The organism is Paenibacillus sp. Soil522 (genome assembly GCF_001428245.1).
Classification (GTDB): Bacteria; Bacillota; Bacilli; order Paenibacillales; family Paenibacillaceae; genus Pristimantibacillus.
Map to the genome: position 1 here is coordinate 1 of NZ_LMRV01000036.1, position 57671 is coordinate 57671.

Annotated in this window: 53 protein-coding genes and 1 other annotated feature (1 of these 54 running past the window's edge); of the genes, 15 read left to right on the plus strand and 38 right to left on the minus strand. The window is 48.3% G+C overall.

What is annotated here, in order from left to right; translation table 11 throughout:
• Positions 1-332: 332 nt before the first annotated feature.
• Entirely contained in the window at positions 333-920 is a 588-nt protein-coding gene (locus ASG81_RS11015; protein ID WP_081417273.1) for a sugar transferase, read from the minus strand.
• A 239-nt stretch (positions 921-1159) separates the two neighbouring features.
• On the opposite strand from ASG81_RS11015, the gene ASG81_RS11020 reads away from it, so the two are divergent.
• Positions 1160-1408, plus strand: coding sequence for a hypothetical protein (locus ASG81_RS11020; protein WP_056633361.1), 249 nt, complete (start codon positions 1160-1162; stop codon positions 1406-1408).
• Positions 1409-1433: 25 nt separating this feature from the next.
• Here ASG81_RS11020 and uxaC read toward each other — a convergent pair whose 3' ends face one another.
• Together uxaC and ASG81_RS11030 are read right to left on the minus strand one after the other, a co-directional pair.
• A complete protein-coding gene (gene uxaC, locus ASG81_RS11025) occupies positions 1434-2840 on the minus strand; it encodes a glucuronate isomerase (protein ID WP_056633365.1) in 1407 nt (468 codons plus the stop codon).
• Positions 2841-2859: 19 nt separating this feature from the next.
• Positions 2860-4152: a Gfo/Idh/MocA family protein gene (locus tag ASG81_RS11030; protein ID WP_056633368.1), complete on the minus strand. Its 1293-nt coding sequence runs from the start codon at positions 4150-4152 to the stop codon at positions 2860-2862.
• A gap of 132 nt (positions 4153-4284) precedes the next feature.
• On the opposite strand from ASG81_RS11030, the gene ASG81_RS11035 reads away from it, so the two are divergent.
• The 4 genes from ASG81_RS11035 to ASG81_RS11050 all read left to right on the plus strand — a co-directional run bounded on the left by ASG81_RS11035 (position 4285) and on the right by ASG81_RS11050 (position 8388).
• The gene (locus ASG81_RS11035; protein WP_056633371.1) at positions 4285-5136 is read left to right on the plus strand and encodes an AraC family transcriptional regulator; all 852 of its coding nucleotides are present in this window, start codon (positions 4285-4287) and stop codon (positions 5134-5136) included.
• A gap of 149 nt (positions 5137-5285) precedes the next feature.
• The gene (locus tag ASG81_RS11040; protein WP_056633374.1) at positions 5286-6290 is read left to right on the plus strand and encodes a Gfo/Idh/MocA family protein; all 1005 of its coding nucleotides are present in this window, start codon (positions 5286-5288) and stop codon (positions 6288-6290) included.
• Between the two features lie 39 nt (positions 6291-6329).
• The gene (locus ASG81_RS11045; RefSeq protein ID WP_056633378.1) at positions 6330-7277 is read left to right on the plus strand and encodes an AraC family transcriptional regulator; all 948 of its coding nucleotides are present in this window, start codon (positions 6330-6332) and stop codon (positions 7275-7277) included.
• A gap of 31 nt (positions 7278-7308) precedes the next feature.
• On the plus strand, positions 7309-8388 hold the full coding sequence (locus ASG81_RS11050) for a Gfo/Idh/MocA family protein (RefSeq protein WP_056633381.1): 1080 nt from the start codon (positions 7309-7311) through the stop codon (positions 8386-8388).
• A 128-nt stretch (positions 8389-8516) separates the two neighbouring features.
• On the opposite strand, the gene ASG81_RS32680 is transcribed toward ASG81_RS11050, so the two are convergent.
• The 8 genes from ASG81_RS32680 to ASG81_RS11090 all read right to left on the minus strand — a co-directional run bounded on the left by ASG81_RS32680 (position 8517) and on the right by ASG81_RS11090 (position 14833).
• Positions 8517-8909, minus strand: a complete 393-nt coding sequence (locus ASG81_RS32680; RefSeq protein WP_235548826.1) for a ThuA domain-containing protein — start codon at positions 8907-8909, stop codon at positions 8517-8519.
• Positions 8794-9171: a hypothetical protein gene (locus tag ASG81_RS32685; RefSeq protein WP_056633387.1), complete on the minus strand. Its 378-nt coding sequence runs from the start codon at positions 9169-9171 to the stop codon at positions 8794-8796. The genes ASG81_RS32680 and ASG81_RS32685 overlap by 116 nt, the downstream gene beginning before the upstream one ends.
• A gap of 29 nt (positions 9172-9200) precedes the next feature.
• On the minus strand, positions 9201-9896 hold the full coding sequence (locus tag ASG81_RS11065) for an SDR family oxidoreductase (RefSeq protein ID WP_056633391.1): 696 nt from the start codon (positions 9894-9896) through the stop codon (positions 9201-9203).
• A gap of 57 nt (positions 9897-9953) precedes the next feature.
• Positions 9954-10412 carry a VOC family protein gene (locus ASG81_RS11070; protein WP_056633393.1) on the minus strand — a complete coding sequence of 153 codons (459 nt, stop codon included), beginning with the start codon at positions 10410-10412 and terminating at the stop codon, positions 9954-9956.
• A gap of 573 nt (positions 10413-10985) precedes the next feature.
• The gene (gene rpmG / locus ASG81_RS29795; protein ID WP_053377650.1) at positions 10986-11135 is read right to left on the minus strand and encodes a 50S ribosomal protein L33; all 150 of its coding nucleotides are present in this window, start codon (positions 11133-11135) and stop codon (positions 10986-10988) included.
• 39 nt (positions 11136-11174) lie between these two features.
• Positions 11175-12389 carry a GTP-binding protein gene (locus ASG81_RS11080; RefSeq protein WP_327205162.1) on the minus strand — a complete coding sequence of 405 codons (1215 nt, stop codon included), beginning with the start codon at positions 12387-12389 and terminating at the stop codon, positions 11175-11177.
• 237 nt (positions 12390-12626) lie between these two features.
• Positions 12627-13700, minus strand: coding sequence for a Gfo/Idh/MocA family protein (locus ASG81_RS11085; protein ID WP_056633401.1), 1074 nt, complete (start codon positions 13698-13700; stop codon positions 12627-12629).
• 5 nt (positions 13701-13705) lie between these two features.
• Positions 13706-14833, minus strand: a complete 1128-nt coding sequence (locus ASG81_RS11090; RefSeq protein ID WP_056633404.1) for a Gfo/Idh/MocA family protein — start codon at positions 14831-14833, stop codon at positions 13706-13708.
• Between the two features lie 170 nt (positions 14834-15003).
• Between ASG81_RS11090 and ASG81_RS11095 the strand changes: the two genes are divergently transcribed.
• The 3 genes from ASG81_RS11095 to ASG81_RS11105 all read left to right on the plus strand — a co-directional run bounded on the left by ASG81_RS11095 (position 15004) and on the right by ASG81_RS11105 (position 17660).
• Positions 15004-15861 carry a helix-turn-helix transcriptional regulator gene (locus tag ASG81_RS11095; protein WP_162255020.1) on the plus strand — a complete coding sequence of 286 codons (858 nt, stop codon included), beginning with the start codon at positions 15004-15006 and terminating at the stop codon, positions 15859-15861.
• Positions 15862-15961: 100 nt separating this feature from the next.
• Positions 15962-16390: a MarR family winged helix-turn-helix transcriptional regulator gene (locus ASG81_RS11100; RefSeq protein ID WP_056633410.1), complete on the plus strand. Its 429-nt coding sequence runs from the start codon at positions 15962-15964 to the stop codon at positions 16388-16390.
• 37 nt (positions 16391-16427) lie between these two features.
• On the plus strand, positions 16428-17660 hold the full coding sequence (locus tag ASG81_RS11105; protein WP_056633413.1) for an MFS transporter: 1233 nt from the start codon (positions 16428-16430) through the stop codon (positions 17658-17660).
• Here ASG81_RS11105 and ASG81_RS11110 read toward each other — a convergent pair.
• From ASG81_RS11110 to ilvB, 18 genes are all read right to left on the minus strand, one after another.
• Entirely contained in the window at positions 17652-19490 is a 1839-nt protein-coding gene (locus ASG81_RS11110) for a PAS domain S-box protein (protein WP_056633416.1), read from the minus strand. The two genes, ASG81_RS11105 and ASG81_RS11110, sit on opposite strands and share 9 nt — an antisense overlap.
• 234 nt (positions 19491-19724) lie before the next feature.
• Positions 19725-20939 carry a 2-oxoglutarate dehydrogenase complex dihydrolipoyllysine-residue succinyltransferase gene (gene odhB / locus ASG81_RS11115; protein WP_056633419.1) on the minus strand — a complete coding sequence of 405 codons (1215 nt, stop codon included), beginning with the start codon at positions 20937-20939 and terminating at the stop codon, positions 19725-19727.
• Between the two features lie 6 nt (positions 20940-20945).
• Positions 20946-23861, minus strand: a complete 2916-nt coding sequence (locus ASG81_RS11120) for a 2-oxoglutarate dehydrogenase E1 component (protein WP_056633422.1) — start codon at positions 23859-23861, stop codon at positions 20946-20948.
• A gap of 260 nt (positions 23862-24121) precedes the next feature.
• On the minus strand, positions 24122-25234 hold the full coding sequence (locus ASG81_RS11125) for a GerAB/ArcD/ProY family transporter (protein WP_056633425.1): 1113 nt from the start codon (positions 25232-25234) through the stop codon (positions 24122-24124).
• Between the two features lie 25 nt (positions 25235-25259).
• Entirely contained in the window at positions 25260-26441 is a 1182-nt protein-coding gene (locus ASG81_RS11130) for a Ger(x)C family spore germination protein (protein ID WP_056633428.1), read from the minus strand.
• A complete protein-coding gene (locus ASG81_RS11135; RefSeq protein ID WP_056633431.1) occupies positions 26438-27964 on the minus strand; it encodes a spore germination protein in 1527 nt (508 codons plus the stop codon). The genes ASG81_RS11130 and ASG81_RS11135 overlap by 4 nt, the downstream gene beginning before the upstream one ends.
• 359 nt (positions 27965-28323) lie before the next feature.
• A complete protein-coding gene (locus tag ASG81_RS11140; RefSeq protein ID WP_056633434.1) occupies positions 28324-29580 on the minus strand; it encodes an MFS transporter in 1257 nt (418 codons plus the stop codon).
• A 20-nt stretch (positions 29581-29600) separates the two neighbouring features.
• On the minus strand, positions 29601-31208 hold the full coding sequence (locus ASG81_RS11145) for a leucyl aminopeptidase (RefSeq protein ID WP_235548827.1): 1608 nt from the start codon (positions 31206-31208) through the stop codon (positions 29601-29603).
• Positions 31209-31291: 83 nt separating this feature from the next.
• On the minus strand, positions 31292-32665 hold the full coding sequence (locus tag ASG81_RS11150) for an ATP-binding protein (RefSeq protein WP_056633437.1): 1374 nt from the start codon (positions 32663-32665) through the stop codon (positions 31292-31294).
• Positions 32666-32870: 205 nt separating this feature from the next.
• The gene (locus tag ASG81_RS11155) at positions 32871-34184 is read right to left on the minus strand and encodes an anti-sigma factor domain-containing protein (protein WP_056633440.1); all 1314 of its coding nucleotides are present in this window, start codon (positions 34182-34184) and stop codon (positions 32871-32873) included.
• Positions 34181-34996: an RNA polymerase sigma factor SigI gene (sigI, locus tag ASG81_RS11160; RefSeq protein WP_056633444.1), complete on the minus strand. Its 816-nt coding sequence runs from the start codon at positions 34994-34996 to the stop codon at positions 34181-34183. Before sigI ends, ASG81_RS11155 begins: the two co-directional genes overlap by 4 nt.
• A 132-nt stretch (positions 34997-35128) precedes the next feature.
• On the minus strand, positions 35129-35545 hold the full coding sequence (locus ASG81_RS11165) for a hypothetical protein (protein WP_056633448.1): 417 nt from the start codon (positions 35543-35545) through the stop codon (positions 35129-35131).
• Between the two features lie 322 nt (positions 35546-35867).
• Positions 35868-36416, minus strand: coding sequence for a peroxiredoxin (locus ASG81_RS11170; RefSeq protein ID WP_056633451.1), 549 nt, complete (start codon positions 36414-36416; stop codon positions 35868-35870).
• Between the two features lie 145 nt (positions 36417-36561).
• Entirely contained in the window at positions 36562-37641 is a 1080-nt protein-coding gene (gene leuB, locus ASG81_RS11175; RefSeq protein ID WP_056633454.1) for a 3-isopropylmalate dehydrogenase, read from the minus strand.
• A 262-nt stretch (positions 37642-37903) separates the two neighbouring features.
• The gene (locus ASG81_RS11180; protein ID WP_056633457.1) at positions 37904-39448 is read right to left on the minus strand and encodes a 2-isopropylmalate synthase; all 1545 of its coding nucleotides are present in this window, start codon (positions 39446-39448) and stop codon (positions 37904-37906) included.
• Positions 39449-39571: 123 nt separating this feature from the next.
• Positions 39572-40564 carry a ketol-acid reductoisomerase gene (gene ilvC, locus ASG81_RS11185; protein WP_056633570.1) on the minus strand — a complete coding sequence of 331 codons (993 nt, stop codon included), beginning with the start codon at positions 40562-40564 and terminating at the stop codon, positions 39572-39574.
• Positions 40565-40694: 130 nt separating this feature from the next.
• A complete protein-coding gene (gene ilvN / locus ASG81_RS11190; RefSeq protein ID WP_056633460.1) occupies positions 40695-41180 on the minus strand; it encodes an acetolactate synthase small subunit in 486 nt (161 codons plus the stop codon).
• On the minus strand, positions 41177-42922 hold the full coding sequence (gene ilvB, locus ASG81_RS11195; RefSeq protein WP_056633463.1) for a biosynthetic-type acetolactate synthase large subunit: 1746 nt from the start codon (positions 42920-42922) through the stop codon (positions 41177-41179). The genes ilvN and ilvB overlap by 4 nt, the downstream gene beginning before the upstream one ends.
• A 557-nt stretch (positions 42923-43479) precedes the next feature.
• On the opposite strand from ilvB, the gene ASG81_RS11205 reads away from it, so the two are divergent.
• Entirely contained in the window at positions 43480-43941 is a 462-nt protein-coding gene (locus ASG81_RS11205; protein ID WP_056633471.1) for a GNAT family N-acetyltransferase, read from the plus strand.
• A gap of 14 nt (positions 43942-43955) precedes the next feature.
• On the opposite strand, the gene ASG81_RS11210 is transcribed toward ASG81_RS11205, so the two are convergent.
• The 5 genes from ASG81_RS11210 to ASG81_RS11230 form a co-directional block, all read right to left on the minus strand.
• Positions 43956-44315 (minus strand): hypothetical protein, encoded by a 360-nt coding sequence (locus ASG81_RS11210; RefSeq protein WP_056633474.1) that lies wholly within the window; start codon positions 44313-44315, stop codon positions 43956-43958.
• Positions 44316-44498: 183 nt separating this feature from the next.
• Entirely contained in the window at positions 44499-44858 is a 360-nt protein-coding gene (rplT, locus tag ASG81_RS11215) for a 50S ribosomal protein L20 (protein ID WP_056633478.1), read from the minus strand.
• A 47-nt stretch (positions 44859-44905) separates the two neighbouring features.
• Positions 44906-45106 carry a 50S ribosomal protein L35 gene (gene rpmI, locus ASG81_RS11220; RefSeq protein WP_056633481.1) on the minus strand — a complete coding sequence of 67 codons (201 nt, stop codon included), beginning with the start codon at positions 45104-45106 and terminating at the stop codon, positions 44906-44908.
• Between the two features lie 34 nt (positions 45107-45140).
• Positions 45141-45638, minus strand: coding sequence for a translation initiation factor IF-3 (gene infC / locus ASG81_RS11225; protein WP_056633484.1), 498 nt, complete (start codon positions 45636-45638; stop codon positions 45141-45143).
• Between the two features lie 56 nt (positions 45639-45694).
• Positions 45695-45852, minus strand: a sequence feature (ribosomal protein L20 leader region).
• A 107-nt stretch (positions 45853-45959) separates the two neighbouring features.
• On the minus strand, positions 45960-47195 hold the full coding sequence (locus ASG81_RS11230; RefSeq protein WP_056633487.1) for a glycosyltransferase family 2 protein: 1236 nt from the start codon (positions 47193-47195) through the stop codon (positions 45960-45962).
• Between the two features lie 623 nt (positions 47196-47818).
• Here ASG81_RS11230 and ASG81_RS11235 point away from each other — a divergent pair.
• Positions 47819-48391, plus strand: coding sequence for a phosphatase PAP2 family protein (locus ASG81_RS11235; RefSeq protein ID WP_056633494.1), 573 nt, complete (start codon positions 47819-47821; stop codon positions 48389-48391).
• Here ASG81_RS11235 and trmB read toward each other — a convergent pair.
• Both trmB and ASG81_RS11245 read right to left on the minus strand, forming a co-directional pair.
• A complete protein-coding gene (gene trmB / locus ASG81_RS11240) occupies positions 48388-49155 on the minus strand; it encodes a tRNA (guanosine(46)-N7)-methyltransferase TrmB (RefSeq protein WP_056633499.1) in 768 nt (255 codons plus the stop codon). The two genes, ASG81_RS11235 and trmB, sit on opposite strands and share 4 nt — an antisense overlap.
• Positions 49156-49381: 226 nt before the next feature.
• A complete protein-coding gene (locus tag ASG81_RS11245) occupies positions 49382-49591 on the minus strand; it encodes a hypothetical protein (protein WP_056633502.1) in 210 nt (69 codons plus the stop codon).
• Positions 49592-49872: 281 nt separating this feature from the next.
• Here ASG81_RS11245 and ASG81_RS11250 point away from each other — a divergent pair, with 281 nt between their 5' ends.
• The 3 genes from ASG81_RS11250 (at position 49873) to ASG81_RS11260 (ending at position 52727) form a co-directional block, all read left to right on the plus strand.
• Complete coding sequence (locus ASG81_RS11250; RefSeq protein WP_155971429.1) at positions 49873-50835, plus strand: TIGR01212 family radical SAM protein; 963 nt, start codon at positions 49873-49875, stop codon at positions 50833-50835.
• A gap of 88 nt (positions 50836-50923) precedes the next feature.
• Complete coding sequence (locus tag ASG81_RS11255; protein ID WP_056633577.1) at positions 50924-51535, plus strand: tRNA (mnm(5)s(2)U34)-methyltransferase; 612 nt, start codon at positions 50924-50926, stop codon at positions 51533-51535.
• Positions 51536-51752: 217 nt separating this feature from the next.
• A complete protein-coding gene (locus tag ASG81_RS11260; protein WP_056633509.1) occupies positions 51753-52727 on the plus strand; it encodes a type I phosphomannose isomerase catalytic subunit in 975 nt (324 codons plus the stop codon).
• Between the two features lie 104 nt (positions 52728-52831).
• On the opposite strand, the gene ASG81_RS11265 is transcribed toward ASG81_RS11260, so the two are convergent.
• Positions 52832-54724 carry a B12-binding domain-containing radical SAM protein gene (locus tag ASG81_RS11265; protein ID WP_056633513.1) on the minus strand — a complete coding sequence of 631 codons (1893 nt, stop codon included), beginning with the start codon at positions 54722-54724 and terminating at the stop codon, positions 52832-52834.
• 154 nt (positions 54725-54878) lie between these two features.
• Positions 54879-56429 (minus strand): stalk domain-containing protein, encoded by a 1551-nt coding sequence (locus ASG81_RS11270; protein WP_056633516.1) that lies wholly within the window; start codon positions 56427-56429, stop codon positions 54879-54881.
• A gap of 189 nt (positions 56430-56618) precedes the next feature.
• Here ASG81_RS11270 and ASG81_RS11275 point away from each other — a divergent pair, with 189 nt between their 5' ends.
• Together ASG81_RS11275 and ASG81_RS11280 are read left to right on the plus strand one after the other, a co-directional pair.
• Positions 56619-57545: an RluA family pseudouridine synthase gene (locus tag ASG81_RS11275; protein ID WP_056633519.1), complete on the plus strand. Its 927-nt coding sequence runs from the start codon at positions 56619-56621 to the stop codon at positions 57543-57545.
• 92 nt (positions 57546-57637) lie between these two features.
• Positions 57638-57671, plus strand: the start of a protein-coding gene (locus ASG81_RS11280; protein WP_056633522.1) for a DUF1904 family protein. Its footprint extends 308 nt past the window's final position; 34 of the gene's 342 nt are visible here — the first part of the coding sequence; its start codon is at positions 57638-57640; its stop codon lies beyond the right edge, outside the window.

Here is a 57671-nt window from a genome sequence, read left to right on the forward strand (position 1 = left end):
AAAAAAGATGACCCCCGACGAATTCAGAGGTCATCTCCTTGCTAGTTAAGCCTAGGGCTGTTTGTTATAAACCGTCCACAAATAGGGTCACAGTTCAGTAGTGCCTGTTTATGCGCTTTATTATAATACTTCCTTATCGAGCATTGAAGATTATCTGCGAGATTACATTATGTTGCAGTAATCTCCTTATGGACAAAAGACACTTAAATAATTTTATAAATAAGATAAACAATAAGTATCCAAATTATCAGTGATATAGAAATACCCCAAGCACAACCCTTATAAAACTTGTTTTTATGTTCAAACGGCTCCATAAACAACCAACACCAACCTTAAAATGCGCCATCTTTTTTCAAAACAGAAGGAATTGTTTTGAATATTATTAATAAATCAAACATAAGTGATTTTCTTTTTACATAATACAATTCAAGATCGACTCTTTCAGGATAACCAACGTTGCTTCTTCCACAAATCTGCCAATACCCCGTCATTCCAGGTTTAACAGAAAGAAATTCATTCTTTTTTGATTTATATTCTTCAAGTTCTTCAGGCACGACAGGTCTTGGTCCAACTAAACTCATTTCACCTTTTAATACATTTATCAATTGCGGAATTTCATCCATGCTAGTTTTCCTCAACCATAAACCAATTTTTGTTATTCTTGGGTCTTCATTTTGTTCTAATTTGTAATTGTTTTTAAGATATTTTTTATATAAATTGTTGTTTTCCATTAGAATATTTTCTGCATTTTGATGCATTGTCCGGAATTTGTAAATAAAAAAAGAATTTCCGTTTTTACCCACCCGTAGTTGTTTGAAAAATATTGTAGTTTTTGGATCATCAAACTTAATTAGCATACTTATTAAGAGTATTACCGGACTCAACATCAACAACCCAATTAAAGATATTAAAATATCCATACCCCTTTTAATATATAAGTATCCCAATTTATCATCCCCCAATAAAACTCCTATAAAAACAGTAACGCTATTGGCAAATAAAGTCAACGACTGTAATGCCTAAGTTATTAATATGCATCGTTAGTCCTAGACTTTATTTTCCTAATCTATAATTTCATATTCTCTTGCGAATGTTGGATAAGCCGCTTGGCATACCCTATTACGATTGTAATGTGCCAATTAGCAGGAGGACCTTCACTTTGCTTAAACGAGCGCGAGCTGCCCGAAACAAAGAATTTACGGTCTACGTGATTCCCGCATGGAAATGGAAGGAATTTATCGCGTTCGAGCTCATTGGAGGCACAGCCTTCTATTTGCTTTGCAGAAAAACGGCTAATTCCGAGTTATTCGGCATCGCCGCCAACATAGCCGGGCCGCAAATGCTCAAATATGTAATGGCCGCTTACCGGCTGAACACAAAAAACGTTCCGCAGCTTCCGCCGGACTAGCGGAAATGCAGAACGTTTCTTAAGGCTAAAAACCGAAGTAAGCTTTCGCGTTGCGGTAGGAAATGTTTTGAACCATATCGCCGAGCAGCTCCATATCCAGCGGAGCCTCGCCATTTTCGACCCATTCGCCAAGCAGATTGCAAAGCAGGCGTCTGAAATATTCATGCCTGGTGTAGGAAAGGAAGCTGCGGGAATCGGTCAGCATGCCGACAAAGCGGCTAAGCAGGCCCAAATTAGCAAGCGCATTCATCTGGTCCAGCATACCGTTTTTGGTATCATTGAACCACCACGCCGAGCCAAGCTGAATTTTCCCCGGCACCCCGCCGCCCTGAAAGCTTCCGATAACCGAGCCGAGCACGTCATTATCCTTCGCATTAAGCGAATAAAGAATCGTTTTCGGAAGCGCATCGTCTTTATCCAGCGCATCAAGCAGCTTTGCAAGCGGGTATGCCACTGCGCTGTCGTTGATCGAGTCGAAGCCGGTATCGGGTCCCAGCTTGCCGAACATGCGGGAGCTGTTGTTTCTTGCCGCATTAATATGGAACTGCATCGCCCATCCCCGCTCGGCATATAGGCGTCCCAGGAAAAGCAGCGTATACGTTTTGTATTGCTTCTCTTCTTCCAGACTAACCGTTTCTCCGTTTAAAGCTTTGGCGAAAATAGCCTCAGCATCAGCCTTCGTCGACTCGGCGTAAGCAACGTAATCGAGCGCATGGTCGGATACTTTGCAGCCGGCCTCATCGAAAAACTTCACTCTCGCCGCAAGCGCGGTAAGCAAATCATCATAGCTCTCAATCGCGCTGGACGCCGCAGCCTCAAGCTTGCCGATCCACTCCAGAAACGTTCCGCGGTTTATCTCAAGCGCTTTGTCCGGCCGGAAAGACGGCAGCACCTGCACGTTGAAATCTTCCAGCTCCTTGATCGCGATATGATACGCAAGCGAATCAACCGGATCATCTGTCGTGCAAATCACCTCGACGCCCGACATCTTGATCAAATCGCGCGCTTTAAACCGGCCAGTCGCCAGCTTCGCATTAACCTGCTCCCAAATCGCCGGCGCATTTTTCTCATTAATAAGCTCGTACACGCCGAAATAACGGCGGAGCTCCAAATGCGACCATTGATAAAGCGGATTGCCGATCGTTTGCGGAACCGTTTTTGCCCAAGCCTCGAAGCGGTCGTAATCGGTCACGCCTTCGCCGCCCGTTACGTAGCGCTCCTCTATTCCATTCGCGCGCAGCGCCCGCCATTTATAGTGGTCGCCATAAAGCCAAGCCTCCGTAAGGTTCGCAAAGCTCGTATTCTCGAATATTTGCTGCGGACTTAGATGGCAGTGATAATCTATAATCGGCATGTCCTTCGCAAAATCATGATATAACCGTCTCGCCGTTTCATTCGATAACAAAAAATCGTCGTCCAAAAATGGCTTCATTCCCGATTCTCCCCTTTCGCTATTTGTGAAACTTCACAAGGTCATTGATCTGTACCGCTAGCCCCGTTTGAATCGAACGGTTCGCTGCGATGCCCGTAAGAATCGATCTTGCCCCGTCAATATGATCAGCCGCGCGGTTGAACAGGTCTTCCTCAGCCGTTCCGAATAAATCGTTCAGCAATACGGGATCACCGCCGCCATGGCCGCCGAGACCTTCCTCTACCTCGACCGCATACGGAGCGGCAAACATTGGGAACACTTTAATCGTTTGTTCCTGCAGCGCGCCCTCCTGCGATTTCTCTCCGCCGGAATTGACGTACGACTGCTCGACAATATTCATCTCAATGCGGCCCTTCGTTCCGTTAAACGCGATGCGATAACCTTCCCAAGGCAAGTAAGCGTTTAAGGAATACGTTAAGATCGCGTTGTTTTTGTAGCGGACGAGCACGCCCATCGTGTCTTCAATATTTATGCCGTCCCCGAACACGCTCTGATCGCGGCGGTAGCCGTCCTCATGCTCCGCATCCAAATACATCGCTTTTAAATGATCATTTTTATCCAGATGCAGCGCAAAAGGATCGTTCTCGGCAACCCTATTTCCTGTCGCGCGCTCATAAAATTGCGTTTCGCCGCGCTGCTCCGCATTTTCACGTCCGTAGAACAAAAGGTCTCCGTAAGCAAACACCGACTCCGGCTGCGAGCCGATCCAAAAATTGACGAGATCAAAGTGATGCGTCGATTTATGCACGAGCAAGCCGCCGCTGTTATGCTTGTTGCGATGCCATCTGCGGAAGTAATCAGCGCCGTGCTGCGTATTGAGCAGCCACTCGAAGTGAACGGAGGTTACTTTGCCGATCGTACCGCTTGCAATAAGCTCTCTAGCCTTCGTATGATGCGGCGCATATCGGTAGTTGAACGTTACCCGCACATGGCGGCCCGTACGCTCAACCGCGTCCAAAATTTCCTGGCATTTTTTCTCGTCGACCGTCATCGGCTTTTCTGTAACCACATCGCACCCAAGCTCAAGCGCCCGAATGATATACGTATGATGCGTGCGGTCCACGCTCGTTACGATAACCGCATCCGGCTTCTCTGTTTCGATCATTTGATCGAATTCATTCGATTTGTACGTTCTTACAGAAGCATGTTTATATTTATCAACTAAAATGCGGTTTGCATAGTCCATCCGGGTTTGGTTAATATCGCAAAAAGCGAGCAGCTCCGACGTATCCCTGAAATCGGCTGCAAGTGCGCCATAGAAAAATTCAGCTCTGCCGCCGCTGCCTACCAATACATAACGTTTTTTTGACATAATCCTTATTCCTCCCTCGATTTACTTACTTTCATCATACTGCATGAGAGTGATATAATTCTCTGCATATCATGCTTTATTTTTGTAAAACACCGCTTTTTTTGCGGTAAAAATAAGAGGAGCGGATCCAGGATGACCAATCAGCCCGAAACCTGCAGCTTCGGCTCTACTCCCGAGCTGTACGTGGAGTATGTAAAGCGTTCAGCGCCCTACACGATGGAAGACGATCATTACCATGACTATTATGAAATCTACTATATGCTGTCCGGACAGCGGATCTATTTTATACGCGATCGTTCTTATTCCGTCGAGCAAGGAGACCTTGTCTTCATCCGCAAGCATGAGCTGCACAAAACGATGCAAACCGGCGATTCCTCCCATGAACGCATCATCATTCACTTCGATGACGCGATGATCAGCCGCTTAGCGGGAAAGCACGCCGGCCTCTTATTAACGCCGTTCCGGCAGCCATCCCACATCATACGCTTGCCGAGGCAGGAGCAGCTGGCAGCTGACCAAATCATGCGGAGGCTGCTCACGGAGATCCGGCAGAAGCCTGACGGCTATGAGCTTTTTCCTCCTTATGCGTTAACCGAGCTGCTGCTTCTCTCAGCCAGATATACGCAGCAGCACGAGCCTGCTCCGCTCCACCATGCAACGCCCATGCATGCGAAAATATCAGAAGTGATCCGCTATATTAACGCTCACTTTGCAGAGCCGCTTCGGCTTGGCGGGCTTGCGGAGCATTTTTTCATCAGCCCCTACTATTTGAGCCGCATGTTTAAGGAGATGACAGGCTTCACCTTTTCCGATTACGTCATTTTAACAAGAATAAAGGAAGCGCAGCGTCTGCTCCGCGAATCCGATACCAGCATAACGGATATTGCCGCTGCCGTCGGCTTTGATAACTTTTCCCATTTCGGCAAAACGTTCAAAAAAATCACTCGCTTATCCCCGCGTGGCTATCGCAAGCAGTATTTATAAACAAACAGAAATAATGTCGTAATTTCATATATTTGTAGTCATTAAATTACACTAAAAATAAGCGATAAAATGTGTTAGATTATATTTGTTGTCATATATTTGTATACGAATGATGAAATCACGATAGACGCGCAGGGAGAGATGAACCGATGATCCGAATTGGTAAAATCAGTTATTGGCATGTGCACGCATGGGACTATACGAAGCAAGCGCAGGAGCATCCGGGTACGGAAATCGTCGCGGTATGGGATGAAATCGCGGAACGCGGACAGGCAGCTGCCGGGAAGCTGGGTGCTTCTTTCTATGAAAATTTAGATGAAATGCTGAAGCAGGGCGATATTGACGCCGTCATTGTCGACGCGCCGACCGTAAGGCATCAAGAGGTTATGGTAGCGGCGGCAAGAGCGGGCAAGCATATTTTCACAGAAAAGGTTGTAGCTGCAACGTTGAAGGAAGCGAATGCCATACTGGATGAAGTAACCAAAAATAATGTAAAATTAACGGTATCGCTGCCTCGTTTAAATGACGGCTATACGCTAGCGATTCGCGATATTTTATCCCAAGGCATACTTGGAAAAATAACGCTGGTACGGGCCCGCTTGTCTCATAACGGGGCAACCGCGAACTGGCTGCCTGAGCATTTCTACAGCTTAGAGGAATGCCGCGGAGGCGCATTAATCGATTTGGGTTGTCATCCTATGTATTTGACCAGACTGTTTATGAACGAAATGCCTAAGGAGGTATCGGCTCATTTCGGTTACCTGACCGGCAAGCAAGTGGAGGATAACGCGGTATCGGTCTTATCCGCTCCTTCCGGCGCGATCGGAATCGTAGAGGCCGGCTTCGTTAACAATCATTCCCCGTTTACGCTTGAGGTACATGGCACGGAAGGAACGCTGCTGTACGGCACGCCTAACAACAAGCTGCTGCTTCGCACATCCGCTCCAGGTGCCGAATCCTCTGAGCAATGGACAGCGCAGGCCATTCCGCCGGCAAGAGAGAGCGCTTTCGAGCAATGGGTTCAGCATATCGAAAACAACACAACGGCAGACGAAAATATTAGCCTGGCCATTGATTTGACAAAGCTAATGGAAGCTTCGAATCTGTCCGCCCGCGAGCATCGTTCCGTTCGGATTGACGAGCTGAGCGAGTAACCGCACGAGTAAAACAGAGTACTCCGAGGAGGAATCGGCATGCCTAACTTCCCTTACGAGGTGATGCATGAACGCCAGGATGCGCTTGAGCGTCTTGAGCTGTGCATCAGGTGGGGACAATACGACATTCATGTGCTGCGCTTCCATCTGACGCAATTTCCTCCCGGTAGAATTGTCGGATTTCACAAGCATGCGGAATATGAATTTCATTTCATACCGCAGGGCAAAGGAAAGGTCATTATTGTCGATCAAGAATACGCGCTTAAGCCGGGCATGTTCTATTTAACCGGACCTGATATTATGCATTATCAAGAAGCAGATGTCCTTGAAGCAATGGATGAGCTCTGCCTGCACGTCGGCATCATCGACCGGGCAGCGCAGGACGGCGGCGATACTATCCATACGGATGATTGGGAAGCCGCCGAAGCGCGCGATTGTATCGAGAAGCTAAGAACGCTTCCGCTATTCCCGACTAATGACCTGCACCAAGCGATGCCCCGCTTTCTTGAGGCCTACCAGGCCTGCAGCGATAATTTTGTCGGGAGCTACACGACCATCAAGCAAACGGTTATCCAAATATTGCTGCGCGCCGTTCGCGCTTACGACAGCGCAAGCGAGCAGAAGCATCTGCCGACGCGCGATATGAAGGCTTACCGTTACCGGCTCGCCATGGAGTATATTTACGCTAACTATAACGGCATTATCACGCTGGATGACGTTGCAGATAAGCTTAACCTGAGCTCCCGGCATATTCAGCGGCTGTTCAAGGAGCTCCATCACGGACATACCTTCAGTCGGATTCTTGAAGACATCCGCCTTGATGCCGTATGCCGCGAGCTGCAGGAGAGCGAGCAATCCGTGGAGAAAATAGCCAAGCTTGCCGGCTTTGCCGGCGGAAACTATCTGCATGCTGTGTTTCGCAAAAAATTCGGCGTCACTCCTTCCGAATACCGGAAGAGCACTCGTCACAAAATTCCGCAATTATAAATCGTATGAAACGACTGGGAGGCTTTTAAACATGTCCAAAATATATAAACTTGCGATTATCGGCTGTGGAGGTATTGCAAACGGTAAGCATCTGCCAAGCCTAAAGAAGCTGGATAACGTTGAAATCGTTGCGTTCTGCGATATTATCGAGCAGCGCGCTATTGAAGCAGCTGGCTTATACGGTACTGAAGACGCAAGAGTATACAAAGATTATACGGAGCTGTTGACCGATTCCTCAATCGAAATCGTTCACGTCTGTACGCCTAACGACTCGCACGCGGATATCGCAATCGCTGCGCTTGAAGCCGGCAAGCATGTCATGAGCGAGAAGCCGATGGCCAAAACCGCATACGATGCTCAGCGCATGTTGGACGCAGCCCGCCGTACGGGCAAGAAGCTTACCGTTGGCTATAACAACCGCTTCCGTCCAGACAGCCAGCATTTAAAGAAGATATGCGAGGCTGGCGAGCTTGGTGACATTTATTACGCGAAAGCGCATGCGATTCGCCGCCGCGCGGTGCCGACTTGGGGCGTTTTCCTTGATGAGGAGAAGCAAGGCGGCGGACCGCTTATCGATATCGGCACTCACGCGCTGGATCTGACGCTGTGGATGCTTGACAACTATAAGCCGAAGGTCGTGCTTGGTACTTCCTACCATAAGCTTTCGCAGCGCGAAAACGCCGCAAACGCTTGGGGCCCTTGGGACCCGGCAAAGTTCACGGTCGAGGATTCCGCATTCGGAATGATCGTCATGGAAAATGGCGCTACGATCGTGCTGGAATCCAGCTGGGCGCTCAACACGCTTGAAGTTGACGAAGCCAAGTGTACGTTGTCCGGAACAGAAGGCGGCGCGGATATGAAGGATGGCCTTCGCATTAATGGCGAGCAGCACAGCCGTTTGTATATGACGAAAGTTGATTTAAATGCAGGCGGAGTTGCCTTCTACGACGGCAAAACCGAAAGCGACGCCGATCTCGAAATGAGAATGTGGCTGAAAGCCATCGACGAGGATACCGACCCTGTCGTTAAACCGGAGCAGGCCTTCGTCGTTTCGCAAATTCTTGAAGCGATCTATGAATCGTCCAAAACCGGCAAAGCTGTATACCTGTAAGCAGCAAAAAAAGGAGCTGCCTGGCTCGGTCTAAGACCTTGCCTGGCGGCTCTTTTTTTGGGGGCTAGCCAAAGCATCAATCCGCTAAAATTGAGTCGATACGGATCTCTTGTATCCCGTTTGCTTTATTATTTAGAGTTTAAATCGGCAAGCCACTCTATTTCACGCTTCAGCCAGCCCGAAAAATCCGAATGAAGCAAGCCCTCTTCACGATGCGCCGGCGTTAAGCAGCTCACTCTACCGGCAGCAAACCGATGACGCCAGCCTGCAATCGACTCGCCATCCGTTGATGCGGAACGAAGGAAAACCTCTGTATTCTCCTCATCGCAATGGACAAAATAGTGCTCGTCAACGAACTCGAATGTCCCTTGCTGCCCGTTGCCTGCAGCGATATAGCTCACCGGCTTATGCTGCTCGGGATGGGATAAGAAATAACCGCGAAGCATTCGCGTATAGCTGCTGTCTACCGGGTAAGACGCGAGCCCTGAATGCCAGGCTAACCAGCCTCCGCCATTCTCCACATATCTTACGATCTGATCCGATACCGCAGAGGTCATCCATTTTCGATTCTGGCTGCGCTATGGGGGAAACCCGGTCCTCAGCGAACAATATAACGGCGTCGGGAGCATTCCCCAGCGCAGCTATCAAGCTGTCCGTATCCGCGGCAAAATGTACCTGCAGCTCCGCTGCAGCGATGCGCTCAGCCAGCGCCTTAAGCAGCGATTCGCGCGCGAGCTCTTCCTTATGATAGAAATCACCTACTAAGGCGACTACTGTTTTCATCCAACTCTCCCTCTCTTCACTTAAGCACCTTATACTTTCATAGGGGCGCCCTGATGATCGATAAACAGCGCTTCCGCTTCCGTTTTCCGCTCTATGATATTCAATATGCCGGCAGCGGATACCGTCGCATCGCACGGTGCCTGCTCGCCGCCCATATCCGTTCTGATCCAGCCCGGATGAAGCGCATGAACGACTATGCCCTGCGGCGCCAGCTCGCGGCGAAGCTGTGCGGAGAACATATTCAGAGCGGACTTGGAGAGCGCGTAGGAATAGTCCCCGCCATAAGCGCCAGCAAAGCTGCCCGCTTCCGAGCTAATATTGATAATGCTTTGCCGCTCTCCTTGGCGAAGCAGCGGCAAGAAATGCTTGAGCACCACAATCGGGCCGAACAAATTCGTCTGGAAGGATTGCTCCACCTGCTCCATATCAAGCTGCTCCAGCTTTTGGTCCCTCCCGAGCAATATCGCTGCGCTGTTAATAATGGCGTCAAGACTGCGAATTCGGCTTTTCAATTGCTCACAAGCATAACGGACCGAGTTCTCATCCGCGACATCCAGCGGCAGTATCGTCAATTGTCCGGTAAACTTCGCAAGCAGTTCCTGCAAGTCCTCAGCAGCAGAGTCAGGGCCGCGGACACCAGCCAGTACATGGTGTCCGCGCTCACACGCTTCTGTAGCAAGCGCCAAGCCCAAGCCTCGATTCGCACCTGTAATCAGTATGTTCATGTAGCTTACTCCTCCTGTCTAGATCTGTATTGTGCAGCTTATTGTATCTGAAATCCGCTATTCCTTATCGTTCTCCAGCAGCTCCAGCATCATTTTCAACTGCTTAAACGTATCCATGTAAGCATATCGTCCGCCGGTGTACTCTCCTTTTTGGACTAACGCCATACCGTTCTTCTCCATCGAAGCAACCTTTTCTTTCATACCGTCAACGACGAAGGCAATATGATGCGGGCCTTCCCCATGCTTGTCAAGATGCTCTCTCCAAGTGCTCGGATGGTTATCCGGCTCAATGAGCTCAAGCTGCAGGGAGCCCATGTCGAAAAAGGCAAGCTTAGCGCGAGCCGCCGACGATTCTCCGTTATATTCCGTTTGCGCCTTGTCTACCGTATCTGTCCAGAACCAGCCTGGCTTCTCCACCCCGAAAAAGTCCGCATAAGCTTGCGAGGTTTCATCAATATCGTTAACTAATAGTCCAATTTGAGTAATCGTCCGTGTTCCGAGAATATTATTGTCCAAGCTTATCGACTCCCTTAGGTTGTATTTATCGCTATCGAATGTATATGCTGCAAAAGCAATTGCGCCTTCTCATACTCCCAAAGTAAAAAAATCACGCCTCCTACATTCGCATCCCCCCTCTCAAAGTAAAAACACCGGCATTATCGTAAACACGCGTTTATTTTGTTTTAAAAAATAATAACAGCCTGTTCAGGCTCAACCTGCCGCAAAGCAACTCATCAAAACGTTCGCGCTGCTCCACTTGGACGGCCCGAACGATATGTATGAACGCGTGTTCACGAACATATGTTACCAATGATCTGAAGAGCTGTCAATTGCTTTTTTCACGCATTTTCACGCATCTCATTTTACCTTGACATGCGGCCCTCATGCCTGAGACCGGAAGCTGCATATGCCCTTCTTGCTATTTCTGTCCGTACAGCCTCCTCTTTTTCATGCCCGCACGCAAAAAACAGCTGCCTCCGGAGCATTTCTCCTGAGACAGCCCCTATCGTCCGAGCAGCTAAGTTGTTGCAGCGAGCAGCTGCTTGGTGTACGACTGGATATTATCATCCAATCGTCTCATCGCTGCTGTTATCTCGTTTCTCTATGGACCGTAACCCGTTTGAGCCGCGGGCTGTATTTTTTAACCTCCAACCGCTCCGGCGTCGTCCGTTTGTTTTTTGTCGTTGTATAGTTGCGGTCACCCGTCTCTGTACAAGCAAGCGTCACAATTACTCTCACTTCATTCACCTCCGAAAAAATTTTCGTAGAATACCTGCATCAATGAACGGTCGATTCCAACTGCTCATTCGATGCATTTGGGAAAGAATCCGGGAACTCACTCCAATCCTGCGTTAGCTCACTATCGCTCAGTAAGCAGCTGTCGAGCGAGTCGATCAGCTTCGTTCGATTCATTTCGATTCCGATAAATACGATTTTGTTGATACGATCGCCGTATTCCTCATGCCATAAGCCGGCAAGCTCGGCATCCTCCTGCAGCACAGCCTCGCGCTCCGCTTCAGTCAAGGCAGCTGCCCACTGACCGGCTGGCCCGAATTGAATGGAAGGACCAGCTTGGCTTAAGCTTTGAGCGTAATCATTTCGTGTCGCAAGCCATACCATGCCTTTCGCCCGGACGATTTCCTCCGGCCATTCCTCCATCCATTCCATTAGCCGTTGCGGATGAAACGGCTTGACCCTTTCATAAACGAATGAGGATATGCCGTATTCTTCCGTTTCCGGCGTATGAGAGGGCGCCGCCATTTCTCTAATCCATCCCGCCGATTGACTAGCCTCGTCGAAGTTGAACAGCGATGTGTTCAAAATCTCCTTCGGATCCACTTTGCCTTTGGAGGTGCGAATGAATTTGGCGCGCGGCTGCAGTGCTCGGAGCACACCCTCAAGCTCTGCCAATTCTTCTTCGCCGACAAGATCGCATTTATTCAAAATAAGCACGTCGCAAAACTCGATTTGGTCGATCAGCAAATCGACAACCTCACGGGTATCCCCTTCGTCAACTGCTTGACTGCGCTCCAATAAAGTTTCGCCGGAGGAGTAATCATGCCAGAAACGGTAAGCATCCACGACCGTTACCATACAATCGAGCCTGCAAAATTGTGTCAGATCGATACCTTGCTCTTCATCGATATAAGTAAAGGTCTGAGCGACGGGAACCGGCTCGCCGACGCCAGTCGATTCAATCAATATGTAATCAAACCGATTTTCCTTCGCCAGTTTCTCAACTTCCTTCAGCAAGTCCTCCCGCAGCGTGCAGCAGATGCAGCCATTGGACATTTCAACTAACTTCTCGTCTGTCCGGGATAAGCCGCCCCCATCCTTTATTAGAGATGCGTCAATATTCAATTCACTCAAGTCATTTACGATGACGGCGACCTTAAGACCGTCGCGATTGTTCAATACATGATTCATAATCGTGGTCTTGCCTGCGCCCAAATAGCCGCTTAATACGGTTACCGGAATTTTGTTCACTGTCACGGTAGCACCTCAATTCTATTCTATCCCTTCTTAAAACGTAATGATTACGAATATATTCGATTAAAAAAGCCGACTTCTTCGACTAATAGTAATGATTACGCTTTATACAGTATATCAACATCATTTTCTTTCGTCAAGATCGTAATGGTTACAAAAAAAAGAAGCTGTCCACGGTCATAGACCAAAGACAGCTCCCTTATCCTTCTAATTCCTTGTAAATGTCTTCAAAGGCTGCGCTTACTCCACTTTCGTTGCATGCTTCTGAGCCAACAGCGACAGCTCTGCCGCTTTGAAGGTATGCTCCTGCGTCATGGCAAGCTCCGTGCCGTTCAAGCAATCGAGTATCAGCTGGCCAAAATAAGGAAAGCCGACCTTGCCTCCAAGCTGCATATGCTGCTCGCCGTCCGCGTTTACCAAATAAAGCTGATCGCCTTCCTTGTCTCTGGCAATATCGATATATTTTCGCAGCTCGATGTAGCCTTCCGTTCCGAGAATGGTCATCCGGCCGTCGCCCCAAGTGCCTAGACCGCTTGGCGTCAGCCAATCGACACGGAAGTAGCCGGTAGCCCCGTTATCTCCCACAAGCGTCATATCGCCAAAATCCTCAAGCTCCGGATAGTCCTTATTCGCATAATTGGCGACCTTGCTGTTCACGACGCTCGCATTGCTATTTCCTGTAAAATACAGAAACTGTTCGATTTGATGTGATCCGATATCACAAAGAATGCCGCCGTACTTTTCCTTCTCGAAAAACCATCCCGGCCGCGCCGCTGCATTCAAGCGATGCGGACCAAGTCCGATAACCTGCACGATACGTCCGATCGCGCCCTGCTCTATCAATTGACCGGCAAAAACAGCGCTCTCCACATGCAGCCGCTCACTGTAATAAACGGCATATTTTTTCCCTGTCTCCGCAAAAGCGGTACGGGCGTCCGAGAGCTGCTCAAGTGTCGTAAATGGCGCCTTATCCGTAAAATAGTGCTTGCCGCTGCGCATAACGCGTACGCCGAGCGGTCCCCGTTCAGAGGTAATAGCGGCGGCTGCCACGAGCTGCACCTCAGAATCGGAGAGCACCTGCTCTTCCGAATCAGCCGCCTGCACCTGCGGGTATTGACGAACGAATGCTTCCACCTTAGCAGGATCGGGATCGTACACCCATTTTAAAGTCGCACCCGCTTCCACGAGCCCATTGCACATTCCATAAATATGTCCATGATCGAGGCTAACCGCTGCGATAACGAATTGTCCAGCCTCAACCACTTTATTCGGCTTTCCCTTTGGCGCATACTTCATACCGTCCGCTTTACTCATTCGTCCTACTCCTCCTTTTGATAAGCCGAGCTGGCAATCCGCTCTTGCAAATACTGATGGAATAACTCCTCGTCGATCGGCAGGTCGACCCAGCCGTCTGTCCAAGTGGACAGGAGCATAGCATTAGAAAGCATTAGCCCTTTGATGCCTTCCTCGCCGGGAGCAATCAATGGCTCGTCGAACAAAATCGCATTCACCCAGTTTTGCGTAATTCCTTTATGATCCGGATAGCTGCCCTTGACCGGAATTTCGCATTTCCAGCATTCCGGCTCGCCGAAACCTCCGGTAAAATTTTTATTAAATTCAGACTCAGGCACGCGCAGCCGCCAAAAGGTTAACGTATTATTTTCGATCACGATTTTGCCAAGGTCGCCGCTTATTTCAAGCCGGTTCGTTCCGGGCGCCTCGCCAGTCGTCGTAACGAATACGCCGGTTGCGCCATTCTCGTATTCCACAAAAGCTGTTACGTCATCCTCAACCTCGATGTTGCGGTGTTTGCCGAAATAACAGAAAGCACGGACACGTTTCGGCATCATACTGATTGTCCACTGCCACAAGTCTAGCTGGTGCGGATCCTGATTAAGCAAGACGCCGCCGCCTTCACCCGCCCAAGTCGCCCGCCATGTACCCGAATCATAATAGCTTTGAGAGCGGTACCAGTTCGTTATAATCCAATTGGTCCGTTTCACTTCGCCAAGCTCGCCGGCATCGATTAATTCCTTCAGCTTTACGTACAGCGGATTTGTCCGTTGGTTGTACATCATGCTGAATTTCACATTCGCCATGCTGCCCGCCTCGTTCATCTGACGAACCTGCTTCGTGTAAACGCCGGCCGGCTTCTCGCAAAGCACATGCAGCCCGCGTTCGAAGCAAGCGATTGCAAGCTCTGGATGCGAGTAATGAGGCGTCGCGATTAATACGCCGTCCACCAGGCCGGAATCCATCATCTCATATGGATCGGCATATAAGCCTACTTGATCGCCAAGCTTTTCTTTGGCCCACAGGAGATTCGCTTCCACGCTATCGCTGACTGCCGTTATTGTGGCGCCGCTCACTTCACCCTTTAATAAGTAACCGATATGCCCCTTGCCCATATTTCCCAGCCCGATAATACCTAAACGAACGCTCTGCATCAGGATGCCGCTCCTTTATTTGAAAGTGATTGTAGCTGTTTGTGAAGTCTTCTGAACCTGTCTTTATAGTAGCACTTCGGGAACAAAACGGCTTCATTCGCATTATCCTGTTTGCCCTTTTATTTGACTGTGGTTGTTGTATAATGAGGGTAATTACGAGGGGAGGCAAAATGATGAGCACACAGCACCAAATTAACTTGCCCTTTACGATGGGAACGAGCTCCGACTTTAACGCTCAAATCCCTTATCATACCCATTTTCATTATGAAATTTATTATTTTCATGGCGGGAAAGTAAACTATCTCATAAATGACAGCATCCACGTGCTGGAGCCTGGCGACCTGCTGCTCATGCACGGTATTACGCTGCACCGGGCGCATGTCGACCCGAGCGAGAAATACCACCGCTCCACCCTTCATTTCGACCCGTTTTATTTTAAGCAATTTATCCAGCCGCCGTTTGCTGATGACCTGCTCGAGCCCTTCAAGAAGCTTCATAATGTAAGATTACAGCTTCGCGGCCCAGAGAAAGCTGAGGTTGAAGAGACGCTTCTCAAGCTGGAGCAGCTATACGTCCAGCGGGACGCTTTTTCACAACAGCGCTTTCAGGCCAGGCTGCTCGACTTTCTTATTTTGATCAATCACCTTTGCCAGAAGCCTCTTAAGGCTAAACCAACCTTTCCGTCAACCAAGGAGCATCACGTGCAGGCGGTTATCTCCTATTTGGAGCGCCATTACAACGAAGAGATAACGCTGGAGGGCATACAGACGGAGCTTCATCTTAGCAAATATTATTTGGCTAAAACGTTCAAAGAGGTTACAGGCATCACGATCTTCCAATTCCTGATGCAGCGTAGAATCTACCAGGCCAAAATCGAGCTAATCGACGGCGTTCAGCCGATAACCGATGTCGGCTACGAGGTCGGCTTTAAACATCCCTCTCATTTTAGCCGCGCCTTTAAGCAACATACCGATCTCACCCCCGAACAATATCGCAAGCAGCATCAGCTCCATTCCACCAGCCTGTAATAAACTCCAATCCTGATTCATGGATTGGAGCAGTTGACCCATTTAGTTGATAAGCGTATTATTGTTATAACAACTAAATGAATGAAACCAGGTGAATACAATGGAATTCAAGAAATCAGTGGGCTATGTCATAAGCAATACAGGACGCAGATTAAACCAGCGGCTGCAGCAGCTTTTTCAAGATTATGACGTTACACCCGAGCAATGGTCGCTGCTCATGTGTCTGGATGGGCATGACGGAATTACCCATAAGGATTTGGCGCAGCGCACCGACAAAGACCCGGCCAACATTACAAGGTTAGTCGATCAGCTGGAGCGTAAGGCGCTCGTTCGGCGCGTCGCGAATCCGAGCGATCGAAGATCGCAGCTGCTTTATGTAACGGAGAGCGGTAGAACGAATGCTCAAACGCTTGCGCCGATTGAAGCTTCTTTTGTCGCGCATATTTTAACGGACGTAACGGAGGATGAGATTGAAGCATTCAAACGTTTTATGGAAAAAATTAATAAAAATGCGGAGCAGCTTCAGTAGGTAACGGCAAGACCGTCATCAGAGAGGAGAATAAACAATGAATCCCAACAAGCTGTGGAGCGCCGACTTCATTAAAATATGTTTAAGCAGCTTTTTTTTATTTTTCGCTTTTTATATATTGGCAACCGCATTATCGGTTTATGTAACGAACGGACTTGGAGGCTCCGATACGCAAGCCGGCTTATCTATGACCGTATTTGTCATCGCCGCCGTATTGCTTCGTCCCTTTGCCGGCCAGCTTATGGACAGGTTCGGTGAGCGTAAAATCGTCGTCATATCATTGCTGCTATTTTTATTATGCTCCGTTGCCTACTTTGGCGTTTTCGGTTATGCCATGCTGCTGCTTGTTCGTTTTTTGCACGGCGGCACCTTCGCTATCGCAACAACCTCCACAAATACAACCGCAATCGGCATTATTCCAGAGCATCGCAAAGGGGAAGGCATCAGCTATTTCAGCTTGTTTATGAGCTTAGCAATGGTTATCGGACCGTTCGTTGGCTTAACGATTACGACCTATGGCGGCTATACGGCAATGTTCGCATTATGTGCGGCATGCTCATTAATTGCATTTGTGCTGGGCGCTTCAACCAAACGCAAAACTAGCATACCGATAACCTCCACCGTGAGCGTTGTTGAGCCAAAACCATTGAAGTCCATAAGAAAGCTCAGGTGGCGTGATCTTGTTGAACGGAAAGCCGTTCCAATCGCGCTTAGCGGCTTTGTTGTAGCATTCGCCTATAGCGGCTTAGTGACATTTATGTCCGTATACGCTCATGAGCAAGCCATTGATCAATATGCCAGCTACTTCTTCGTCTGTTTCGGCATCATGATCGTCTTGCCGCGTCCCATTGTCGGCAAATTGCTTGATCAGGTAGGCGAGCATGTCATCGTCTACCCGAGCATCGCCATATTCGCCATCGGCATGCTGCTGTTAAGCCTAGCCGATTCACCTGTATTGCTGCTTATTTCCGGAGCCGTCATCGGCCTTGGCTATGGCGCTTTGCTGCCTTGCTTTCAGACGATAGCGGTACTTGCAGCTCCGGCTCATCGCAGAGGACTCGCTACTGCGACGTTCTATTTGCTGTTCGATCTAGGTTACGGCATCGGTTCCTATACGCTTGGCTCGCTGGCTTCAATCTTCGGCTACAGTGTTATGTACATGCTTAGTGCCTTTATTATTGCCTTTTCTTCCGTCATCTACTTCACGCTTCATCACAAGCGCAAACGTTTGACGGCCGCCGCTGGCGATAAAGCTTATGTTTCACCCTAAGCTTTCCTCCTGCTGCTGCTCCTGTATCGGCAATTTGATTTCGACTACAGTTCCTTCATTGATCACGCTGCTAAGTTGAAGCGTACCCTTGTGCGCTTCAATAATACGCGTGCTGATCATAATCCCGAGACCTGTCCCTTTTTCCTTCGTCGTCACGAAGGGCTCGCCGATCCTTTTGATCAGCTCCTCCGGTATGCCGGGACCGCCGTCCTTAATCCGGATATGAACGTATCCGTCCTCCATCGTAGTAACCGTTAAAACAACCTCGCCGCCCTGCGGCATCGCCTCGAGCGCATTTTTAATAATATTCAAAAACACCTGCTTCAGCTGATCAACGTTACAGTATACCGACGGCCTCGTATGATCATAACAAACCTTTAATTCCACATTGAGCAAAATAGCCTGCGTTTCCAATATGGATATTACGCTTTGCAGAATAGGCTCGAGAGGCTCGTTGTGAAACTTTGAGAAATGCGGCTTTGCAAGCGTCATGAATTCATTTACGATAAGCGAAATACGGTCAATCTCATTGGCCATAATCGTAAAATAGTGCGGCTGCTCCGGATATTTAGCGCTAAGCAGCTGCGTAAAGCCCTTGAGCGCCGTCAGCGGATTGCGAATTTCATGCGCGACTCCTGCCGCAAGCTGTCCAATGGCAGACAGCTTCTCGGAACGAATGAGCAATTCCTCCGATTGTTTGCGGTCCGTTAAATCGCGAATGACCGTGAGCATGACATCTTTGCCCAAATAATTGTTAATCCGAATGCACGATAGCTCCACATCCAAATATTGTCCGTCCGAACGAATAATGACCCGCTCTTGAAACGGCGTCGGTTCATCCGAGGACATAATGCTCTCCATCGTTTCCATTAGCGAATCATGATCGTTAGGGTGAATAAATTCAAACACGCTTCTGCCGATGATCTGGATATCCTCGGCTATTCCGAACACCTGCATGGCCAGCTTGTTCACGTAAAGGATAATGCCTTGATCGCTCAACATGATCGGCTCGGGAACAAATTTAATCATTTTCTGATAAAGCTTCGCGCTGTCCCTGAGCGTTTTCTCCTTTTCCTGCTTAAAGGTAACGTCCTGCACCGTTCCAAGCAAGGACGGCAGCCCGTTGAACATAATGATCGAGCTGTTGCCTTCCAAATAGATGATGCATCCGTTTTTTTTCACCCCTTTAAACTTAAGCGGAAATTGGTCGCGTCCAATTACTCTACCGTTCATAACTTCATTTCTGATCTTGATGATTTCTTCTTCCGCCATCAAATCGATTGGCGAGAGCGAGAGCAGCTCTTCCTCCTTGTAGCCAAACATCTCGGCTAAATAAGGATTGGTATAAACGATATTGTAATTTTGCACAACGAATACACCTGCTACAACGCTTTCCATCAAGCTTTTGTATAAATAATCCTTTTCGTTAAGAGATGCTTCCATTCGTTTCTGATTGGATATGTCATGGATAATAAGCTGAACGGCGGGCTTGCCGTCAAATTTCACTGCAACCGCTCTTAGTTCAACCTCAACTGTCTCCTGATCCAATCGAATCAGCTTGAAATATATGAAATTAGAAGGATTAGCTTCTCGAATTAAATAGCGAATATTTGTGGAGAACTGCTCCAAATAATCGGAATGAACGAACTTGTGTATCGGCTGAGCAATGATTTCTTCCTGCTTGTTTACACCTATCATGCTCAAGAAAGCAAAGTTAGCAAACACAATATGACCTTCGGACAATACAATTAGCCCATCTGGCAGCATGTGAACCAGATGCTGATACCTCTCTTCGCTTTCTCTCCATTGGCCAGCACCAACTATTTCCATTCTCACTTCTCACCTCATTCAAGCAAATAGCTTTGCTTTATCTGATTGTTTACTTTCAACATCGCTAGCCTTCTTCCTGCTCCTGCTATTAAATTTATATGTAAAAATATCATTGCTGCTTGAGAAGTAAGCCTGCATAAGCATAACGATTACTTCATATCCGAAATAAAAAAAGGAATGCCCTTGAAGTAGAGTATTCTACTTCAAGGACATTCCCAATCGTTATGTCTGTTATTAGCCTTCGAGAAGAAGTGCTTCCGGATCTTCCAGAAGCGCTTTGACCGTAACGAGGAAGCGAACGGCTTCGCTGCCGTCTACGATACGGTGGTCGTAAGACAATGCGATATACATCATCGGACGATTTTCCATACGAACGTCATCGATAGCTACCGGACGGATTTGTATTTTGTGCATGCCGAGAATACCAACCTGCGGCGTGTTAAGAATAGGCGTCGACAGCAAGGAGCCGAATACACCGCCATTTGTGATGGTGAAGCTTCCGCCTTGAAGATCAGCGATCGACAATGTGTTAGCTCTTGCTTTACCAGCAAGCTCGACGATGTTTTTCTCAATTTCAGCAAAGCTGAGACGTTCTGCGTCACGAACGACCGGAACGACAAGCCCTTCCTTCGCAGATACAGCAATACCGATATCGTAAAACTTTTTAACGACGATTTCTTCGCCGTCGATTTCTGCATTAAGCAGCGGGAACGCTTTAAGCGCACCAACAACCGCTTTCGTGAAGAACGACATAAACCCTAGGTTCACATCATTTTTCTCGAAGAAGGCTTGCTTGCGGCGTTTGCGCAAATCAAGAATCGCAGTCATGTCGACTTCATTGAAAGTCGTCAGCATCGCTGCTGTACGCTGTGCTTCAACAAGACGGTTAGCAATGGTAACCCGGCGACGGGACATCCGTTTGCGTTCTGTCGGCTTCGCATCTTTGCTTACGCTAGCAGGCTCAGCTTGTGTAAGCGGAGCGGATTTAACCGGAGTTGCTACCGCAGGCGCCGGTGCCGGAGCTTGTCCTTGCGCTTGCGAAAGATCAATGCCTTGCTCGCGGGCGCGTTTGCGGGCAGCAGGTGAAGCAAGGATAGCTGCCGCACTTTCACTTACAGGTGCGGCAGGCGCTGCTGGAGCAGCTGCCGGTGCCGCAGGAGCAGCAACCGCTGCTGGCTCTGCCACCTTAGCAGCAGGTGCGGATGCGCCGCCCGCTGCTACTCCGATCGAACCGATTGCTTCGCCAACGAGTACCACATCTCCGTCTTGTTTAGCAATGCGGGATACGACGCCGCTGTTGTCAGCGCTAATTTCAATGTTAACCTTATCCGTTTCAAGCTCCAGTAGGACATCGCCTTGATTAACGGAGTCGCCTTCCTTTACGAACCATTTCGTAATCGTTCCCTCTGATATGGACTCGCCTAATTCTGGTACTATAATTTCAGCCATTAGTCATTACCCCCTAATCAAACTTGTTTCAACTGGCTTGCCGTTCAAAGCTGTCGAGATGATCCATTTTTGTTCTGCGGCATGAACCTCTTGGTGTCCGCTTGCTGTACTGGAGCGATCAGGTCTGCCTACATAGCGGACAGCTGCCTTCTTAGGTGCCAGCGCGCGCAGGCGCGGCTCCATAAAGCTCCACGAACCCATGTTTTGCGGTTCTTCTTGCAGCCATACGATTTCTTCCAGCTTATCGTATTGTTTCACGATACGCTCGATCTCTGCGTGAGGGAACGGATAAAGCTGCTCCACTCTCGCAACGCGCAGCCATTCGTAATCGGCTGCATTTGATGAAGCTAACGCCTCTTCGACATCAACTGCTACCTTACCTGTGCAAAGCAGCAAGCGTTTCACTTTGTCCTTCTGATCCTTCGGCTCCGTAAGGCTGAATTGCGGCAGAACCGGCTTGAATGAGCCTTCGCTAAATTCAACGCCATGGGAAGCGACGCGCGGATTCCGGATCAAGCTCTTAGGTGCCATAAGAACGAGCGGACGAACCTGCTCTGTGCCTAGCAGCGATGCTTGCTTACGCAGCAAGTGGAAATATTGAGAGGATGATGTCAGGTTGGCAACCGTCCAGTTGTTATCAGCAGACAGCTGAAGGAAACGCTCAAGTCTAGCGCTGGAATGCTCCGGCCCTTGACCTTCGTAGCCATGCGGCAGCAAAATAACGATACCTGATTTTTGCGACCATTTCGCGCGGCCAGCCGAGATGAATTGGTCGAAAATAACTTGTGCAACGTTGGCGAAGTCTCCATATTGCGCTTCCCAAATGACGAAAGTTTCAGGAGCGAATACGTTATAGCCATATTCAAAGCCTAGTACTGCCGTTTCCGACAATGGGCTGTTATGAACGGCAAAGGATGCTTTCGCCTGCGGAAAGATGTGCAGCGGCGAGAACTTATCAGCATTAGCGTAATCGTTCAGCATAATGTGGCGATGTGCGAATGTGCCGCGCTCCGAATCCTGACCGCTAAGACGAATTGGTGTACCGTCTGCGAGAATCGTTGCGAACGCGAGCGTCTCCGCATGCGCCCAATCGACCTTCTCGCCATCGTTCAAAGCTGAAGCTCTACGCTGCAAAATACGTTGAAGCTTTGTATATTCAGTGAAGCTCTCCGGACGGTTAAGCAGCTCCAAGTTAATGTCGCGGAGCGTCTCGAGCGGTACAGCCGTGCGCGCTTCCTCGGCAGCAGGAATCACCGACTTCTGCTGCTCGCCGTTCAGCTGAGGCTGTCCTTCATTCGCTTTCATGGCATCGTAAGCAGCCTGCAGCTTACCGTTCGTACGCTGACGCAATTCCTCTATCTGCTCATCCGTGATCGCTTTCTCGCTTTTCAGCTGCTCGCTGTAAAGCGTGCTTACGGTCGGATGATTGCGAACTTTTGAATACATAAGCGGCTGCGTTACTTCCGGATCGTCCATTTCATTGTGGCCGAAGCGGCGGTAACCGATCAAATCGATAACAAAGCCTTTATTGTAACGGAGACGGTATTCGCAAGCAAGGCGCACGGCAGCCAAGCAAGCTTCCGGCTCATCCGCATTCACGTGTACGATCGGAATGTCGAAACCCTTCGCAAGATCACTTGCATAATGCGTCGAACGGGAATCGATGCTATTCGTTGTAAAGCCAAGCCGGTTATTCGCGATAATATGCAATGTACCGCCATTATGATAGCCTTGCAGCTTATTGAAGTTAAGAGTCTCGGCAACAATTCCTTCGCCGATAAAAGCGGCGTCGCCGTGAACACAGATCGTAACCGCTTTGGATGGATCCTGCTCAGGCATACCCGGCTTGCTGCGATCCTCTTGTGCGGCCCTCGTGAAGCCTTCGACAACCGGATTAACGAATTCAAGGTGACTCGGGTTGTTGGCAAGGGTAAGGTTCGCACGAATCGTTTCACCTTCAATTACAGCCCGGTCTGCGCCCAGATGGTATTTCACGTCGCCAGTCCAGCCATAGTTAAGGCCCATGGACCCTTCGGACGGAATAAGCTCTTTGTTCGGTGCATGGTGGAACTCGGAGAAAATTTTCTCGTATGGCTTGCCCAGTACATGCGCGAGTACGTTTAGACGGCCGCGATGCGCCATACCCATAAGAATATGGTTAGCTCCGTCATGCGCTACGGCGCGGACGATTTCGTCCAGTACCGGTACGAGCATATCTAGACCCTCGATCGAGAAGCGCTTCTGCCCAACGAAAGTACGGTGCAGGAAATTTTCGAAAAACTCTACTTCCAAAAGACGCTCAAGCAGCGCGGAACGCTCTCTTGGCGATAGCGGCGCCGGGAATGATCCCGATTCCGCTTGCTTGTGAAGCCAATTCCGCTCATTCTCATCATGAATATGTGTAAATTCATATGCAGCCGAACGTGAATAAATTTCTCTCAAGCGGCTGATTGCCTCCCAGCCGTTGGAGATCGTAGCTGGCGCATTATCCCAAATTAGCGAAGCAGGAATAGAGGCCAAATCCGCTTGCGTGAGTCCGAAAGTTTCAGGCTCAAGCAGCTTCGTGTCCGCTACGGGGCTAAAGCCCAGCGGATCAATATCCGCAGCTAAATGGCCGTATCTGCGTATGTTCAGCATAAGCTTATGCGCAGCCACAACCTTTTTCAACATATTTGAATCAATCGGACCAGGTGCTGCTGCAGTTGATGCAGCCTGTTTCTCGCTTGGCTTTGCCGCGACGCCCGGAGTTACTCCAAGTGATTCAGCCGGCGGTGCTCCAAAACGTACAAACAGCTCGCGAACCGTTGCTTCAACAGAATCAGGATCTGTTAAGAATCGTTCGTATTGCTCCTGCACATACCCAAGGTTGGGCCCATAGTAGCTTTGCCAAGGCGAATAATTACGCTCATCATGGTTGCTCATTGCAGAAAATTCCACCCTCTCTATTCATTGCCATCCTATTATTTTCTAAGGCGAAGCCCGTCATACATGCCCGCCAACTTGCACTTACCCAAATCGTTTCCTAATTGCTTCTAATTTGCATCGTTATTAAATTAATACTGACCATAACTATTTTATATTTTAGTACATAGTACGCTCTCCAACCATAATCATATTGGCATCGATATCATCCATTTCAAGCATTGATTGTCGTCCGTGAACATTCTTATTTGCATACACCCTCATAACGCATCACCGTTTGTCTGCGTACGGATTCTCCTTAGTTTCATTTTCCCTACGATAAGCAGAAGCAAAGGCAGGGCGATCATATTGACCGGAAGCGCAACAGGCACCCAGTAATGGAGCAAATAATTGGAGGTTGCTTCTGATACATTTTTGGGAAACATCGCAAATACCAGAATAACCGGAGCAATAAACCAAATCAAATTCCGCCAATTTTTAATTCCCAGAAATTGAGCCGTTCCGTAACTGGTGACGAATAAATAAATAGCCAATTTAATGAATACGCTGGCTACCCAGATGACGACAGTGAGCGCATCGAAATTTTCAATGAAACCGAAGAGAGAAATTTTACGGCTCATCTCAAAAAATGGATACCACATTTGCGGAGAAAGATTGACTCCTATCGTAACGGTAGCCATAACCATGGAGATTAACGCAAAGAATGATGCCGTAATGACGCCCCAATAGGCGTAGGGAGCTCCTTTGCGAGGCTGATAAAGAAACGATGCGAGCATGAGATATTCGACGGCATGTCCGAGGTAAGATGCAGGAGCTTTCGCGCCATTGATGATTCCCGCCATTCCGCTGTCTGCGTACACCGGAAGAAGATGCTTCAAATCAACGTTGTTGAGGCTTGCTGCCAGAACAACGACTATCATCAAAATAATGACCGGCCCCAGGATCTCGCTGAGGCGGCCAATCCCTTCAATGCCTCCAGAATACGTCGCATAAACAATTAGCAGAATCATAATGAACATGATCGCTTCCTTCGGTGTCGCAGGCAGGAGCATGATTTGGATTACATCGTTAAATTGGCGCAGAACAATCGGGAGGATGGTGTACCACTGGACTAGATAGATGACGACAACGATGCTCCCAAGCCATTTCCCCAAAATCGTTTGACTGAATTGGATTAACGTCTGGTCCGGATATAAAAGCGCAACATTGGTCACTAACAAAGTTATGAGAAGCGCGATACATCCCGCAACAAGCATGGAAATCCACACATCTTGTTTGGCGGCTTGCAAGCTTGGCGTAAGCGTCATGATCAATGCCATTCCCAGATCCATAATGGTTATCATCCAGAAAACTTGTATACCGGTCACTTTCATCTTGACCCACCCTTCATGCGGTTGATTATTGTCCAGTTTTTTTCAAATGCGCGGGTGCTTGCGTTCTGCCGATCCTCTCCATGCGAATGTCAGTCTTAACGGTAACGGGAACTCGCGGATAAATATCTTTCCATTCTTTTTTCATACGTTTCCAGGCATAAGGATGCTGAATATGTAGTTCCCTTCCAAAACCGAAAATATCCGACTTGAATTTTTTTTGCACATGTGAGATCATGCGCTCCATTGATTTTTGAATTTCTTTCTCAAACTTCACTTCAGCCTTCTTTAAATTTTTGACGTTACTAAAATCCAGACTCGTGTCATTTTCCAGTAACCTTGCCCTCGCTTTAAGCGTGACCGAGATTTCAGGGTCACCATTCTTGATAACGGTCCGTATTTTCATCTTGGACTGCAGAATCTCGATGGCAACTGTTCCCTTGGCTTTTTCGTCTTTCGGTTCCATTTGAGCCGAAAACCTTAACTTTTTGGATTCCCCTCTCAGCCAGCGGAAGGTTGTCAATTCCATCCCTGACAGAAATCCGGCCAGTTTGTTTCCCTTGTAAACCGCCGCCTTATCGAGTATGAAGGATGTAGGACCGGTCCCGTTTTTCTTAATCCTTATGCCCCCGGTAACCGGCGCAATCCCGTCAGAAGCGAGGCTGCTCAAAAATTCGTCGACTTTGATGGACAAGCTGAATCCGCTGTATTGAATTTTGTTGATACCGATACTCGGTATTTGCTCCAGCTGATAGGGGCTATTCAAGATTTCTTTGGCTGTCGTACCATAGGCGGTCAGAATATAACTGTTGTATCTTGAATCAGGAAGGCGCAATATGTCATCCAAAACCTGGTCGATGCCCTGCCTGGCGTATTTTTCGCCGAAGACGATAACTCCCCGGTGGCCGAGAAAAATTTTCCGGGACAGTTGCTGCTGTATTTTGGATAAAGCTTCTACCCCGTCCTTTCCTTTGGCCGTAAGGATCAAGACGGATTCCTTACCTTTACCTCCGGATTGCAAACTGCTGGGAATTCCCGTGGGCAGTGCAATCTGAAGCGTCGCTTCGAGCTGCCCGTTCTTCGTGAGATCAAAGCCGCTGGCGATAACCAGTGCGAGATCATCCGTCTCCCTGCTGTCCCAGCAGCCTGTGAATAATCCAATACAAATGAAAAGAAACAAACACCGGCCTAGCATGCGGGACAGCATCATTTTTTTTCCAACTCCATTTTTTGTTTGGCGTATTCTTGCCGCTTTCGCATCACCTGCCAAGGGGCTCTGACCAATACGTCCTCTAATCCGAAAAAATTGACCGGGGCGAGCGGCGTCAAATAAGGAACGCCGAAGGAGCGCAGATTTACCAGATGGATCAATATGGCGATCATGGAGGCACCGATGCCGTACAACCCGAAGGTTCCGGCAGAAATTATCAATGGAAAGCGCAAAATGCTGATAGCCTGACTCATCTCCGGGTGCGGGATCAGAAAGGATGCGATCCCCGTCAAGGATACGATGATAATAATGGGGGCGGATATAATCCCTGCCTGAACAGCTGCTTGTCCGATAACAAGCGCCCCGACGATGCTGATCGTCTGCCCTACCGGACGAGGAAGACGAACCCCCGCCTCTCGCAGCGCTTCAAAGGTAACCTCCATAATCAGCGTCTCCATAAGTGCCGGAAACGGAACGATTTCCCGCGCCGCTGCAAGGCTTAAAGCCAAGCTGGTGGGGAGCATTTCCTGATGAAAAGTCGTAACTGCAACGTAGATAGCTGGCAGGGCTATCGACAAAAAGGCAAACAAATACCGCAGCCATCGGAGCATCGTTGCGAAAATAAATTTCATATAGTAGTCCTCGGCCGTTTGAAACCCGTACCAGATCGTGATGGGTGCGATTAGAGCCATCGGAGATCCGTCAATTAAGACAACGACCTTGCCTTCAATCAGAGAAGCCGTTACCGAATCGGGCCGCTGGGTCGATTGAATGAGCGGAAACGGCGAATAGGGATGATCGCTGATCATTTCTTCGATATACCCCGATTCCAAAATGCTATCCATATCGATTCCTAAGATACGCTTCCTTATTTCATCAATCACAGCCTGAGGCGCCATATTACCGATATAAACGATCGCTACATCGGTTTGGGAGACCGTTCCTATGCTTATCCTCTCTATCTTAAGCTGCGGCGAGCAGATTCGTTGGCGTATTAAGGCCATATTGATACCGAGTGTCTCGATAAAGCCGAGCCGGGGACCGCGGATGACCGCCTCCATATTTGGTTCCTGCAGCTCACGGTGCAACGAATTTTGTACACTGATAGAGATTGCCTGCCTTGAAGATTCAATGAATAGAATGACTTCTCCCTTGACGATCCGCTGAATGAGTTCATTCTGTTTTTCTACTATTTGCGTTTTGCCAATAGGAACCAATCCCGTATTCAACTGCTCAACAAGCTGAGAAGGGTCATCAGCGCTGGCAGAGTCCGATGCCAGGAGCGGTCTCAATATACCTTCTTCCAGCTGTGTGGCGTCAACTATTACGTCCAGGTAGACCAGCATGCAGGGGAAGGAGTCGAATAAATTGAACTTTTTCACGACCAGATCTGAACAATTCAAAAAAATTTGCTCTAGGGCTGTTTCATTTTCATTCAAATTGTCGAATAGTTCTGCATTTATTGTCGTATCAGACTCCAATATTATTTTCTCTAGCTTAAATCTTCCTTTTTTTCGTTCCACATGGCATCACCTGCCTCAGTTTGTTCAATCGGATATAGTTTATGGCTAATTGACTAAAGATTACCTCGAATAAGATTCCCTGATATTACCGTTTTATTCGAATTAACGTTATTCTCGGTTGCCAGAAAAAAGTTAAAAAATAAACCTCCGGCTATGGAGGTTATCAAAGAAGTATATTTCGCAAGCTGCCAAAGGCATACTGATTACATATGGAATGAAAATCGTGTAAGTAAAAGAGGGATTGCTAGAGATGTTTTGGAGGGGAATAGCGTTTTTGCTAATCGCAGCTTTGTCGGGTTGGGTTCTCTATGTTGCCGTATCAACGGGATAAGCAGATGCCTAACAAGGAATCGGCTTCTTTACTTATTCCCCTTAAGCACCATAGGGCCGATTACGAGCGCCATGAAAAGCAGCGTTGCCCCCGTAAACATGGATATGCCGTAGCTCTGCACCCAATACGGACTATCCTCGACGCGTTTGTAAATCCAACCGCCCAACAATGGACCGATAAACCCTGTAATTCCAGTCAACGCGGAAAAAACGGCGATATACATGGGACGCTCCGACTTCGGCGTATCGCCAATAATAAAGTTAAACGCAAGCAGGTTGTAGCCCCCAATACCTATGCCGAGCACGATATGTACCGCGATCAGTACGAGAATGGCAGGCAGCAGCTCCATCCCCGCCCACAGCAAGCATGAAATAGCGATGATCGGAAGCGCCCATCTAAGCAGCGTACGTGTCGCATATTTGCTGTTCAAATTGCCCCAGTAATAGTAGCTGAACATCATCACTATCATTTGTACGGTTGTTATAACGGTAACCCATGTATAGTTCAGGTTCACAATATCAAGCATGACGTATGAAAAGAGCGGTACAGCAATATTTTGGATCAAAATAAAGGTCGCGAGAAACAGCGTTGCCAGCATATAGATGCGGTCGCGGAGCGGCTTTTGGAGCATTTTCCACTTTGAGGTTTCAGTGGATCGCGCAAGCGGCAGATTAGGGTAACGATACAGCTCAATGCCGTTCCATACAGTCGCCACCGCGCAAATGATATATAACACGATAAAGCCGGTGGCTTCCGGCAGCCGATTCAAAATTTGACCGCCAATGAGCAAGCATAGACTGGCGACCGCCCAATGTATCGTATTCCGTATGCCAAAATAACGGCCGCGAACTTGAGCAGGCACCATATCTGCCACCAAAGAGGTCCAGAGCATGCCTGCAGACTGCGCGCAAATAAACGATATCGTAAACAGCACAATATAGGTCGGTACCCAATAGATTTCCGGCACCCAAAACGGAATTAGCCCTGTTGCCGTCCATAATAAGCGATGGATAAAACTGAATACCATGACATACAGCCGTCTATTCTCAAACCGGTGCATATAAAATGCGACTATAAGCTGCACCAAGTTGGCAAATGCCGGGATTGCAAGCGCAATGCCGATTGCTTCAGATTTGGCCCCTAAATAAAGGAGGTACGCCGTGAGCAGCGGACCTCCAAGTAAATTCCCAATGATAGTCGCGGGAATACCTTCCATTACAGCAGTATGCATGCCCCGCCGCTGTGCGGACATTCTCCGTCTAGGCAACAGGATTCCCCTTAACATATAGATCCTCTCCGCTCTACTTACTCGTGGTGTAATACCAATTCAATCAATGTTCTTACCATAACGCCGGTTGCGCCCTTCGGCTCCCAGCCTCTGCTAGATTCCAGCCATGCTGTTCCGCCGATATCAAGATGCACCCAAGGCAAATCCTCTGCAAAATGTCCGATGAACAGCCCCCCTGTAATCGTACCAGCATATCTGCCGCCGCTATTTTTCAAATCGGCTGCGTCGCTCATGATCTGCTTCTTGTACTCCGGATAGGATGGCAGCTGCCAAATTCTCTCTCCCGCTCGCGCAGATGCCTTTTGTACCAGCTTGAAAAGCTCTTCATTATTCGTCACCGCGCCCGTTGCTTGCGTGCCAAGTGCAACCGAGACCGCGCCTGTTAGAGTAGCTACGTCAACCAAACGTGTCGCACCCCTAGTAATCGCGGTCGTCAAGCCGTCCGCCAGCACCAATCTTCCCTCCGCATCGGTATTTACGATCTCAACCGTATGACCGCTCATCATGCGCAGCACATCTCCAGGCTTAAGCGCACGGTCAGAGGGCATATTCTCAGCTGTCGGAATGACTGCAATAACATTGATCGCAGGCTTCAGCTCTCCGATAACGCGAATGGCTCCGAGAACTGCAGCCGCTCCGCCCATATCCGAGATCATTTCCTGCATCCCTTCCGCACGTTTCAAGGAAATGCCGCCTGTATCAAACGTAATGCCTTTGCCGATCAGTCCCCAAGCTTCTTCGGAATCCGGATTGCCTTTATAGTGAATAACGATCATACGCGGCGGATTTATGCTGCCTTGGCCGACGCCAAGCAAGCCGCCCATCCGCTGTTCTGCCGCGCTCCACTCGTCAATGACTTCAATTTCCAAATCAAGCTCCCGCGCCATCTCCTCCGCATGATACGCCAGACGCTCCGGAGTAAGATCATTGCCGGGCAAATTAGTCAAATCGCGAGCTAAGGCGACCCCTTCAACGTATAGCTTCCCTTTTGCTATCCCCTGCTCCCATAGTGCGGCGTCTTCTGCCGTTACAGCCGTTCCCTGCTGTACAAAAGCAACCTCCTTCAGCGTGAAACGCTCATTCGGCTCGCGCTTCAGCGGCTGGCGTACATGAAGCGCCAGAAGCAGGCCCTCTGTAAGCGCCTGAGCCGCGTGCTCGGCTCCAAGCTCAGCCTCCTGGCCCTCCAGCAAAGCTGAAGGCAGCAGCACTTGAACGGTCTCGGCATGCAGTTTTTTTAAAGCTTTGGCTGCAGCTGCCGCAGCCAGGCGCAGGCTCGTCGCCCCGCCTTCTTGCTCTAGTCCGACGAAAACGACATGTGCTGCCGGATAAAGTCCCAATGTCGATAAAATTTCGGTTTGCTCCGGTTCAGCTTTAAATAATCCTTTGGCGTATAGCCCTCTAAGCGCATCATCGATTTGTGGCTGCATGATCGGACCCGCTGTTTCTCCCGGAATGAGTTCTTTTTTGCTAACAAAACGAATGACTGCATCCGCAACCGATTGATCTGTACCTCTAACCCCGTATGTAAATTGAACGTTCATTTGTAATCCCCCGCTCTCGTCATGAATAAACCAGTATATGAATCGATCATATTCGAAAATGATCAACAAGTTTTTCAAACTCATTATATCGAACGTCCTTCGACTTTTCCACGTTAACATTTAAAAAAGCGAAAAGCTCCCCTCCCAATAGGGAGAAGAGCGTTCCGTCATTCTGCTAACGGCAATGTAATGATAAATTCGGTTCCGATACCTGCTTTGCTGTCGACTCGAATCGTTCCGCTATGATTGCGGATGATCCGGTAGCTCACCGATAAACCAAGTCCCGTACCCGACTGCTTTGTTGTAAAAAAAGGATCGAACAGCCGGCTCATCGTCGACTTATCCATACCTTTGCCGTTATCCTTAATTATAATTTCGGCAAATTGGCCATTGCTGCGCGTTATAATATCAATTAGACCTCTTCGTTCGCTTTGCACCTCTTCAACGGCATCAAGCGAATTTTTAATAATATTCAATATGACCTGCTTCACCTGCTTCACATCGATCGAAACGAGATGCTCTGAGCAATAGCATTCCGCTTTGATCTCGCAATTCCGCATCAATGCTTCGCTTTCCGTTAGAAGCACGACTTCCTTTATCAAATGATCGATAGAGACCAATTGCTTCATCGGTGCAGATGGCTTAGACGAGTTTAGAAATTCATAAATGATATCGTTGGCTCTGTCAATTTCCGTCAAAATAATACGTGCGTACTCTTCCTTGCCTACTTCCAGCAAATAAGGCCGAAGCAGCTGAATAAAGCCGCGAATGCTCGTTAAGGGGTTGCGAATTTCATGAGCAATGGCAGCAGCAATTTTTCCAAGCATCGCAAGCTTATCATTTTGCAATGCCGTCTGTTCAATTTGCTTATATTCCGATACGTCTTTGACGCTAATTAAAAAATCTCCGTCTAATTGATCACCGTATGTAACCGTAACTAATAGATGTTTGCCATCTTTGTGTTGGAATTCATAATAGCGACTATGCATAAGAAACATTTCTTTGTAAAGCCGTAGAATGGTTCTCTTTGTGCTGATTGTGAGCTGCCGGTGCCTTAATATTTCTTTTATTGTACAACCAATTAATGTTTTTCGGGGAATGTCCAACAATTTAGCCATTTGCACGTTAATAAACGACAAAATTCCGTCGCTGTCAAATAATGCGATTCCGCTGTCCATGTGCTGCAATACGTTTTCGTATTTATTTTTGACCATTTCAAAAGAACGGTTCGAACGGAACAGCATCTCACGCATTTCAGTGAATTTCTGTTCGGTTGTTCGTTCAGGCTGCAATCGAAAACGGCAGGCTACCATGATTTCCATTAAGAAAACGAAGGAGCGATTGTATAATCGTACAGCCTCCTCCGAATCGACATTTGCGGCTAAAGACTGAATGCACTCCTCATGTACGGCAATGATTTCTTCTGGATTTATTCCGTAAAGCTCCTTGCCCAGTTCGTTGGCATGAAATAGTGATACTTCCTTACCACTACGTATGTACTCGGCAAGCGCCGGGAAATAGCGCTTTCGAATGGCCTGCATCATGTACTCCTCCCCGGCAACGTCTATAAGATAGCGGTTACAGTTAATACTAATCATAGGGCGAGTTTACAATCGCTGTCAATCGGAAATCCTGTCGAATTTTGTGCAGCCAGTGGGAAAATAGTCATGCCTATAGCCAATTAAGACTCTAATCCCCGCTTGTCTATTTGCCCACTTTTTTGCTTGCAAAGCTTACATAGCAGCATTAGTCGTCATTGCTTTGCTCATTTCTGTCATCTTGTTTATCTTTATCCTGCTTCGTACCTGCTCTCTTATCATCGCTGTTTTTGTCGTCCCGGCCATTATTTTCCTGTCCGCTTCGATCATCATTTTCGTTATCGTCACGGTCATTGTTGCTGTTGTCACTTCGATCATGGTTATCGTCCTTGCCATCATCGTTATTTGAACGTTGCCGATCGCTGTCCCTTTGATTATCCTTATTTTTGTTATTCTTATTTTCGTCATTTGACTCATTGGGAGAGCTTGGCTTATGCCATTTTCCCGGAGTTAATGTCGGAAGAATCGTCCATTCTCTATTTTTCCACGGCTTATCAGTCTCCAGCACTTTATCCACTCCGTTACTAACAGGCTTCTCTGGCTTCTCTGCTTTTACCGGCTTATTGATTTTCGGAGTAGCTGACGGCTTAGACGCATTCGGCTTTTTATTAGCCTTTTGCTGCTTGGCCTTCTCCTCTTGCTCGCGTGCCACAAGCTCCTTCAGCTTCTTCTTGCTCGTATCCTCCGCATTGTCTACGATCGTCTTCACACCGCCAAGAGGCTCCGTTACTTTATCAATAGACTGCTGCTTCAGCTGCTCTATTTCGAGCTTATAGCCTTCGTCTTTTGCCATCAAATATACAGCCATCTTGCCTGAGGAGATGCCGTTCGCGGCCGCTTCCTCACGCACCTCATTCGGTACCGATAACGTTGTAATATTCGCGCTGGCCGCCTCCGCTGCAAGCTGAGTTAATACTCCCCGAAGCTTCTGATCGACTTTTCTCGTCAAAATATTCTCAAAATCGATTTTAAGTGCGGAATTGTCGTCAACCAGCACGCTGGCAATAAATATATCCTTGTTCGGAGTGTCGAGGTAATGTGAGCCTTTAGCCCTCTCCAAAATAGAAGCGGCTATCGTCTCTACATTTACTCCTTTGTAATCGAGTCCTTTAATAATGAGCTCTCCGTCCTCGTTTAAGGCGCGCAGCTCGCGCACCTTCTCGTTCTCGTCTACGCCCAGCTCCACGCTCGGATTAATATCCATGCTCACATAGGCGACAACTGGATGCGCATCGCGCAGCATGAAGAACAGGAACGGAACGAACAGAAGCAGAACAATAGCTGCAGCGCTGCTATACCTATAATAAGGCTTAAACGTCCGAGGCTTCTTAAACTCCTCTTCAAACGTAATTTCTTCACCAATTTGCGGCTTCCCTTGAATAGGAGCCTGCATAAATTGTCCGTCTGCCGTCATTACAACTGCATGCTGCTTATGAATGCTCATTACGACTCCACGTTTCATTTGCCTGCCTCCTTATTCTTCTCTAAATGGTCACCGGCTATATTTAAATAGTCGTGCATGAATGGGTATATACCTGAAATAACGAGAGCGATAGCGATAATATATTTCCGGTTCCGCTCTATCGTTTTGCGGGAAACGCCGCACATGGCAGTTAACTCTTTTACAGCAAGCTTATTCGTTTGCCTTAATGAGTCTAACAATTCCGATTCGCTAACGAGAGTTTGCGCAATTCCGATCAACAGCTTTCTGGAATCCGCATGCTTGGGCGACTGCTCGACCAGCTCTGCAAAAGTGATGCCGAATCGCCCAAGCTCCTGATTAAGCTCGCTGATTTCGTGACGTCTCTCATCTTCGGTCCGTTTTATTTCAAAGGCAGTAATCGCTTGACTTGTCTCGATGGAATTATAATGCGGCTGTTCCTCATCCTCTGAATCGAACATGCTGTAAGGTACGACCTGCGAATGCCTTTGCTCTTTTCGGACATAGTCAATAAGCCGACGGCGAATGACGGTTTCAGAAAATCCGATGAATGATTTCCCAGCATGACTGGAGAACTGATTGATCGCTTCGTTAAAAGCCAACAGTGCCACACTGAATTCATCATCCCGATTCGAATCTATATACCGTTTGCAAAATCGACTTGTTACTTTCATTATATAAGGTTTGTAGTCTGCTATGAACTGCTCGCGAAGCTGCTCGTCGCCTTGACGAATTCGAGCAACCCATTGTTCGGGAGTGAGCTTCTGCCCATCCTCCGCAGCTTCGGCAGAAACAGATTTCCGCAGAAAGCGTTTGAACAATACAAGTAACAACCGCTCCACCTCACTATTAGTATGATTCGTTACTGTCTGCCCGGTTTCGGGGGGTACATTATGAGAAGATCTTCATTTTCTCAAAAAAAGAAAAAGCCTCCGAAAAGGAGGCTCACCATTCGTGTTAAAATACTAAACGGACGTACGGCGCTGCCTTAGCTTATTCCTTCTGCTGTTTAGCATCCCAAGACGCTTCTTAAGTACAAGCTGCCATTCCGTATCCTCAATCTGCTTAGCGAAGCTAAGCAAATCAAGCGCCATATCGATTTGACTGTGGACGACATCCATTGGATCTTCATTTTCATGATTAACACAATTTTCAAGCAGCGCCTTGCCTTCCTGCTCCACGTACTCCTGAAAATCAACTTCGGCAGCACAGTCGCCATGCGCATATTCGGCTAATATCTCATATTCGTTTTCGATTAAATAATGAATATCTACACGGTGACATACCGGACAAAACATAATAGGCACATTATGGATATGCGTACGGAAATGCTTTAGCGTACCTTTAGTTCCAATCATACTAGCTCCACAGCAAAAACTCATTGACGACCCCTCCTTAAAGGTTTGCGGTGCAAACCTACATCGTAAGCATCAACTTAGGTTTGCGGAGCAAACCTAATATTTTCATAAATATAAGAACGTATAAAATGCAACCTTACATGCTTATATTCCGCTGCGTATCTAGCCTTTGCCGCCAAAGAACGGCATCAGCTGTGCTTAAGCTTTGTGGCTATGTATACCTTATTCGCTTTGCATAGGTGAAATTCCTGCTTAAGCATCATAATATCCGCCTTACGTCCTAAATGATAAAACAAAACCCGCGCCATTTCATGGCGCGGGTTTTGAATAATCCGGACGAAATATATTATTTCGCTACCAGAGTTTGTTGGCCTGGTTTCCAGTTGATTGGGCAAAGTCCGCCGGATTGCAAAGCTTGCAATACGCGAAGCGTTTCGTCAACGCTGCGGCCAACGTTGTTGTGGTTAACAACTTGGTATTGTACTTCGCCTTCCGGGTTGATGATGAATAGGCCGCGAAGCGCGATACCTTCTTCTTCAATCAATACGCCGTAGTCACGAGCAACGCTTTTCGTGATGTCTGCAGCTAGCGGGAATTCAAGCTGGCCAAGGCCATTATCGTTAACCGGCGTGTTGATCCATGCGCGGTGGCTGTGTTTGCTATCAACGCTGACACCAAGAATTTCAGTGTTCAATTTGCTGAATTCAGCAGCTGCCAAGCTCAAAGCTGTAATTTCAGTTGGGCATACAAATGTGAAATCAAGCGGGTAGAAAAAGAGAACCAACCATTTGCCTTTGTAATCCGCAAGTGAAGCAGTACCGAAATCTTTACCGTCTCCTGTTGCTGTTTCCATCGAAAAATCCGGGGCCTGGCGGCCTACCAAACGTTCTGCCATAATAGAAAACCTCCTTGACCTATCCATAAATTTTTATTGTTTATGTCACTTCATCTGTGTGACTTACCTAGTAAATAGTATCACTAGTCTAGAATGAAGTCAATATTATAATCAATATTTGTTTATAATAATTATAATCTAGACTCTACTTTTTAAGAGCGGCTACGACCAAATCGCCCATCTCCGAAGTTCCAATTGCTTTGCTCTTGTCAACAGCGATGTCGCCTGTACGGTGGCCTGCATCAAGCACTTCCTTCACGGCAGCTTCAATTGCCGCTGCAGCTTCGTGGTAGCCGAACGTTAGACGGAACATAAGCGCTACAGAAAGAATTGTTGCAATTGGGTTGGAGATACCTTGACCGGCGATGTCAGGAGCCGAGCCATGCACCGGCTCGTACAAGCCAAAGCTTCCCTCGCCTAGCGAAGCAGACGAAAGCATACCGATTGAACCAGTCAGCATCGCAGCTTCATCGCTAAGAATATCGCCGAACATGTTTTCAGTTACGATTACGTCAAAGCTTGAAGGACGACGAAGCAGCTGCATCGCACAGTTATCGACAAGCACATGCTCAAGCTCAACCTCCGGGTATTCAGGCGCAATCCGGTTAACGACTTCACGCCATAGACGGGATGTTTCGAGAACGTTCGCTTTGTCAACTGAAGCAAGGCGTTTGCCGCGAGTCATCGCGATATCGAATGCTTGGCGAACGATACGTTCAATTTCTTGTACATTGTATACGCAAGTATCAACCGCTTCTTCGCCGCCAGCGCCTTCGCGGCGGAATTTCTCGCCGAAGTAAATACCGCCAGTCAACTCGCGAACAACGATAAGATCAGTACCTTCAAGAACTTCCGGTTTCAAAGTCGATGCTTCCTTCAAGCAATCGAACACAGTAGCCGGACGAATGTTCGAGAACAAACCTAGCGCTTTACGAATGCCGAGCAAGCCTGTTTCCGGGCGAAGCTCCTTCGAGTTGTTGTCCCATTTCGGACCGCCGACAGCGCCAAGCAATACGGCGTCTGCGCCTTTGCAAATATCAAGCGTCTCTTGCGGCAGCGGTGTTCCTTTCTCGTCGATTGCAATACCGCCGAACAAGCCGTGCTCCATTTCGAATTTGTAGCCGTAAAGCTCCTCGGTTTTTTTGAGCACTTTAAGCGCTTCACCAACAACCTCAGGTCCGATACCGTCGCCGGCAATAACTGCGATTTTTTTTACGTCTGACATAATAAAGTAACACTCCTCTTTTTCAATTAAACTTGTCCGTCTAATGTACCCGAAACCTCATCATACAAATAAACCTATAAACTCATTCTCAGTCTATTATCATTTGTACCATAAATCCCGAACGATTACAAAGATATAAAATCTATTGACTCTATAGACTGTACCTATAGAGTCTACCTTTACGCATACCCGCTCTATTTCACCCTAAATAAAAAGCTCATTGCCTTTTGTTCAAAGGCAATGAGCCGTTCGTCAATGAAGGTTAGATCAGGCTCATCTTATCGCGGCGGCCTGGTGACTTGCGCTTTTCGATCAAGCGGTTAAGCGCGTCGATATATGCCCGCGCACTCGCTTCAAGGATATCCGTGCTTAGTCCGCGGCCTTGCGCAGAAATTTCATCCTGCTTCAGAACAACGTGTACCTCGCCCTGTGCATCCTTGCCTTGCGATACGGATTTGATCGAATATTCCTCAAGCTCTACATTCTCCTGCGTAACCTTATCGATGGCATTGTAGATCGCATCCACGGAACCGTTGCCGATTGCCACTTCTTCTGCGACCCCGCCCTCGTCTTTACGAATTCGAACGGAAGCGCTTGGAGTGGATTGATTGCCATAGCTCACCTGAATCGTCTCTAAGGTGAATACCTCCGGCGTATCAACAAGCTTCTCCTCGATCAAAGCGAGAATATCCTCATCGCTGACGTTTTTCTTGCGATCCGCCAAATCTTTAAACTTGGCGAACGCTGCGTTAACCGCTTCTTCATCAAGCTCGTAGCCTAGGTCGATCAGCTTCTCGCGGAATGCATGGCGTCCGGAGTGCTTGCCGAGCACAAGCTTTGATTCCTTCAGGCCAATCGTATCCGGTGAAATGATCTCATAGGTCGTTTTTTCCTTCAGCATGCCATCCTGATGAATGCCGGACTCATGCGCGAACGCATTGGCTCCGACAATCGCTTTATTGCCCGGTACAACCATGCCCGTCAGCTTGCTGACCAGGCGGCTCGTCTTGGCAATTTCCTTCAGGTTCAGCGTCGTTTGGGCACCGAAGAAATCAGGACGTGTAGCAAGCGCCATAGCGATCTCTTCGATAGCTGTATTGCCGGCACGTTCCCCGATTCCATTGATCGTACCCTCGACTTGATCGGCACCGTTCAAAATCGCAGCCAGCGCGTTGGCAGTCGCCATACCGAGATCATCATGGCAATGCGCACTAAGCTGAATCGTTTCGATATTCGGTACATTTTCCTTCAACGTTTTGAAAATATTTCCGAATTCCTGCGGATTCATATAACCAACCGTGTCCGGAATGTTAACGACCGTCGCGCCTGCTTTGATCGCCATTTCCGTAACCTCGCATAAGAAATCCAGCTCCGTACGGCCAGCGTCCTCAGGCGAAAATTCGATTTTATCAAAATATTGCTTGGCATAGCGAATCGCGCGATCCGCCGTTTCCAGCACCTGCTCCTTCTCCATCCGCAGCTTATGCTTACGGTGAATCGGGCTGGTAGCAAGGAATAAGTGAATGCAAGGATCCTGCGCGCCTATTAGCGCTTCGCGAACCGCGTCAATATCCTGCTCGCGCGAACGCGACAAACCGATGATCGTAGCATTCTTAACCGCGCGCGCAACCGCGTTAACCGCAGCCAGGTCTCCTGGCGAAGCTGCAGGGAAGCCGGCTTCTATACGGTCAACTCCAAGCTTCTCAAGCTGAAGGGCGATCTCTACCTTTTCCTTCGTGTTCAGGTTTACACCTGGAGATTGCTCTCCGTCACGAAGCGTTGTGTCGAAAACATAAATTTTCCGCATTTGTGCAATGCACCTCCGTGAACAGAATGATCCCGGTACGCGCTTGGAGCCGCTGGGCGATTCATAATGCCCATCGTCCAGCGATCCGGCGAACCGGGATATTGTCGTTCATTTTAACTGTTATTACTTCTTGATCCAGTGCATCAATTCACGAAGTTGTGCGCCTGTTTGCTCAATCGGGTGAGCTGCTTCGTTACGGCGAGTAGCAGTCAACATTGCGCGGTTCGATTGATTTTCCAAAATGAAGTCGCGAGCGAAACGGCCGGATTGGATATCTTCCAGAACGCGTTTCATTTCTTTCTTCGTCTCTTCAGTAACGATACGAGGACCCGTTACATAATCACCGTATTCAGCTGTGTTGGAGATAGAATCGCGCATCGACGCCAATCCGCCTTCATACATCATGTCTACGATTAGCTTAAGCTCGTGCAAGCACTCGAAGTAAGCCATTTCTGGAGCGTAGCCAGCTTCAACAAGCGTTTCGAAACCAGCTTTAACTAGTGCAGTAGCACCGCCGCAAAGAACGGCTTGCTCACCGAACAAATCTGTTTCTGTTTCTTCTTTGAAAGAAGTTTCAATAACGCCTGCACGAGTACAGCCGATACCTTTAGCATATGCAAGGCCGATTGCTTTTGCATTGCCTGTAGCATCTTGCTCGATTGCAATTAGTCCAGGTACGCCAAAGCCCTCTTGGTACGTACGGCGAACCATGTGACCAGGGGATTTTGGAGCTACCAAGAATACATCTGTATCTTTACTAGGCACGATTTGGCCGTAGTGAATGTTGAAGCCGTGGGAGAACATAAGAGCCGCGCCTTTTTTCAAGTTAGGAGCGATTTCTTCATTGTAAACTTTCGCTTGTGTTTCGTCAGGAAGCAAAATTTGAACAACGTCAGCCACTTTAGTTGCTTCAGCAACGTTAAGTACTTCGAAACCGTCTTTTTTAGCTACGTCTGCGGATTTACCCGGACGAAGACCAATAACCACTTTCAAGCCGCTGTCGCGAAGGTTTTGCGCTTGCGCGTGACCTTGGCTGCCGTAACCGATAACTGCGATTGTTTTGCCTTGTAGTACGCCTTGATCGGCGTCTTTTTCATAGTACATTGTAACTGCCATTTTAATAATTGCCTCCTTTAATTTAACCCTTTTGAGCGGGTGTTTAAGCAGAGAATGACGCATTGACAGCGGTTCTCCCCTTAAACTCCCGCTCAAAGCGGGATGTTGAAATTTATAATTTGAACAACGATTACTTAGCGTTTCCTCTATTTAGTGCGGTTACTCCTGTACGCGACAGCTCGCGAATGCCATATGGCTTAAGCAATTCTACCATTGCATCGATTTTTTCCGTGTCACCTACTACTTGTACCATAAGCGAATGAGTCCCGATGTCAACAACGGCTGCGCGGAAAGTTTCTACTACGCCAAGAATTTCCGGACGGGCTGCAGGCTCTGCGTTTACTTTTATAAGCGCAAGCTCTCGCGCAACCATCGGATTGGAGCTTAGATCAATAACCTTGATAACATCAATCAGCTTGTACAATTGTTTCGTGACCTGCTCGAGCGTATGATCATCACCCGTAGTGACGATGACCATACGCGACAAGCCTGCTTCTTCGCTGGATCCAACCGTAATGCTCTCAATATTAAAGCCGCGGCGTCCGAACAAGCCGGATACGCGCTGCAGAACGCCAGGCTGATCGTTTACAATTACTGCGATCGTGTGCTTTTTCATTCCGCATCCCCCATGATCATTTCATCAATAGTGCTTCCTTGCGCAACCATCGGGTACACGTTCTCTTCTTTGCGAACGACGAACTCAACGACTGCCGGACCTGGATGGCGGAGCGCTTCTTCCCACACGGCGCGCGCTTCCTCTTTGTTAGAGGCGCGGAAGCCTTTTACCCCGTAAGCTTCGGAGAGCTTAACAAAATCCGGGCTGCCGGAGAGATCGATATGGCTGTAGCGGTTGTCATAAATAAGCTCCTGCCATTGGCGAACCATCCCGAGCACCTGGTTATTAATAATAACAACTTTAACCGGAATGTTATTGATTGCGCAAATTGCGAGCTCCTGCGCACACATTTGCATGCCGCCGTCACCATTAATGGAAACGACTAAGCGGTCCGGATTTGCCATTTGAGCGCCGATAGCGGACGGGAATCCAAAGCCCATCGTGCCTAAACCGCCGGACGTTACCCACGAACGCGGCTTGTTGAATTTGTAATACTGTGCAGCCCACATTTGGTGCTGGCCTACGTCAGTCGTTACAATCGCATCGCCGTTTGTCGTTTCGTGGATCAATTCTACAACCCACTGCGGTTTCAATTCATCCTCGGAATCCTTGTAGGTGAACGGATATTGCTCGCTGGACGCTTTGAGCTTCGCACGCCAATCGTCTGCCTTATCCGCACGCTTCGCTTGTTTGTTAACAAGCGCAAGAACCGTCTTCACGTCACCGACTATCGGAATGTCCGTCGGAACGTTTTTGCCAATTTCCGCAGGGTCGATATCGATATGAACGATTTTCGCCAGCGGAGCGAAGCCTGACAGCTTACCGGTTACACGGTCATCGAAGCGAGCGCCGATATTAATAAGCAAATCCGCACTTTGAATCGATTTGTTTGCCGTGTACGTGCCATGCATGCCCGGCATGCCTAGAAATAACTCATTGCCGCTTGGGAATGCTCCCAAACCAAGCAATGTCGTCGTAATCGGAATTTGTGTCTTCGTTACGAACTCGAACAGCTCTTCATGCCCGCCGGAGTATACAACTCCGCCGCCGGCTAGAATGAGCGGACGTTCCGCTTGTTCAATCGCCTTAATGAGCTTATCGACTTGATTTTTGTTAGGCGAAACCGTCGGGTTGTAGCCGCGGATGCTCACTTCTGTTACCGGCTTGAACAATGTTTGTGCCGCTGAAATGTCCTTTGGTATATCAATCAATACCGGACCTTTGCGTCCAGTGTTGGCAATGTGGAATGCTTCATGAATAACGCGCGGCAAATCTTCGACATCACGCACCAAGTAGCTGTGCTTTGTGATTGGCATCGTAATCCCTGTAATATCCGCTTCCTGGAAAGCATCGCTTCCGATCAGGCTGGAGATGACGTTACCCGTAATAACGACTAACGGGACGGAATCCATGTATGCAGTTGCAATGCCCGTAACCAGGTTTGTTGCACCCGGACCTGAGGTTGCGATACAAACGCCTACTTTTCCGCTTGCACGGGCGTAGCCGTCAGCTGCATGAATGGCACCTTGCTCGTGACGTGTAAGTACATGATTGAAATCGGGGTTTCCGTGCATCGCGTCGTAAATGTACAACACCGCTCCGCCAGGATAGCCGAACACACAATCTACACCCTCAAGCAGCAGACTTCTTAGTAATATTTCTGAACCAGATATGACCTCGGGCTTAGAGAGCCTTTCTTTCAATTCCTCTTTTGACTTCAGTGTTGTACCTTGCGTTACCATCAGTCATCCTCCTCTCAAAAAAACAAAAAAACCTTTCGCTCCTCACGCTTCAAAACGAAGCTACGAGGGACGAAAGGTATATCTTCCGTGGTACCACCCAAATTCGTTATACATCTCCCGATGTATAACCTCCACAGGTAAGAACGTCGTGCACATACGTCCAAACCATTGGCACTGTAACGCTTGCCCTGCGATTCCCCCTATTAGGCAACAGCTTAAGTTGTTGCTTTTCAAGGAAACAGCTCCGAGGTGAGCTCGTAGAAAAGGGATTTTGGCGATGGTTGCAGCTGATCCATCCGCTCTCTGATCAAAAGAGCCCTAAGCACTTCGTCCTCATCATTGCTGATTGTGTATTTACCACATGGTGTGTACACCAGTACGTGGTAGATAAGACTTTCTCTATTATATGCCGAGAATCCCGGTTCGTCAAGAACCATGAGCAACTCTTCACACAAATTGTCATAGGCGCACTCCGCGGCCGTGACACATATACTATTTTAGCCCCCAAACGGCAAACTCATGCAGCGTTCCAGTGGATTCGGAGCCGCAGAAACGGAATGATGAACATGATTCGAATGTATGTGCCCAGATTTGATGAAGCTGAGGTTGTCCGCCTCATTCGCACCGAGCTTATCCCTCTGTCGCACTTGGTACACCAGCATGATGCCCAGACGATTCGCGAGCTTCCGAAGCGATTCCGGCGCGGTGTTACTTATGTAGCATCACTATCCAAAAAAAGCCCACCTATCTCCTTCATTCATTTTGAAGTTATGGGTGAGGTGCTTTATTTAGATATGATGGTCACGCATCCCGATCACCGTAATAGGCAATGGGGCAGAAAATTAATGGCGCATAGCGAGGCCTATGGCAGGACACAGCACTGCAAGATTGCCAGGCTGTTTGTCGATCAGGTAAATGATAAAGCCCATCAGCTATACAATAAGCTTGGTTACAATACCGTTCACTACTATCCTGAGCTGCGCTGCTACGAGCTGCTTAAGCCGCTTGCCCCGCTATGATCACCTAACCGCCATTAATAACCGTCGTACCCTTTGTTGCCATAATCGCCGCCGTAGACGTCATAGCCGTTATAGCCATCATATCCGCCATAGCCGCCGCCGCAGCATTTGTTAAAGTTGTTATTGCAGCAGCCTCCACCGAATCCGCCGCCAAAGAACGGCAGCGTGCCTATGGCAAGAAGATCGAACAAAACGAGTGGCAGTATCGCTTTCGTTTGCACAACCTTGCCTTTGTCTTTGTTGATTGGAGCTACGATCAGTTTATTATTATGCACCCGAACGAGCTTGCCGGTGACGACAGAGCCGTCTGGAAGTACTGCATAAATGGATTTGCCAACCAGTTTCCGTACTTGTTGTTTGGAAACGTTACCCATGCGAAATCCCTCCTTTCCCTTTGTCCTTCAGCATATTCAGGGAAAGAGGCTCTTGTCTGTTTGTTTGTCCTCGGAGCTTATAAATGTACGCATACTGCATGATGTAATCATTTAGCTAAACAAAAAAGGGCTGCCCATAAGTCATCGGAATGACAACTTGGACAGCCCTTATATGTTTAACGCCTACGCGTTAATTTTTTCTTTTGCAATGCCTGCAAGCGAGTTGAACGAAATGATGTCGTTAACTGCCAGATCAGCAAGGATTTTGCGGTTTACTTCTACGCCCGCAAGCTTCAAGCCGTGCATGAATTTGTTGTACGAAAGTCCGTTAATACGAGCTGCCGCGTTAATACGAACGATCCACAGTCTGCGGATGTCACGTTTTTTGTTGCGACGGTCACGGTAAGCATACATAAGGGACTTACCAACTTGCTCCTTCGCTGTTTTAAACAGACGATGTTTCGAACCGAAATAACCTTTAGCTAGCTTTAAAATTCTTTTGCGACGACGAGTGCGGACAAATCCGCCTTTAACTCTTGCCATGAGTGGAAACCTCCTGTAGGTTGAATTTGCTTATTTGTTGTAGCTTATTATTTCAAGTTGCCAAGGCCTTGCTTCAAACGACTAACGTCGCCGGCAGCCATAAGCGGTTGGCCAGCAAGTACGCGTTTTTGACGGCCGGATTTGTGTGAAAGCAAGTGGTTACGGTAAGCTTTGTAACGTTTTACTTTACCAGTTCCGGTAATTTTGAAGCGGTCTTTCAGACTGCTGTGAGTTTTCATCTTAGGCATATCAGTTATCCTCCTTAAAGTTCTTCATCAGTTGTTAACTGTTGGTTTTGGGTGCCAAAATCATAATCATGCTCCGGCCTTCCAGCTTAGGAGCGCGCTCTACGCTGCATATTTCGGCAACCTCTTTTGAAAGACGATCCAAAATCTTTTGTCCAAGAGACGCATGGGCAATTTCACGTCCGCGGAATCTTACGGATGCTTTCACTTTATCGCCTTCACCCAGAAACTTAACGACGTTACGGTACTTCGTTTGGTAGTCATTTTCATCAATGTTGGCACGGAACCAAACTTCCTTAAGATCAACGATCTTTTGGTTTTTGCGAGCTTCTTTTTCTTTCTTTTGCTGCTCATAACGGAACTTGCCATAGTCCATGATGCGGCACACCGGCGGTTTAGCCGTCGGAGCGACGTTTACCAGATCCAAATTAAGCTCAACAGCAAGCTGCATTGCATCACGAATCGATTTAATGCCGATTTGCTCGCCTTCAGCACCGACTAATCGTACTTCTCTGGCCCGGATTTCATCATTGATTTGATGTTCTCTGCTAATAACGTGCCACCTCCAAAAATGGTTTTTTCATGTCTTCACACAATAAAAAAATGCGGGTTCGCTCGAACCCGCATCTCATAACCGTACATGTATGTCAGTGCATCATTTCGGTTGAAACAATGGAATGACTAATCGATTATCGCGAACCAGCCAGCTTTAGCCGAAAGGTGAGAAGCGGGTGCTTCTGCTTGTGCGTCATTTAGTTAGTTGAAAATGTTACCGTGTTACTATACCATAGCCCACGAAGCTGTGTCAACGGCTTCGGTGAATATTTTTACAAGCGGCTGTTAAGCTCGCCCTATTTTATTTACTCTGCACTTCCTCTATCCGAACGACGCGCGTATGCTGCGTATGACTCCAAGTTTTGTTGTTCTGGGTGAAGAAGGCGTAGAACGTAATCGGCCACCAAGAAATAAGGAAAAACGGCAATGTCAGCAGGTGTGCATACATTTTCCACGATTTCACACCTTCAAGCATGAGGGCAAGCGGAAATTGAATGACCGATGCTGCAACAGCAATGACTATCGTCCACCAAGGCAAGTAATTATAAAGCGAATCTAAGTAATTAGGCGACGGAATCGCGATATCCACCCATATAATCATCGTCAGTATGAAACCAAACAATGTATTATACACAGAGATCGTGTAGATAGCCGAATCGAATTTTACAAAGTTACGCTCTTTAATGCTGGCCCACAGCAATGGAAAAAAGTAGTTGCGCGCTACGTTAAAATGTCCCTGCATCCAACGCAGGCGTTGTCTTGCGGAAGCTTTGAAGGTAACCGGCTTCTCATCGTACACCTTTGCATCATAGTTCAAGACCGGATAAATATCACGCTGCACGCAGCGCATCGAGAATTCCAAATCCTCAACCAGGCTCGTTGCTCCCCAGCCCATATCTTTAAGAAGCGCTGAGTCAAAGCACATCCCGGTGCCGCCGAGGAAATTGCTCATTTTCAATTTCGTTCTGGATAGCTGCCACAATCTGTTGCAGTACCAGTAAGTGATGCCATAAGCAGCAGTAACCCATGAATCGTCCGGGTTTTTTGTATCTAAATAGCCTTGAATGACCTGATGTCCCTCGCATAAATCATTATTCATCAGCTGCAAGAAATCAGGGTTTACTAAGTTGTCCGCATCGAACATAACAATCGCATCATATTGGCGGGGCATAGCCCACAGCTCTTTGAGCATCCATTCGATCGCATAGCCTTTACCGCGCAGCAGCTGGTTCGTTCTTTCACATGCATGAACGCCGAGGCTGCGGCTAATATCTGCCGTTCCGTCTGTACAGTTATCGCAAATAACAAATATATCGTAGAGTTCTTCTGGATAGTCCATCTTTTTTAAATTTTCGATCAGCGCTCCGACTACTTTCTCTTCGTTGTGAGCTGCGACTAGCACGGCAAAGGATTTTTGCGGCGCGTGGTGCTTCCGGCTTTTGTTTTTGAACAAGCCGAAAATAGAAATACTGAATTGATACACCGCGATTAACGCCATCACTACTTGAAACGCAATAAAAATAACACTTAGAACCATGCGGCACTGCCCCCTTGAGACCCCATTTTTTTTGCTTTTTTCAGCATTCGCTCTCGGCTGCTGCAAGCTTTTTATTATATATTTTCTCTTTGTATGAGTGTTTCTCTGCAAACACTCCCGGACCTTTATAGATTCTCCACGGAAACAACTTCTTTGTCAAAAGTTGAATTAGTCTCGATTACGCTTAATCTCGTCAGAAAAACGCTTGCATAGCACTTGAATGAACGCATACCTCCTTTTACTCCGACTCAGCCTTATTTTCAACCATTTGCTGCCTTTTTAGCACTAACGTCCTTATTTACGATAAAATGTGTGAAAATGTTTATTCGATTGAAGTGCGACTATGTGACGAACAGGTGAACAAGCAGCTTCATTCTGACACTTTTTGCTATTTCGACATTATCTGCCTTAACGTCTTAAAATATGTCCATTACAGTTTTACCCTACTGCATATTATTAAACAGAACATACAAATCAATATTTATACAATGCTTACTTAATTTTTTAATAATGGGACATGAAATAGTTTACGCCCAGCAAACAAAAACATGTTAAAATTGAGTTTAATGATATAGAAGAACCTGTAGGTTCAAATCTTAGCCACCGTTAGGAGGATGACAGCGATGGAACGAATGATAGGCTGGCTGAAGACAAGTGAGCAAAAGATGCTGATTTGGGCAAATCGGAGACCTGCCGGGGGAAAAAGACATCGACTGCTTGGCAAATGGTTAAGCACAGTCACACATATGGGCGGCGCTACCTTTACACTCGCTACCGCCCTCATATATGCGCTACTAGCACCCGCTCCTTGGAGCCTTACTGGCTGGCAATGCTTGACTGCCGTCATCATAAGCCACTTGCCCGTTGCAATCGTAAAACGAAAATTCAAGCGGCTTCGGCCCTATCAGGCTTTGCCTGATGTGAATACGGGTCACAAGCCGCTGATGGACTCTTCCTTTCCTTCCGGCCATACTACGGCGATCTTCGCTTGGCTCGTCCCTATTTTGTTGACGAGCAGCATTTGGCTAACCGTATTAGTACCGATAGCACTAATAATCGGAGTATCGGTCGGTTGGTCGAGGATGTATCTTGGCTTACATTATCCTTCCGACGTTGCGGCAGGCGCACTCATCGGAACGGTAACCGCCATTGCGGTCAACTATTCATGGGTTGGATCTGCAGCAGGCTTGAACTAGTTATCGTCATCCTCGGAATCATCCGAACCTGCTTCGATTGCTTCCGCCTCTTCCTTGAGCGACTTCTCCTGCTTCGCTTCACGGTGCTTCCGCAGTGCCTCGGAGCCGATTACTGCTTCCACGCGATAAATATTTTGCCCTTTTTCCATAAACTTCATCTCATATTCGGTAAACACAAGGTCCTCTCGGGGGCCTTCTTTGTGTAAATGGAGCGAAATATTGCGCATAACAAGCTCCATTTCCGCAAAGCTGTTCAATGAAAACTCGAACAACGATTGCGAATCCGTCTTAAAATGAATTTCACCGCGCTCGTTCAGCAGCTCGATGTATTTGGCAACGAGCCTTGGATGCGTAAGTCTCCGGCGCGCATGCTTGGCCTTTGGCCACGGATCGCTAAAGTTAAGATGAACGCGTTCAATCTCCCCTGGCGCAAACATCGTCTCGATACCTTCGATATTGGCGCGAAGCAGCGCGAGGTTAGGCGGATGCGACTCGCCTTTTTGCTCCCAAATAATGCGCGCTTTCTCACTCGCACGGCGAATCAGCTCGTCATACATGTCAACGCCAATAAAGTTGATATGCGGATAACGCGCGCTCATCTGACTGATGAACCGACCCTTGCCCATGCCTAGCTCTACATATATAGGCTGGTCGTTACCGAAAAACTCGCGCCATTTCCCTTTATGGGGCCCGGCATCGAGTACGACTAGTTCCGGCTGTCCCTCTATACTTTCGCGAATACCTTTTCTTCCTCTTAAACGCATATGCAGTGATTCCTCCATTTATCGTAGACGATGCAACGAATAGACTAGTCCTTATTGTGCCCAAGAATGTGCGCAATGTAAAGAGGAACGGACGAGTAACAGCTGCATACGCCATCCTTTTCATGGAAATGCTCGTTTTGTTCTGAAATTTTCGCAGCGTTTATCTATAGAAAAAAGCCGCGGCCAGTTGCATGGCACTGCGGCTTTCATATTGTGCTGCTTTATCTTAGAGGAGAAGCTGGTATGGAATCGGTCCATTCTCTTTCTGATCGCGCTCATAGGTTTCGAACAGCACTTCGTTTAGCTTCTTGCGGGCGGAAATTTCTACGCCATGGTTATTGTGAAAACGGACACCCGTAAGTGCCATTAATTCTTTAAGAGTCAATTCAACAGTAACGGTGTCATCGCCGTGCGGAATTTTGGACAGGTTATTCATCACTAATCACCTCATCAATTTATTTTAACAGGATTTCCATTTAATCGACGTTTCATGGATGCAGGTGCAAATAGGCTATGTCAGGTTTATTTGTTGTCATGTCGCACTTTTAATATAACACTTCATGTAAGGTTACGCAAGCCCGATTTAATCCATTTCAAAAATATTTTCCAATTAAAGCGATTTCCGAACGTTCTTTGCCCAAACGTATAACAAACGTGGCTTTTCCAATCGATTTTCGCTAAAATATAGGGTGTACGCTTTGAAAGAAGGGGAAAATGATGATTGAATTACACACATCACCGCAGCAGCCGATGCTCTGGGGCGATAAACGATTTCATACATGGAATTACGAAATGCGCGAGCAGTTTGGCGGCAAGGTATTTAAGGTGATGCTTGATGCCGGCTTTACTTGCCCGAACCGCGACGGTTCAATTGCGAAGGGCGGCTGTACATTCTGCAGCGCCCGCGGCTCCGGCGATTTCGCGGGCAGCAGACGCGATGATCTCGTTACGCAGTTCAATAATATACGCGACCGCCAGCATCAGAAATGGACGGATGCGCAGTACATTGGATATTTTCAAGCCTATACGAATACGTATGCGCCCGTTGAAGAGCTGCGCGAATATTATGAAGTGATTTTGCAGCAGCCTGGCGTTGTCGGCTTGTCGATCGCTACCCGTCCCGACTGCTTGCCCGATGATGTCGTCGATTATTTGGCTGAGCTGAATGAACGTACCTATCTTTGGGTAGAGATGGGCCTTCAGACGGTGCATGAATCAACTTCCGAGCTGATTAACCGGGCTCATGATACCGCCTGCTACGTCGATGCGGTTCGCCGTCTCCGCGAGCGCGGCATTCGCGTATGCGCGCATATCATTTACGGCCTTCCTCAAGAAACGCATGAAATGATGCTCGGCACCGGACGTGCCGTTGCCAAAATGGATGTGCAGGGAATCAAAATTCATTTGCTCCACCTCATGCGCAAAACGCCTATGGTGCGCCAGTACGAGGCTGGGCTGCTGCGATTCCTTGAGCAGGATGAGTACGTGAATCTGATTGTCGATACGCTTGAATTTCTGCCGCCGGAGATGATCGTTCACCGGCTTACCGGCGACGCGCCGCGCGATCTGCTGATTGGTCCAATGTGGAGTCTTAAGAAGTGGGAAGTGCTTAACGCTTTCGACGACGAGCTGAAACGTAGGGACACATGGCAGGGCAAGCTGTGGCAGCCGGGGGTCTAAGCGTGATGAATGACAAGACGTCTAAAGAAGCTTGGCATGCATGCACTGGCTGCTGCTGCCCATCGGCAGCAGCGATTGGGGGTGCGGTATGGGCTTTCTTTCCGTGCTGAGCATGGCTCACAAATGGATCGCAGAGCGCACTTCAACCGGCGATATCGTCATTGACGCTACAGCTGGCGGAGGCGTCGATACTTATACGCTAGCGGAGCTCGTTGGGCCAAAAGGTACCGTATACGCCTTCGATATTCAACAGGAGGCGCTCGACCGTACTGCGGAGCGTCTATCTGCTCTCGCAGGCGACAATAAGCTGCCTGCCTTGAAGCTAGTGCTTGAGAATCATGCCCGGATGGCAGAGGAGGTTGATCCTTCTGTCATTGGACAAGTCTCCGCAGTTATGTTTAACCTTGGATATTTGCCGGGTAGCAGTGACCTAACGGTCATAACGGAGCCTGCCTCAACTTTAGCCGCGCTTGATTCGGCGATTACCGTGCTGCGCCCGGGCGGCATCGTCACCTGCGTTCTCTATCCGGGCCACCCAGGCGGCGCGGAAGAAGCCGCCGCCGTCGAAGCCTGGGCAGCACAGCTGCCGCAATCGCTGGCACAAGCGGTTATTTACCGCCAGCCGCAGCGGCATGCGGCACCTTATCTCATCGCATTGGAGAAACGCCCATTGTCAGTTAATGGATACCGGGCGGGATAACCGGATTTGTGGAACAAAAAGGCTTTTTGGCCTTTTCGGTGCCCAGCTAAAGCAAAACCAGAAAAACAGCTCCCATTTTTCCTGCATAAATAGGCGGTTCATGTCATTATTTCAGTAATATCGTCCCTTTTCAGCGCTAGGTGTTCAGCCTATGCTTAATGAGAAGGGAGTAGTTAAAAAAAAGCAATACATACAAACGACATGGGAGAGATAACCAATGACTGTAAAACCTTATCCACTGCAATTCAAACCGGAAATGAAAGAACGTATTTGGGGAGGCCGCGCGCTGGAGGGATTTGGTCTCGAGTTGCCAGAAGGCTCCATCGGCGAGGGCTGGATGATCGGCGATCATCCGAACGGCACGACAAAAGTAATGAATGGCGAGCTGGCTGGTGTCGGCCTTGACCAAATTCGTGAAACGTATGGCCCTGTTTGGTTCGGTACGCAGGGCTTCTCCGAGAAAAACGGACGTTTCCCGCTTCTTATTAAGCTGCTCGACTGCAATGATGACCTGTCCATTCAAGTGCATCCAACAGACGTATATGAAGGACTTCCCGAGGGCGAGCTCGGCAAAACCGAAATGTGGTACATTCTTGACGCCAAGCCCGGCGCAAAAATCATCTATGGCCTGAAGGACGGCGTCGACCGCGCCGCGATGGAAGCCGCTATTGCTGAAGGCCGCATTATGGACACGCTGCAAGAGGTATCCGTAGAAGCTGGAGATGCGTTCTACATTCCTGCAGGTACGGTTCACGCGCTCTGCTCCGGCGTTGTTGTAGCCGAGATCCAACAAAACTCAGACACAACGTACCGATTGCATGATTACGATCGTCCAGGCCTTGACGGTCAATTGCGCGAGCTTCATATTGAAGACTCCCTTAACGTCATCGCCTACGAAGGAGCTGGCGCACAGCGTATGAAAACCGACAACGCGGTTGCTGGTCAATGGCTGACCATCGCTTCTTCCCCTTACTTTATCGTTGAGAAAGGAATCGTAGCCGAGCCTTGGCAGCTATCCACCTCGCTCGAGAGCTTCGTCATCCTTGTCATCGCTGAAGGCGAAGGCCAATTGAAGTGGGCGGACGGCGAGCAGTCCGTAAAAGCAGGCGAGTGCTTCCTTCTTCCTGCTAACCTTGGCGGCTATGAGCTTTCAGGCAGCGTGACGGTTCTTCGCAGCGTTGTTCCCGCTTAATCGAACCCTTAACATTTAAATAGAAAAATGCAAACAGAGAAGGGGCATGCCAAAGGTCTTAATTGACCACTGGCATGCCCCTTTATATCGCTTGCAATCATCATTTATCCTTGCAGCACTTCACGTCCTGCGTCTATCGACAACGTGAACGGACGCGGCTTCGGCTTGCTGCTGCCCGCATCCAATGTATACAATACGGCGAGCAGCGTGTGGCGCTCGCGTACCACTTCTCCGGTTGCCAGGAATGCCGCAAGATCAAATGGCAGCTTCTCAATAACGGCATGCTTGTGAAGCTCCTTCTCCCCGAGCCCTAAAGCGGTGAATTCAGCGGATACATCGTCAGGACGTTCCGCAAGGCGGCGCATCCACCCGCTCCACACGGGCTTGTCCATCGTAAACTCCCACCAGGTTTTGCGCGGCTTGTAATTATGATTAAGGAAATAATCATATTTCATAAGCCCCAGCACCACATCGGAATCAAGGCGTGAACCAGCGGTCGCGAGCACTTCGTCAAATGAAGCGGCAGTCTTCCCCCTCTCCTCCTGCGGCGCCCCCAATGAACCGATTGCCTTCTTGCCTGAAAGCGGCAGCGATTCAAGAAACGCCCACAGCCGAGAATACAGATCCTCAAGCTGATGACCGATCTTTTGCCAGCCGCTGCGCTCCCAGAAATCGCCGAACGCTTGGAAGAAATCGAATGGAGACGGAAATACGCGATCGACCAAATAAAGCAGCGTATGATCCATCCGGTGCGCGTTCCAGTATTTCTCGAGTACATCCTCAACCCGCTTAATGCGAACAATATCGCTAAATGGCATCATATCATTGCCGAGCATTTCATACGGCGATCTATCCATATAAATATAGCCCCATTTGTCCGCTTCGCGGCGGAGGCCCGTGCCCCGCAGCATTTTGAGAAAGCCAAGCTGCAGCTCCTCGGGGCGCAGCTCGAATACATCGTTAAACGTTCCGCGGAATGTCTCGTAGTTTTCAAGCGGCAGCCCGGCTATCAAATCGAGATGCTGATCGATTTTTTGTGAATTCTTAACCTTCATGACGGTACGTACGAGCTTCATCCAATTTTGACGGCGCTGAACGGCTTCGTTCGTCGGATCATTCGTCGACTGTACGCCGATTTCGAAGCGGAATATTCCTGCTGGCGCGTTCTCCGCCAAATAGTCTAATACCTCAGGGCGCATAATATCGGCCGTAATTTCAAATTGGAAGACGCAGCCTTGATGGTTTTGGATCAAAAATTCGAATATTTCGAGGGCGTAATCCCGCTTGATATTAAAGGTCCGGTCGACAAATTTAATGAGCTTCGCGCCTTTATCGATCAAATACAAAATATCCGACTTCGTCCTCTCCATGTCATAGTAACGAACGCCGACCTCAATGCTGGATAAGCAAAATTGGCAGCTGAACGGACAGCCTCGGCTTGTCTCAAAATAAACGACTCGGCTCCCCAGATGAGGAATATCCTCTTCAAAGCGATGCGGTGACGGCAGCTCGTTCAGATTCAGCTTCGGACGGGGCGGATTAATAAGCACCTCGATACGATCCTCGCGCTGCTTCCGGTAAGCAACCCCGAATACCATATGATATTTGCCGTCGCCTTCGATCTCGGTCAGCAAATGATGAAACGTCTCCTCGCCTTCCCCAATGACGATAAAGTCAACCTCTTGCACCCGTTCCATCCAATAGTCCATATCATAGCTGACTTCCGGGCCGCCTAGAATGATCTTAATTTCAGGCATAATTTTGCGCAGCATATTAATGACTGTAATCGTTTCTTCGATATTCCAAATGTAACAGGAGAACCCTACCACATCAGGCTTGCGCGAAAAAATATCCGATACAATGTTCATTACCGGATCTTTAATTGTATACTCTGCAATATCGATATCGAATCGTTCGCCGCTAAACGCCTTCAAGCATCGCAGCGCCAGCGAAGTGTGTATAAACTTAGCATTTAATGTGGACAGAACCACTTTCATAGCATAACCTCTCTAACGTAAGCTTTTGCTTATGAAGCGCCTTTCCAGAAGCACTCAGCGCCTATAGCAAGATGCCTTCTATTGTACCGAAAAAAAAGAAAAAAAAGAAGAGGCATCCCCTGCCATACATCGTGGCAGCAGATGCCTCTTACCGTTAATCTCTTACTTTAATATAAAGCTCGTCTTTAGCCTGCATATCGATGACCGGATAACGAACGCGCCATTTGCCGCCGCCAAGCGGCGTAACCTCGTCTGCAGCAAAACCGCGCGGCTCGAAGCCGTAATCGCGCTGGAAGGAAATAACGAGCTGGATCTTATCGTCCGGCAGCATCGAATGGAACTCATAGCCTATGTTGATCGCCCACATCCGAAGCTCCTGCGCTGTCTCAGGCCCGTAATACATATAGAACAGCGGATCAATATCAGCTGTCAGGACGAGCCAGCCTGAGGAATCGCGCTTCGCCTCCCATTTGGTAAACCCAGCCTCGCCCTCCGTTGTTACCAAAGAGGAATATTGATCCTTGAGCAGCTTCTCAATTTCAGTCAGAGATGCGCCCACGAGCGTTTCCGGCAGGCTGGAAGGTAAAAATTTCGCGCCCACGATTTGTTCGCCCGTCGCTTCGCTTCTAAGGTTGGCCGCATGAATAACCGATACGGCGAAGTTCAGATGAGCGTTCGTGCCCGAGTAGCCCAGCGTAGTAATGCCAATAAGTTCACCGTACTCGTTAAACAGAGCACCGCCGGAGCTTCCATGATCTATCGGCGTACTTGTTTGTATGTAGCGAATCCCGTTTTCGTAAGTAATGTTGCTGATCAGACCGTCAGAGACAGTATTTTGCACCCCTAGCGGACTTCCAATCGCGACGACCTTGCCGCCTTTAAACGAGTTTAAACCGTAGCCGAGCTCGACCGACGGAATGTTGATCGGCTTATCTGTTTTGATGATGGCTAGATCCGCCTTCTCGTCATAGTTGACTACGCCGGCTATTTTCAGCTCATCGCCGTTAATAGTAAGCGCTGTTGCGGAAGCCGCGTCAGCGATAACGTGATGATTCGTTAAAATCAGGTTGCCGCCAATGACAACGCCGCTGCCCTGCGCGCGATTCGTCATAATCATAACGATGCTTTCGTCAAATTTATCTACAAGTTCTTCACTCGTGAGCTTAGGTAAATTTTTCTGCTGCTCAAGCCATTTCTCGTACTCAGCTTGCTCGGCGGCCTCTTCAGATATAATGCGAACCGCGTTAGCGGCGCTGTCCCATTTCACAGTGGCGCGAAGAGATTCAGAAATGAAGCGGACAGGAACGAACGTAACGCCTTTGCGGACAACAGCCGGAGCATCGAGCTTGACTGTTTTACTATTAATGACCGCTTCTTTCTTGCCTACTTTAAGAGAGATAGATAAATTGCCTTTACGTCCGATAATCGTCTGTGTTTTGCTCTCCCAAGTGACGGAAGCGCCTAGCGCCGTAAAAATATCGCGCATCGGAACGAACGTAACGCCCTTCTCTGCATAGGCGGCAGCTGAGAGCGTAAGCTTCTTGCCGTCTACGATAACTTGCAATTGCTTAGCCGGAGAAGCAACCGCTTTGCTCGTAATGCTGGCAGCCTCTAAGGAACTGCCGCTTAGTCCCGGCAGCGGAGCAAGCAATAAGCCCGCTACGAGCAATGGACTGAGCAAAGTCTTAATAAGTTTTGTTTTCACGCAGTATTATCCTCCAACTTTTTCCATTTTCACCATTTGGTCTATCTATCATTTATCCTACCATTCCTTCTGACGCTTTGTCTATGAAATCGGTTTTCAAAGACAGCAGCTGACAGCCAAATAGAAGATTAGAACTGTTGGCTGCTCTCGTGGTATAGTATGAGCATTGAATCTAGGAGGTTTTTAAGCATGCACAGGGGGAAAAAGCGCGGAGCTCCTCAATCAAAAGCAGATAAGAGCAAGTCCTATCCGGTTACCGAACCGATGGAACTGCTTCCTTTTCTCATAAAAAACATTACCGGCGCCGGACGCAACGTCGTGAAATCGATATTGGCGCACGGACAAGTTTCCGTCAGCGGAAAATCGACTACCGCTTATAACTATCCGCTGCAGCCCGGCCAAACCGTGACGGTTGGCAAAGACCGGCCGCAGGAGAAGCTTCCGCTGGAAGGGCTCACGATCATGTTCGAGGATGAGCATATTATCGTCATTAAGAAGGAAGCCGGGCTGCTGTCCATATCGTCGGATGCTGCACCGGAGCATGAAATCACCGCATACCGCCAGCTTACGGCGCATGTACGGCTTGAAAATACGAAAAACCGGATATTCGTCGTGCATCGGCTGGATCGCGACACGTCGGGTGTCATGATGTTCGCGAAGAGCGAGGCGGTTCAGCAGCAGCTTCAAAACAGCTGGCAGGATACCGTTCAAGAACGCATCTATGTCGCACTCGTTGAAGGAGCCGTTAAGAAGGAGAAGGGAACCATTACCTCATGGCTGAAGGAAAGCAAAACACTCAAAATGTATTCCAGCTCATACCCGAATGACGGTCAGCACGCCGTCACGCATTATAAAGTGCTTCGCTCGAACAAAAACTTCTCCTTGCTTGAGGTGAACCTCGAGACGGGACGCAAAAATCAGATTCGCGTTCATATGGAGGACATTGGCCATCCTGTGGTCGGCGACAAAAAATACGGAGCCCGCACGCGGATAATCGGCCGGCTCGGGCTGCATGCCCGCGTACTTGCCTTCACGCATCCGGTTACGGGCAAGCTTGTCCGGTTTGAAACCGACATTCCAAAGCTGTTTCTAAAGCCGTTCCATGAAACGGAGTAAGCGAAGTAGAAAAAGCATCGGCCGACTTCCATAAAGCGGCCGATGCTTCTATTTACAGACAATAATTCCAACAAACCGGGAGGAACTCTACTATGCCACATCTACTTTTTCGCGGAGTGCCGGCAG

Bases quoted from the DNA above. Each gene is read 5' to 3' on its own strand.
- ilvN (WP_056633460.1), bottom strand. From the start codon at position 41,180: ATGAAAAAGCACACGATCGCAGTAATTGTAAACGATCAGCCTGGCGTT.
- ASG81_RS11120 (WP_056633422.1), bottom strand. From the start codon at position 23,861: ATGAGCAACCATGATGAGCGTAATTATTCGCCTTGGCAAAGCTACTAT.
- ASG81_RS11105 (WP_056633413.1), top strand. From the start codon at position 16,428: ATGAATCCCAACAAGCTGTGGAGCGCCGACTTCATTAAAATATGTTTA.
- ASG81_RS11090 (WP_056633404.1), bottom strand. From the start codon at position 14,833: ATGCAGAGCGTTCGTTTAGGTATTATCGGGCTGGGAAATATGGGCAAG.
- ASG81_RS11230 (WP_056633487.1), bottom strand. From the start codon at position 47,195: ATGGTTCTAAGTGTTATTTTTATTGCGTTTCAAGTAGTGATGGCGTTA.
- ASG81_RS11155 (WP_056633440.1), bottom strand. From the start codon at position 34,184: ATGAAACGTGGAGTCGTAATGAGCATTCATAAGCAGCATGCAGTTGTA.
- rplT (WP_056633478.1), bottom strand. From the start codon at position 44,858: ATGGCAAGAGTTAAAGGCGGATTTGTCCGCACTCGTCGTCGCAAAAGA.
- ASG81_RS11085 (WP_056633401.1), bottom strand. From the start codon at position 13,700: ATGAGTAAAGCGGACGGTATGAAGTATGCGCCAAAGGGAAAGCCGAAT.
- ASG81_RS11250 (WP_155971429.1), top strand. From the start codon at position 49,873: ATGATTGAATTACACACATCACCGCAGCAGCCGATGCTCTGGGGCGAT.
- ilvC (WP_056633570.1), bottom strand. From the start codon at position 40,564: ATGGCAGTTACAATGTACTATGAAAAAGACGCCGATCAAGGCGTACTA.
- ASG81_RS11140 (WP_056633434.1), bottom strand. From the start codon at position 29,580: ATGTTAAGGGGAATCCTGTTGCCTAGACGGAGAATGTCCGCACAGCGG.
- ASG81_RS11145 (WP_235548827.1), bottom strand. From the start codon at position 31,208: ATGAGTTTGAAAAACTTGTTGATCATTTTCGAATATGATCGATTCATA.
- ASG81_RS11050 (WP_056633381.1), top strand. From the start codon at position 7,309: ATGTCCAAAATATATAAACTTGCGATTATCGGCTGTGGAGGTATTGCA.
- ASG81_RS11040 (WP_056633374.1), top strand. From the start codon at position 5,286: ATGATCCGAATTGGTAAAATCAGTTATTGGCATGTGCACGCATGGGAC.
- ASG81_RS11210 (WP_056633474.1), bottom strand. From the start codon at position 44,315: ATGGGTAACGTTTCCAAACAACAAGTACGGAAACTGGTTGGCAAATCC.
- leuB (WP_056633454.1), bottom strand. From the start codon at position 37,641: ATGTCAGACGTAAAAAAAATCGCAGTTATTGCCGGCGACGGTATCGGA.
- trmB (WP_056633499.1), bottom strand. From the start codon at position 49,155: ATGCGTTTAAGAGGAAGAAAAGGTATTCGCGAAAGTATAGAGGGACAG.
- ASG81_RS11095 (WP_162255020.1), top strand. From the start codon at position 15,004: ATGATGAGCACACAGCACCAAATTAACTTGCCCTTTACGATGGGAACG.
- ASG81_RS11165 (WP_056633448.1), bottom strand. From the start codon at position 35,545: ATGAGTTTTTGCTGTGGAGCTAGTATGATTGGAACTAAAGGTACGCTA.
- ASG81_RS11035 (WP_056633371.1), top strand. From the start codon at position 4,285: ATGACCAATCAGCCCGAAACCTGCAGCTTCGGCTCTACTCCCGAGCTG.
- ASG81_RS32685 (WP_056633387.1), bottom strand. From the start codon at position 9,171: ATGAAAACAGTAGTCGCCTTAGTAGGTGATTTCTATCATAAGGAAGAG.
- ilvB (WP_056633463.1), bottom strand. From the start codon at position 42,922: ATGGTAACGCAAGGTACAACACTGAAGTCAAAAGAGGAATTGAAAGAA.
- ASG81_RS11170 (WP_056633451.1), bottom strand. From the start codon at position 36,416: ATGGCAGAACGTTTGGTAGGCCGCCAGGCCCCGGATTTTTCGATGGAA.
- ASG81_RS11030 (WP_056633368.1), bottom strand. From the start codon at position 4,152: ATGTCAAAAAAACGTTATGTATTGGTAGGCAGCGGCGGCAGAGCTGAA.
- ASG81_RS11110 (WP_056633416.1), bottom strand. From the start codon at position 19,490: ATGGAAATAGTTGGTGCTGGCCAATGGAGAGAAAGCGAAGAGAGGTAT.
- ASG81_RS11100 (WP_056633410.1), top strand. From the start codon at position 15,962: ATGGAATTCAAGAAATCAGTGGGCTATGTCATAAGCAATACAGGACGC.
- ASG81_RS11205 (WP_056633471.1), top strand. From the start codon at position 43,480: ATGATGAACATGATTCGAATGTATGTGCCCAGATTTGATGAAGCTGAG.
- ASG81_RS11150 (WP_056633437.1), bottom strand. From the start codon at position 32,665: ATGCAGGCCATTCGAAAGCGCTATTTCCCGGCGCTTGCCGAGTACATA.
- ASG81_RS11275 (WP_056633519.1), top strand. From the start codon at position 56,619: ATGCACAGGGGGAAAAAGCGCGGAGCTCCTCAATCAAAAGCAGATAAG.
- ASG81_RS11125 (WP_056633425.1), bottom strand. From the start codon at position 25,234: ATGAAAGTGACCGGTATACAAGTTTTCTGGATGATAACCATTATGGAT.
- ASG81_RS11265 (WP_056633513.1), bottom strand. From the start codon at position 54,724: ATGAAAGTGGTTCTGTCCACATTAAATGCTAAGTTTATACACACTTCG.
- ASG81_RS11130 (WP_056633428.1), bottom strand. From the start codon at position 26,441: ATGATGCTGTCCCGCATGCTAGGCCGGTGTTTGTTTCTTTTCATTTGT.
- ASG81_RS11015 (WP_081417273.1), bottom strand. From the start codon at position 920: ATGGATATTTTAATATCTTTAATTGGGTTGTTGATGTTGAGTCCGGTA.
- uxaC (WP_056633365.1), bottom strand. From the start codon at position 2,840: ATGAAGCCATTTTTGGACGACGATTTTTTGTTATCGAATGAAACGGCG.
- ASG81_RS11045 (WP_056633378.1), top strand. From the start codon at position 6,330: ATGCCTAACTTCCCTTACGAGGTGATGCATGAACGCCAGGATGCGCTT.
- ASG81_RS11065 (WP_056633391.1), bottom strand. From the start codon at position 9,896: ATGAACATACTGATTACAGGTGCGAATCGAGGCTTGGGCTTGGCGCTT.
- rpmI (WP_056633481.1), bottom strand. From the start codon at position 45,106: ATGCCTAAGATGAAAACTCACAGCAGTCTGAAAGACCGCTTCAAAATT.
- ASG81_RS11180 (WP_056633457.1), bottom strand. From the start codon at position 39,448: ATGCGGAAAATTTATGTTTTCGACACAACGCTTCGTGACGGAGAGCAA.
- odhB (WP_056633419.1), bottom strand. From the start codon at position 20,939: ATGGCTGAAATTATAGTACCAGAATTAGGCGAGTCCATATCAGAGGGA.
- ASG81_RS11245 (WP_056633502.1), bottom strand. From the start codon at position 49,591: ATGAATAACCTGTCCAAAATTCCGCACGGCGATGACACCGTTACTGTT.
- ASG81_RS11235 (WP_056633494.1), top strand. From the start codon at position 47,819: ATGGAACGAATGATAGGCTGGCTGAAGACAAGTGAGCAAAAGATGCTG.
- ASG81_RS11255 (WP_056633577.1), top strand. From the start codon at position 50,924: ATGGGCTTTCTTTCCGTGCTGAGCATGGCTCACAAATGGATCGCAGAG.
- ASG81_RS11260 (WP_056633509.1), top strand. From the start codon at position 51,753: ATGACTGTAAAACCTTATCCACTGCAATTCAAACCGGAAATGAAAGAA.